Genomic DNA, 41,665 nt, shown 5'->3' with positions numbered 1-41,665 from the left:
TTTTAATACCATTACCACATCACCAACAAAAGGATGTGTTATGTTAGATGTAACACTAACATTGGTAATTGTAGCATTTGCAGGAATACCTGCTACTGCAATTATATTTGTTGCTGCTGTAGCCGGAGGTGCAGGGAAAGCGCCTTCTGGTATGGGAACATTAATTGCTCCTGAGCTAAATGTGGCTGTGCCAGGTACTGGTGGAGCAGAAGAACCTGCAGTAATTAGTGTACCGTTAGTACCCGCAATTCCACCGCAAACAGGCGTACCCGGAGTAATAGCTATTACAGGTAAATCATTAACTGTTAGAATAGCTCCGCTTGAATTAGCAGAAGGAGGACAAATACCACTAACTACACAACGGTAACGATAGCCGTTAAAGGACGATGGTGCAGCTATTACTGTTAAAGTATTAGTTGTTACACCAGAATATTGTGCACCATTACTAATATTAGTATAGAGACCACCGCCGTTGGTACTTACCTGCCATTGGTAGGTAATACCAGCACCAGAACCTGTAATACTAAAGACAGCGTTACTTAAACCACAAACCGTAATATTAGAAGGGGGAGTGGTTACAGCCGGTAACTGGTTTACATTTATAGTTATTGCTCCTGTGGTTTGACAGCCATTCGGTGCAGTTCCCATAACAGTATAAGTAGTAGTACTCATTGGTGAAGCAGCAACTGGATTATTTGTTATTGAGCTTAAACCTGCAGCCGGGCTCCATAAGAAGGTATAGCCAACCGGAGGGCCTGCGGGTACACTATAGTTAACAGAAATTCCCCAGCTCGTTATAGTGCCTATATCACCACCTGCAAGATCTCTTGCACCCAATACCCATGTACCATTAAGATTAGTGGTATTGTAAAGAGGCGCAAATGTAGTTGCAGTTGGAGTAAAGCCTGCCGGAGCTGGTGCTGCCAAGTTTCCATCAGGAGCAAAAGTTCCAGTAAATGGTGGAGCACTTGGTGCGCCAAGAGAAACTGTGCCAGTTGAGCTGATAGTTGTGTTTACAAAATTATCTCCACTACCACCTCTTTGATTTACAAGGTTCAGCACCTGGTTATTTGGCGACTTTAAAAATATAGTAAGATCGCTGTCCCAGGTATGGCTGATATTGAAGTTTACACTGGCACCAGTTCCTACAGCAGTTGCAGGTATACCAGTAACATTTAAAGGTGTAGATATACCTGTAGCATTTGCATCAGTTATTATAACAGCAATAGGCCCTGAATTAACCGTTGCAGTGCCAGAAGTTGGTGCACCAATAACAGTTAACAAAGTTGGATCGCCTGCGCAAAGCGGAGTACTTGGTGCTGCCGAAATTGTAATAGGTGCAACTACTGTTGGTGAAACTGTAACAGTAGGTGTACCTGTATTACCTGTACCTACGCAAGTACAATTATCTTCGGCAACTACAGAAACTAAATTGTAAGTAGTAGTTGCAGCAGGTGTAACTGGAATATTAGCACCACTTACATACCCTGTAATTGTTCTAGGAAAACCCGGGGTTGCGGGAACAGCACCGATAACTACTTTGTAAGTAGGAGAGCTGCCACCGGTAATATCAACTTTTAAGTTAACTGTAGAACCTGTACAGGTAGTTGGATTTATCTGAGTAAAACTGGTATAAACTGCATTATCAATACCAATAAAATCAGAATTAGCCCCTGCCGGACCACCATTTGTTACAAAATATCGGAATGCTAAACGGCCGGAAATACCGGCTGCTGGTAAACCAGACATGGTAACATTAAATTGCGTCCATGCAGTCGGATATCCTGTACCGGTTAAATTCGGGTTGATATCTAATAACAAAGTAGCAAAATCACCAACAGTTGTTTCATTAGTCCCAACATTTACACTGGCACCGCTTGTACTCATTCTTAACTGTAATCTGTCAGGAAATGTGCCAGTAGTTGTTCTGGTATAGAATGAAAACCTGTCTCCATTTTTTAAAGTAGTAGTTGGTGCAAATAACCAGTTACTGATTGTACCAGTACCGGTTGTATTATTAAAATTAGCAGAAATTTTTCCAGCTCCGCTCTGGGGTGGAAACACTGTAGAATTTGTTTGTGCCCAGCCTGTCAAACCAACTGGGTTGCTTAGGTTTTGAACATTCCAGCCTGCAGGAGGTATAGTACCATCAAATTGCTCATTTATAAGATTTACCGGCGGACCTGCTATTTGCGCCTGGCTTAAAACAGATGATGTTGGCGAAGTACATGATGGTGGCGGCGTACAATTAATGCCACTAACCACTAAGCTGTAGCTGTCACATGCCGTAGCTACCTGGGCACCGTTAACTACAATTACTACTGTAGCATTTGCTGCAAGCGTAAAATTATAAGTTACTGCGCCAGAACCTACAAGAGAACTTAATCCACCATCGGCAATATAGTTTGTGCATAAATTAGCAGGATTAAAACTGCCTAAATAAGCTACAGAAAAAACATCACCTGTAGTTCCATTAGCATTGTAGGTAACAGTTACACACTGGCTTGAACAAGTTTGGTTGGTAAAAGTATAAGTATCATAATAAAAAGGTCCGGTTCCAAAAGGCCCGGGGCAAACTTTAGTAGAACCGCAAACAGAAGCTACGCCATCACGGAAAAAACGGCCGTTGTTTAATGTTAAATCTGTTGAAGCCAATGAACCACTAAACGTACAAACATCAGTTAAACCATTTGGGACTGGGGTAGAATTGGTTGCCTGAATCCTTTGAGTTAATCCGGGATTTTTGGCAAATTTCTCTGCAATTTGCTTGTTAATTGCAGATACATCCGAAGCCTCAACTGCTCCCATTGCAGCAGCTGTTGATAATCTTTTTGCTGCAGGCCTTTCCTGTACAACTGTTTTTTGATTTGCCGGAACTGCCGGTCGCTCTGTAGGAAAGCCTTTTTTGGCACTGGCGGGTTTTGATAAAGACCCCTCCTGCCCAAAAGAGGCTTTAAAAGAAATGCTCAAAACAAGAATCGAAAGAAACGTTTTGAGCAAAAACACTTTAAAGTCTTTTAGTGTAGTTGTTTTTTGCATAAAAAATGTTTTAGTTTGTTTGTGTACATTGCATACACCTGGATAGACTAGTCTCGGGAATTAAGCAGTGCAGTTCAGGTAGTACAGAACTAAAGGTAATAACTTTAACTTAAAATTGTATAAATTTCATTCTGTTTTTTACAAAAACATTTATGAATGAAGCTTTTGGTTAACAAATGTGTTAACAACTTTTCTTAAAATCAGAATTAATGGTTGAAAAATCAGTGACTACTGAAGAGATTGTAATAATAATTGATTAAAATTTTGTAGAGAAGATATTTTAAGATCTGCAGCATTCCATTTTAGTTCTTTAGCGCTGCGGGGGGCAGGCACAACCACACACTTCATTCTGGCCGCTTTTGCTGCAATAATTCCATTAAATGAATCTTCAAAACAAATGCATTCAGTTGGGGCCGAGTTAAGTTCCTTTGCACAATTTAAATAAACCTCGGGGTGTGGCTTACCGTATTGCAGGCTTGCAGCAGATGAAATGGCATGCAGGTGATTTCGGATTTGTAATAAATTAATAGCCACATCAATTAAATTTAAAGGAGATGATGAGGCTAATCCAATTTTAAAATTTTTTTCAATAAAAAAATTAAAAATATGCGATAAGCCTGGCATAGGCTTGCCTTTTTTTAAAACCAATTCAATAACTTTTTCTGTAATCTCTTTTTCAATAAGCTCAGCATCTGTTAGCGGAATTTTAAAATAATCAAACCACCAGCTGATAAACTCTTTGGTACGTAAGCCAGTGGTAGTGGCATATTGCTGAGGAGTTAACTTAATTCCATACCCCATAAATATTTCTGTAGCTGCTTCGTCCCAAAGTGGTTCAGAATCTATCAGTAATCCATCCATATCAAAAATTACAGTTGTAAGTTGCATAACTGCAAATATATTAACTTCATAGTGTGATTGATTTTACAGATGACAATTTTATATTTGAAAACACAATTATAAATTGCATTGTTGTCGGGAATAATTTTGTTTTATGAAAAGATGGCTTGCTAATTTAAAAGAATCAAAAATTATTAAGGGAGCAGTGTATGCTATAGTGGGATTATTTTCGTACCCCGGATTAAATATAATTAACCGCCTCGAAATTAAAGGGATGGAAAATCTCCAAAACCTGCCTAAACAAAATGTACTTTTTGTAAGTAATCATCAAACTTACTTTGCAGATGTAATAACTTTTTTACACATTTTTTGTGCAGTAAGCTGGCGTAAAAAAAATAAACTGGGGGTTCCTTATTATTTACTGTGGCCTTTTACCAGAGTTAAATATGTTGCAGCAGAAGAAACCATGAAAAGCGATTGGTTAAGTAAATTATTCAGTCTTGCAGGAGCTATAACAGTAAAGCGTACATGGCGTGCAAACGGGCAGGAGGTTAGACGTGGACTCGATGCGTCGGATACACGAAAAATTGAAAGTGCTTTGCAAAAAAACTGGGTAATAACTTTTCCGCAGGGTACTACAAAACCTTTTGCACCCGGCAGAAAAGGAACAGCTTTTATTATTAAACAACACCAGCCAATAGTTATACCGGTTGTTATAAATGGTTACTGGCGTGCCTTTAATAAAAAGGGGTTAAAGTTTAAAAAGAAAGGCTCTTTATTATCGGTGACTTTTAAGGAGCCACTGCAAATTGATTACAACGACACCACCGAAAATATTTTAGCTGTTGTAATGGACGCCATTGAACAAAGCAAAAAATTTATGCTGAAAGGCAAACATCATTTAATGAATGCTATCGATAAATAAATTAATCTTTTGTAAACAAAGCTTTTAATTCATCAGCATCCTGTGCTTTCATTTTTCCGCCCAGTACCAAACGTAATTGTCTTCTTCTTAATGCGCCTTCAAAAAGTTTCTTTTCTTCTTCTGTTTCCGGTATAAGTTGATTTACTTTTCGGGGTTTGCCATTGGGGTCTAAAGAAACAAAAGTGTAATACGCTTCGTTACTTTTATATTTATATTGCTGAATGGCATCTTCGCCCCACACATTCATATGTACTTCCATACTGCTGTTAAAAGACCGGGTAACTTTTGCTTCAATATGTACCACATTGCCAATTTTAATAGGGCTTTCAAAAGAAATATTATCAACAGATGCTGTTACTACTGGCGCACTGCAATGCTTCATTGCAGCTAATGCTGCGGCAATATCCATCCAGTACATTAACCTGCCACCCATTAAATTTCCAAAATTATTAGTGTCGTTGGGCAGCACCAATTCCGTCATTACCACTGTTGATTCGCTTGCTTTTTTCTCCATGTATTTTTTTGTAAAGATAGGCTGATTTATAAAAGCTGATAGCATTACAAATATTTTTCGCATCTTTTCCAGTATGCGGAAAAGGAAGGATAATAATCCGTTACCTCCGGAAATAAAGTTTCATACTCTTCCACAGTGCCGTGGTAATGTAAAAATGCAGGATGTGATTTAAAAATTAATTTTCCTTCCTTAACCATTGCTGCCAGTTCATCAAATTCGCCAACGAAAATTTGAATGTCATTAATATTTTTTGCTAAGTCGATAAAAAATTTCAACACTTTCTCGCTCACGGGAAATTTTTTAAAGTGAGAAGGCTCCAGTAATAAAATTCTATTTACATTTTTTTCAGCATGCCATAATGGATCCAGATTATAGGAGTTGTAAACCAGTGTGGGCAAATCTCTGTTTACAACAGGTAATGCTGTTTCCGGCAATTCCATTTGAGGAACAAAATTATTTTTTTTCGATAGCGCTTTAGGTATTTCTATTGTTACCAGTTTTTCGTATGAAGTATCTAAAAAAGTATTTTGCTGATAATTTTTACTATACTTATTTATATTTTCCTGGTTACAGTAATATTTTTTTGAGGAGAAGGTTGCGGCTACCCATTGCCAGCTTAAACTGTTACTGGCTAAATCACCATCTAATAAATGATAGTACATCCATTGAGAAGGAAGTAACCAATGTGCTTTACCAATATTGCAGCTAATGGACGCAATATACATTCTAAAATGATTGTGGATGTAGCCTGTGCTGTATAGTAATTCAATACTTTTATCAATAGCAATAATTCCGGTAGCACCATTTTCAACAGCCGCTATCATTTGGCGGTGGGCAGTATCTGTTTGCTCATGTTTTAAATCAGTGAATATTTTATCGCCGGCATTTTGCCATATTCTTTGCCAGTATTCTCTCCATGCCAGCTCCTGCAATAATTTTACTGCCCGGCAAGCAATATGTGTTTTTAAAATTTGTGCTTTTACCTGCGGCAAACTAATTACTCCTCTTGAAATATACGGCGATAAATAAGTTACCGACCCGTCAAGAAAATTTCTTGTGGCGGCATATTTATCGGGATTAATATTTTCCAGAGTTTCAATTATTTTTTTATAACTGGTAGAAAAATTCATTTTATCTTTTAGATATTTTATTGTGAGTGATGGTTTTTTGCATAGTGCATCTAAACCGGTTTACCCCATCACTGCGGAGGGCTGTATGTTTAGTAACTCTGCCATGCGTCCGTTTACGCCACATTTTAAAACTGCCGGCTTTCATTTCTTTTCTCATCAATGCAATCACATCTTTTTCTTTTAAACCAAATTGTATTTCTATGGCTTCAAAAGTTGTACGGTCTTCCCATGCCATTTCAATTATGCGGTCAATATCATTATCTTTTAAAATAATAGCGTTCATTACTTATTTATTTTTTCTGCATCTTTCGCTGCAGTATTTTACTTCGTTCCAAGCTTTTGCCCATTTTTTGCGCCAGCTGAAAGGCCTGTTGCAGGTAATGCAAATTTTAACCGGCAAATCTGTTTTCTTTTTTGTCACAGGCTTTTTAAATATTTTTCTGCTGTATTAATATGTGCCTGTTGTTTTTGTGCCGGCATCTTATCAAATATTTTTACCAGCATGCCTAATCTCGGGTTACTTAAAAAGAAATTTCGGTGTACATGCATAAAGCGCCAGAATAAACCATCCCAAATTGTTGTCCAATCCCCTTTTTCGTAATCGCTCATTTTTAATAAATAATTGCTCCCGCTTATGTAAGGTTTAGTAGTCATTAAGCCGCCATCTGCAAATTGTGTCATTCCATATACATTAGGTACCATTACCCAATCATATGAATCAATAAACAATTCCATAAACCACCGGTACACCTCATCGGGATCAAACTCACAAAGCAGCATAAAATTTCCCAATACCATCAATCTTTCTATATGATGACAATAACCTGTTTGTAACACTTTTTTTACAACATTATCAATGGGCAAAATGCCGGTATCACCCTTCCAGAAAGCTTCAGGTATTTTGCGGTTAAACCCCCAGTAATTCTTTGTACGTTGTATGCTGCCTTCTCTTTCATACACAATGCGAATAAATTCACGCCAACCTATTATTTGCCTTATAAAACCTTCCAGCGAATTGAGGGGGACATTGTATTTTGCTGCTGCGGTAATGGCTTTTGAAATAATCTGGCCTGGTTCCAGCAATCCAATATTTAACATGGGGCTGATTACAGCATGATGTAAAAAATGTTCTTTAGCCACAATAGCATCTTCATAAAGACCAAATTTTTCAAAGCGTTCTTTAAAAAAATCATCCAGCCATTTTTCTGCAGTGGCAAAATCTGTTGGATAAATAAATTTTTCGATAGAACCATAATTATCTGCAAAATTTTTAGCCACATATAATTTTGCTTCTTCAACAAATTTATTTTCTTTCACAAAACTTATTACAGGAGCTTTTTGTTTTACAGGAAACTTCATGCGGTTATCTGCATCATAAGTCCATTGTCCGCCTTCGGGACCACCAGATGCGTCTAATAAAATATTTCTTTTTTTGCGTTGCTCTGTATAAAATCCTGTTTGAAAATAAGTTTTCTTTTTATCGAAGTAAGTTTTTACATCAGGCAGTGTATTTAAAAAATTTGGTGTGTTGTATTCGGTCAGGTTTATTTTATTTTTTTTGCAGGCAGAAACTATTCTTTTCTTCAGCCAGTTATCCGCAACATCTGCAAAATGAATGGTAGTAATTTTTTGTTGGTGGAGGTTTGCAATTAAACATCTCACATCACTTAATTCATTTACAGCATCAATGTATTCAATGGTTATTTTTTTATGGATAAGATAATCAGCATACAATTTCATAGAAGCCCGGTGCAGCACTAATTTTTGCTGGTGAAATTTATATTTATTAAAAAACAGGGTTTCCTCTATTAAATAAATTTTATTGCCCGTAAGTATGGCAGGATGATTTTTAAAAAGCTGGTGTGGAAATATAAGCGTTACTGCCTTCATAATAATTTGAAGAATTTAAACAAAATGAAAGCTGTTTTGTTTAGTTTTTTAAAAATACTTAATTATGGAAAGTTTAAAAGGAAAGAATATTTTATTAGTTGGTGCTACAGGTGGCATTGGTTCTAAAACCGCAAAACTCCTTGCTAATAGTGGCGCCATACTTTTTTTGGCTGCCAGAAATGAAGAGAAACTTAACCAGGTGGCGAGAGATTGCGGTATCGAAAAGGAAAAAACATTTGTTTTAGATATTTCTCAGATACAGGCGGTAAATGAATTGAAAGAAAAATATTTTCAGCAATTATCTGCTATTGATATTTTAATAAATGCCGCAGGCATCGGTATAATTAAAACTATGGATACACTTGACGAAACAGATTTTTTGCGTTCCTTGAATTATAATTTATATGCCCCATTTTTATTGGTAAAAGCTTTTTTACCTGCAATGAAAACAGTAAAAAAAGGGTTGATCATAAATATTCCCGGTGTGTTGGGCAAAGTGCCTATGGCAGGTGCAGCCGCTTACAGCGCAAGCAAATATGGATTGGTGGGTATGATGCAAAGCATACGGGAAGAATTAAAAAGAACTGATATACGCATTACCAATTTATTTTTAGGAGGTGTTGACTCTCCTTTTTGGGATACGATTGATTTAAAGGTGCAACGGGATAAGATGGTGCAGGCAGAAGAAGCCGCCAAAGCAATTTGGTTTTTATGCCAGCAGCCTGCAAGTGGTGTAGTTAGCGAAATGGTACTGCAGCCATTTAATCACCAGGCAATATAATTTTCAAAAATGCGGTTTTTTTTATAAGTACGTTGTGTTATAATTTTAAATGTGTTGTTTTATTTGGCAGTTCGTTTTCAATATTCGAATTTCGAACATTGAATTGTAAATTATGAGCGAACAAAATAGTACCATCTCTTTCGAAAATACAGCAATTGCTTTTGCACATAAAAGTAATGGCGAACTTAAAAAAGCCCATTTTCTTTTTTCCTCAATGGGCAAACCATGGCTGGTAAATTTAGGTTTAAAAATTACGCCTGTAGCTATTAAATTGCATTTGCCCTTTACAAAAACGGTTATCCGTAAAACAATTTTTCAGCAATTTGTTGGTGGCGAAACTTTGGAAGAAACTGCAAAAGTGGCTGATAAATTAGAAGCATATAATGTAAAAGTAATTTTAGATTATGGCGTAGAAGGAAAAGAAGGCGAAGAAAATTTTAACCATGCTCGGGATGAATTTATTAAAGTGATTGACTATGCAGCTACACAAGCCAATATTCCTTTTATCAGTATTAAAGTGACGGGTTTTGCAAGATTTTCTTTATTAGAAAAAATAGATGCATCCATGCATTCATTAGAAGGTACTTTAATGAAAAGGTATCTAAGGGCAGTAATGTTACTGTCCACAGACGAAAAAAAGGAATGGCACCTTGTTCGCTTAAGAATGTTGCATGTGTGCGCCGAAGCAGATAAAAAAAACATTGGTGTACTGGTTGATGCAGAAGAAACCTGGATACAGGATCCAGTAGACGCACTTACACTTTTAATGATTGATACTTTTAACAAAAGAAAAGCTGTAGTGTTTAATACCCTGCAATTATACAGGCACGACAGGTTACAATTTTTAAAAGACTCTTACACTGCTGCCGTAGAAAGAAATTTTATTTTAGGAGCAAAATTAGTAAGAGGTGCTTATATGGATAAAGAAAGGGCCCGTGCTGCTGCTATGAATTATCCATCACCTATACAACCCAACAAGGAAGCCTGCGACAAAGATTATAATGAAGCGGTGGCATTTTGTATTGACCATCTCGATAAAATTTTTGTAATTGTTGCATCGCATAACGAATACAGCAATTTATACACTACACAATTGCTTGATAAAAAACACTTACCGCATAATCATCCGCATGTACATTTTTCGCAATTGTATGGCATGAGCGATAATATTACTTTTAATCTTGCAAAGTCAGGTTGTTCAGTTAGTAAATACTTACCCTTTGGCCCAATAAAAGATGTAATTCCGTATTTAATGCGCCGGGCACAGGAAAACAGTTCTGTTGCAGGCCAAACAGGGCGTGAGCTTAATTTGATTACAAAAGAAATGGAGAGACGTAGTAATTCTACTATACAGGGCTAGTATAAATACGATTTGTTTAAAACAAGCTATTAATGGTTTACCTTTGATTTGGAAACTAACTGTAACAAATTTGCGATTAATATTAACTGTCTGCTTAAATTTTTTGCTATCTGTATTAATGGCACAGGTAAAAAGTTTGCCTGCCGTAAAAATTACTCAACCCATAAAAATTGATGGAGAGTTAAATGACGAAGCCTGGAAAAATGTAGGTGCTGTTGGAGATTTTATAACTTACTTTCCTGAACCCGGCAAACCATCACGCCGCAAAACTTTTATTAAAATAACTTATGATAATGAAGCTGTTTATGTGGGGGCTTACATGTATGATAATGCCGAAGATATACGTAAGCAGGTTACTGCCAGAGATGTATTGAGGGATGTGGATTATGTAACTGTGGGTTTTGATACTTATCACGACAGGCAAAATGCTTTTATTTTCATTGTTTCTGCTGCAGGTGTACAAGCCGATGCAAAAGAATCTAATGGTGGCGTTGGAGCTACAGGGTTCGACAGAACATGGAATGCAGTATGGGAGAGCAGTGTTAGTATTAAAAAAGACGGATGGGTTGCGGAAATGAAAATTCCTTTTAGCGCTATCAGGTTTAGTAAAAGTAAAGAACAGGACTGGGGTATAAACTTTGCCCGCTTTTGCCGTAAAGAAAATGAGAACAGTATCTGGAGTCCGCAGGATCCTAAAATAAATGGTGATGTTAACCAATGGGGCGATTGGATGGGGCTAAAAAATATAAGCCCGCCATTTCGTTTATCTTTTTTACCTTATGTTTCCGGCGGCGTTAGGGTTTCGCCTACCGCAAAAGGTAATGTGTCAGAAGTTTTAAAAAGTGGCGGTATGGATGTTAAGTATGGCATTAACGAAAGCTTTACTTTAGACATGACCCTGATACCGGATTTTGCACAGGTGCAAAGTGATAACGTGTATTTAAACCTCTCCCAATTTGAAATTAAGTTTGAAGATTTTCGTCCATTTTTTACAGAAGGTACCGAGCTGTTTAACAAAGCAGGCTTATTTTATTCCCGTCGTATTGGGGCTGCACCGGGTGGGGTAAATTCAGTTTTAAACAAGTATGGTAACGATACTAGTTACCACATAGATAAAAACCCGGGCATTACCAGGTTGTACAATGCCACAAAATTTTCGGGTCGTAACAGAGATAACCTGGGTATAGGAATATTTAATGCAGTATCTGTACCCATGTATGCAAAAATTACAGATCTTAGAAATGGCAGAGATTCCAGCATTTTAACTGAAGCACTCACCAATTATAATATTGTTGTTTTAGACCAGGTTTTAAAAAACAGGTCATCTATCAGTTTTACCAATACCAATGTTTTACGCAAAGGCAATAATAGAAATGGTAATGTAAGCAGTGTGGATTTATCTTTATTTGATAAAAAAAATACGTACAATTTTGGCCTGGCCGGAAAATTTAGTACAGTATGGGGAAATAACATTACCAAAAACGGTTTTAAAGGCGTTACAAGTTTTGGAAAAATAAGCGGCCTGGTTAGGTACAATGGTTTGCTTAATGTAGAGAGTGATACTTACGACCCTAACGATTTAGGTTTTTTACTTAACAATAATAAAATTGAATACTCGGGCGGATTAAGTTATAATATATTGAAGCCCACCAAAAAATTTATCAATCAAATTTACAGCACAACGTTTAGAAATGCTTACTTGTACAAACCATTTAACTGGACGGGTTTTACTGTTGGTGCAAGTGCTCTTTTGGTATTTAAAAACTTTTGGGATGTAACTTTTCAATTTCAAAGCAAGCCACTTTGGAGCAACGATTATTTTGTTAACTCCAGCAGATATAACGGTTATTTTTTAAAGAGAACACCATTTTATTATTTTGGTATTAATGGAAGTACCGACAGCCGGAAAAAATTATATTTTACTTACCTTCTAGGTGCTGCAGAATCTCCTTTACCAAAAGATCCGTACTGGACCTCGAGTGCTTCATTGCAATACAGGGCAAGCACGAAATTTTTAGTAACAGCCAGCATGGCGATAGAGCAGGACAGGGGCAGCTGGGGCTGGGCATTTATGAATAATGCTAATGGCTCTCCGGTAATTTCCCGCCGTAATTTAAAAACCAACACGGGCATTGTAAGTGCACAATATAATTTTACAAAGCGTATGAACTGGACGGTGAGGCTGCGCCATTACTGGTCGGCATTAAACAATACCAATTTTTATAATTTAAAGAGCGATGGTTACTGGGATGAAATACCTTTCATACAAAATAAAAATTTAAGCCTCAATACCTTTAATGTAGATATGTTTTATACCTGGGATTTTTTACTGGGCAGCAGGATAACTTTATCGTGGAAAAACGCATTGGGCAATAACGTTAATATCAATCCTTACAACAACTTAACCTATCTCAAAAATTTTAGCCAATCAGTTAGCAATCCACACAGCAACGAAGTAAATTTAAAAATTGTTTATTTTTTAGATTACCTGAACCTAAAAAATAAAAAGTAAACAATAAATTGCTATTAGCTTTGAAATAATTTATAAACCACTTAACTTGGTAAAAATTATTTTATATGAATGAAGAAACTACCAAAGATTTATTAACTTATGATGAGCAGGGTAAAGCAAAATTACCGTCAGGCTTAAATGTGCTTACTATTTTAACTTTTATTGGCTGTGGGGTTTTTGGATTATTTACTTTACTGTTACCGGTGATATACAAATTTTCACTGGGCATGATGGAGAAAGCAACCAGTTCAGGTCAAGATATTTCTGCTAAAGATTTGGCAGAAATGGAAAAAGGGAAAGCAGCAATAGAGTTAGCACAAGCAAATATGGTTCCTCTTATTGCAATTGGAATGGTGGGTATTATATTATGTTTTGTTGGGGCTTTGTGGATGCGTAAGCTTAAAAAAGATGGTTACTGGATATATGTTGCCGGTGAGCTGGCGCCATTATTAGGAAGTGTATTAATTATGGGAACAGCTCAATTTACAGGTATCGGCAGTGTTTTAATGGCAGTGGGATTTCCAGTACTTTTTGTTATTCTCTACACCATGCAGCGAAAATATCTTACCAAATAAAATAAAAAAACCGGAGCATTAAACTCCGGTTTTTTTATTGAGATATTTTGAGAGTGTAAATCTTTACCACGCCTTACTCTTTACACCATTCAATAATTTTATAAAATACAAATGCTTGTTTTCAAAATAATCAGGCTTTGTATTTTCTTTTTTTAGCAGTACCGGCCTAAAATTATAATCGCAGAATACTTTAAAAGATTTATCATTAATACGGTTAATAAAATCATCCGGATATTTTGTAAGCAGTTTGGTAAACATATAAGTTGTTTCAAAGCCTTTAAAAACCATATCCCCCGGTTTAATTTTATATTTTTTTAAATAAACACTGGTCAGCATTTTACTGTAACTGTCCCATTTGTTATTAAAATATGGCGAAGTAAAGTAAACAGGAAAGCCATCAAAATCATTCTTTTTTTGTAAAGATGCAAACCCATCCCAGTTGGGCATGCCAATTAAAGTAATGGGATAAGTTTCAAATAAATTATAACAGGCTGTTGCAAGGCCAGTGGCAAAACTTTCATCAAGGCTGCCTCCAATAATTACAGATTGCCGGTTACTGTCTAATTTATTTTTTAAAATATCCGAAGAGAAAGTGCTGTCGGTATTCAGCTGTTGTATATTCAATAAAGCTTTACCGTCCTGTTCATTAAGCGTTTTGAAATATGCAGCTACCTTGTCTTCCTGTTGGCCTTTTTTTCTGCATAAATAAATTATGTCTGTGCCATGACTTTGTAACAGGTAGCTGTAAATAGCTTCGCAATGTGCTTTAAGGGTAGAGTTAATAATAACAGTAAAAGGGTTTGCTGTTATGCCACCATCGTTAGGGTAAGTTGCAGAAATAAAAGGAATGTTTTTTAACAAAGCAAAATCGGCCAGTTGCTTATAATCCATATCTCTAACCGAACCAATTATTAAATCAAGACTGTCTAATTTTTTGTTATTAATAAGATAAACGATGTTTTTGGTATAAGATTTAGAATCATAAATAAAAGCTTCTACATTTTCTTTACCCATTTTCATGGAGTCTAAAGCAATTTGGGCCCCTTGTATAAATTCAACAGAAGGCGCAATAAATTTTGGAACACCCTGCGTATATCGTAAAGTGTTATTGCTGAAAATAGAATCTAAATAAAGCGGTGCAAAAATTGCCACACGGTACGTGGGCATTTTTTTGATAGTATCAATCTGAGCGGTTGCCTTAAAAGCAAAAGCGAATGACGTTAAAATAATTACTCCAGCTATAAATTTCTTACCCATAAAAAATATTCTAAATCTTAAATTCAAACTTTAAACTAAACTCTAAACCTCTAAACGACTAAACCTCTAAACCCTAATTACAAATTCCCCATTCCTTAAAATCACTCCCATTCAATAGTTGCCGGAGGTTTACTGCTAATATCATACACCACACGGTTTATTCCTCTTACGTTGTTAATTATTTCATTGGATATATCGGCTAAAAATTCATACGGTAAATGTGCCCAGTCTGCTGTCATTCCATCAACCGAAGTTACTGCTCTTAATGCCACAGTAAATTCATACGTTCTTTCATCACCCATTACGCCTACACTCTTTACCGGTAGTAAGATAGTACCCGCCTGCCAAACCGTTGCATACAAATTATATTTCTTCAATCCATTTATATAGATAGCATCTGCCTCTTGCAATAACCGTACCTTTTCCTCAGTAACTTCTCCCAAAATTCTTATACCCAAACCCGGCCCGGGAAAAGGGTGACGGTTAATCATTTGTTGTGGTATCCCAAGTTCTGTACCAACTCTTCTTACTTCATCTTTAAATAAAGAACGTAATGGTTCTACCAGTTCTAATTTCATGGTGTCGGGCAATCCTCCAACATTGTGGTGGCTTTTTATTGTTGCCGATGGCCCATGTACCGAAAGCGATTCAATTACATCCGGATAAATAGTGCCCTGTCCCAATAATTCCACACCCTCAATTTTATGTGCTTCCTGGTCAAAAATTTCAATAAACCCTCCGCCAATAGCTTTTCGTTTTTCTTCCGGGTCAATTTTACCGGCAAGTTTGGTGTAAAAATGTTCCCTTGCATTAATGCCTTTTACATTAATGCCCAACTCTGCATAAATTTCCAGCACTTCTTCAAATTCATTTTTACGCAATACGCCATTATCAACAAAAATGCCATACAGGTTTTCGCCAATGGCACGGTGTATCAATGTTGCAGCAACGGTACTGTCCACTCCGCCACTTAATGCCATAATTACTTTTCTGTTACCAATTTGTTTTTTAAGTGCTGCAACGGTATCGGTAATAAAATGTTCGGGTGTCCAGTTTTGGGTGCACCCACAAATGTTTACTAAAAAATTCTTTATAATTATTTTGCCTTCGGCAGAATGGTATACTTCCGGATGAAACTGTAAGCCGTAAAGCGGCTTATCATTATTTATATTTTTTTGTTTCTCACCTTCGCTAATATCTTCGCTGGTTCCCCCTTCAGGGGGCGGAGGGGGCTGTGTTTGTTTAAAAGCAGCTACAGGAATACTTTCGGTAGTACCTAATAATTCAAATCCATCGGGTAATACTTTAATCGTATCGCTGTGGCTCATCCATACTTGCGATGTTGCCGATACATTTTGTAATAAACTGTCTTCCTTTGTTTTTGTAAAGATGGCACGGCCATATTCTCTTTTTTCGCTTTTATCAACCCTGCCACCAAATAATTTTGCTGTAAGCTGGGCGCCATAGCAAATACCCAGTACCGGCACTTTTTCCACCATTGCTTTTACATCAACCACCAATGCTTTTTCTTCATTAACCGAAAAAGGCGAACCTCCCAAAATAATACCTTTTAGTTCCGACCCGTAAATTATTGTTTTATTGTAAGGCACAATTTCGCAGTAAACATTGGCTTCCCTAACTGTACGGGCAATTAACTGGGTGTATTGTGATCCAAAATCGAGAATAAGAATTTTTTCTGTCATAGAGTTGCGAAGGTAAATAATTAGTTGAATGGTATAGGAATTAGACTGGCAGGTTTTTATATTTGCTTAAAAATATTTAACCATGAAACAACTATTAGTAATTCTATCCGCTTTTTTACTGTTAAACTCCTGCGATTACACCACAGGCAGCGGCAACGTAATAACCGAAACAAGAAATGTTGGGGATTTTAACAGCATTTCTGCCAGCAGCTCATTTGATGTAGAAGTAAAAATTGGGCCTGTTGCCGAAGTAAGGGTTGAGGCCGATGATAATATAATGGAACATATTGTTACTAAAGTATCGGGAAATGAATTGAGGATAAAAATAGAGGGCATGCACAGTTTAAATAATGTACACATGAAGGTATTTATCACCACGCCATCATTGATACGTATTAACGCAGATGAATCTGCAACCGTAAAAGTATTAGATGTATTGAAGGGTGCAGGGAAGCTTAGTTTTACGGCAACCAGTTCCGCAGATATTGAGGCAGAGGTTGATGCGCCTGAAGTGGAGGCTGAAGCTAACAGTTCCGGGTCGGTTACTTTGAGTGGTAAAACAAAAAATTACAAAGCACAGGTTTCCAGCAGTGGCGATATAAAATCGGCCGGGCTTTTAAGCGAAAATGCAGATGTGGAAGCCAGCAGCAGCGGCAGTGCCGATGTATATGCAAGCGTAACACTTAATGCCGATGCCAGCAGCAGTGGCAGTATAGATTACCACGGCGGCGCAGCTGTAAAACAATCGGTAAGCAGCAGCGGTAGTGTGGAGAAAAAAGAATGAAAATAGATTAATTCCCCAATTAGTGCGCTAAAGATAGCCAGCGAAATGTACCTTTTTTAACCCACATTTCGCTGGCTATCTTTTTTTATCTTAACAGAGGCAATGGTGGAACGAAGGTTAAAACAGTAATGAAATATGCTGTGTAATTAAACATTCAAATATAAAAGGTTTGGACCTTTATATAGAAAGTATGTTATTTCTTTCGGTTTTTTATCCCCAAAAATCCAACCAATCAAAAAAAACTTCCCTTATTACTTTGCTATTACAAATACAGCCCTTACCTTTGCACTCCAAATTAAAAAAACGGTAATTCTAAAGTTCTTTAAATATGTCACAGAGAATCAGAATCAAACTACAGTCTTACGATCATAACCTGGTTGATAAATCAGCTGAAAAGATTGTAAAAACTGTTCGCAGTACAGGTGCAGTAGTAACAGGACCAATTCCTTTACTTACACACAAGAAAATTTTTACTGTATTGCGTGCCCCTCACGTTAATAAAAAGGCACGTGAGCAGTTTCAACTGTGTACACATAAACGTTTATTAGATATTTACACCAGCAGCAGCCGTACGGTAGATGCTTTAAGTAAGTTAGACTTACCAAGTGGTGTGGATGTTGAGATCAAAGCATAATGAACTTCTCCGCACTGTCATACTGAGCACAGTCGAAGTAGCGGAGAAAGCATACGCTAAGTTCTTAAAAAAGAAAAAAATATTGAACATCTAACTCCTTTGTCAGGCTGAGCTTGTCGAAGTCTAAAAGGGAGCGCTGGATAAAAAAAAGATACAATGAAAAGTATTATTGGAAAGAAAATTGGCATGACCAGTATCTTCGACACCACAGGTAAACAAACTGCGGTTACCATTATAGAAGCTGGTCCATGCGTTGTTACGCAAAAGAAAACCGTTGAAACAGATGGTTATAATGCTCTCCAAATAGCATTCGGCGATAAAAAAGAAAAGCACTCCTTAAAGTCAGAAACCGGGCACTTTGCCAAAGCCCAAACATCTCCTAAAAAATTCGTTCAGGAAATACGCAATAGCGAAATAGATAAAGCAGTAGGTGAAACTATTACTGTGGATATTTTTGCCGAAGGTGATGCCATCGAAGTTGTTGGTACCACAAAAGGTAAGGGTTTTCAGGGTGTGGTTAAGCGTCACGGCTTTAGTGGTGTGGGTGGTCAGTCTCACGGTCAGCACGACAGGTCAAGAGCTCCCGGTTCTATCGGTAACTCATCTGACGCCAGCCGTGTATTTAAAGGCATGCGCATGGGTGGCCGTATGGGGCAGGACAGAGTGACTATGAAAGGATTGAAAGTAGTAAAGATATTCGCTGAAAAGAATTACATATTAGTTAGCGGTTCAGTACCGGGCCATAATGGTTCAATTGTTTTAATTCAAAAATAAGCAACCGGCCGCTGGCCAATAAAAATAAGTACAATGCAAGTAGACGTTTTAAATATAGAAGGAAAAAAGACTGGAAGAACAGTTGAGTTACCGGAAGAGATTTTTGGTATCGAACCCAACGACCACGTTATTTATCTTGCCGTAAAGCAATACCAGGGTGCACAGCGTCAGGGTACGCACAAGGTAAAAACACGTATGGAAGTTAAAGGTTCTTCTAAAAAATTACACAAGCAAAAAGGTACTGGTGGTGCCCGTAAAGGTAACCTGCGTAACCCTTTGTATAAAGGTGGTGGTAGCATTTTTGGTCCAAAGCCACACAAGTATGATATCAAATTGAATCAGAAAGTAAAGACTTTGGCTAAAATGAGTGCTTTGGCTTATAAAGCAAAAGACAACGCCATTTTTGTGATAGAAGATATGAAAATGGATACTCCAAAAACAAGTGTTTTTACTTCAATGATGAAGAACCTGGGAGTTAACGGAAAAAAATCTTTGTTTGTAATACCTGAAGATAATTACAATTTGTATTTGAGCCTTAGGAATGTGGCTAATGTAAATGGTACATTAATAAGAGACATTAATACTTACGACATAATTAATGCTAACGTGTTAGTGTTAACCGAAAATGCAGCAAAAGTATTTACAGCAGAAGAAGCAGAAGCATAAGCCCCTATCCCCTAAGGGGGGAAAAGGAGAGTAATAAAAAAATAAAATATCATCTTCCCAAAACCTTTTATGGATAGGGACAAAATTAAAAGACAATGAACCCGTCTGACATTTTAATAAAGCCGATTTTATCTGAAAAAGCTAACAAGCAAACAGAAAAACAAAACCGTTACTCTTTTGTAGTGGACAAAAAGGCTAATAAACTGGAAATTAAAAAAGCTGTAGAATTATTTTATGGTGTGCAGGTTAGCAATGTTAATACTATTGTAGTGCCATCAAAAGCTAAAGCAAAATATACAAAAGCCGGATTTATAGTTGGCCGTAAGCCTTCTAAAAAGAAAGCAATTGTAACTGTTGCAGAAGGTGAAACAATTGACCTTTACGGCAGCGGCATTTAGCCCCTATCCCCTGAAGGGGAAAAGGAGAAGAAGAAATTATATAATGAATGGTAATCAATTACCGCAAAAATTGAAAATATAAAATAGTAACAATGGCACTTAGAAAATACAAACCAACAACAGCAGGTACCCGATGGAGAATTGGTAATGCGTACGAAGAGATTACTACCAACGTACCTGAAAAATCTTTGTTGGAAAAACAAAAGAATACTGCAGGCCGAAATTCCCAGGGCAGAAGAAGCATGCGTTACATGGGTGGTGGTAATAAAACCATGTACCGTATTATAGATTTTAAAAGAGATAAGAAAAATATTCCTGCAGTAGTTAAAACTATTGAGTACGATCCAAACCGTACAGCATTTATTGCATTAGTTAATTACGCTGACGGAGAAAAAAGATACATCATTGCACCACAGGGTTTACAGGTTGGCCAAACAGTTATGAGCGGCGATACTGTAGCACCGGAATTAGGAAATGCATTGATCTTTAAAAACATGCCTTTGGGTACTAATGTTCATAATATCGAAATGCAGCCTGGTCAGGGAGGTATTTTGGTAAGAAGCGCAGGTACATCAGCACAATTAAGTAACAAAGAAGAAAAGTACGCTATCTTAAAAATGCCAAGCGGCGAATTAAGAAAAGTATTGATCAACTGTTATGCAACTGTAGGTGTGGTAAGCAACAGCGATCACAGTTTGGAAAGCATGGGTAAAGCTGGTCGTAACAGATGGAAAGGTATCAGGCCAAGAACAAGAGCTGTAGCGATGAACCCGGTAGATCACCCGATGGGTGGTGGTGAAGGTAGAGCAAGTGGTGGTCACCCACGTAGCCGTAAAGGTAAATATGCTAAAGGTGAGATTACCCGTACAAAAGGTAAGGGCTCAAGTAAATTGATCATAACCAGAAGAAACGGTAAGAAATTACCTAACTAATAAAATAAACAGTTAAAATGGCTTTGAAAAATTCAAGGCAAATAAACAAGATTGAGAATTTAAGACCTGAAAATCATAAATCGTAAATCACAAATCTAAAATCAAACATGCCCCGTTCATTAAAAAAAGGTCCTTATATAGAAGCAAAGCTGGATGCAAAAGTTGCAGCTATGATAGAAGGAAAAAGCAAAAAAGGTGTTATTAAAACCTGGAGCAGAAGAAGTACAATCAGTCCTGATTTTGTAGGACAAACTTTTGCAGTACACAACGGTAATAAATTTATCCCGGTTTATGTAACAGAATTTATGGTAGGTCATAAATTAGGTGAATTTGCACCAACAAGAAACTTTAGAGGTCACTCAAGTAAAAAAATTACATAGTTGAAGTGTTGAAAAGTTGAAGGTTTGAAACTAAACCTCTAAACTTCTAAACTTTCTAAACATAAAATAAAATGGAAGCAGTAGCAAAATTGAACAATTATCCCACATCGCCCCGTAAAATGCGTTTACTGGTGGATTTGATACGTGGAATGGAAGTAGAAAAAGCAATGGCTGTTTTGGAACATAACCCAAAGCATCCTGCAGTTCCTTTGCGCAAATTGGTAATGAGCGCCATTAGCAACTGGAAACAAAAAAACGAAGGTGGCGATGAGAGTGCACTAATTGTAAAAACAATAATGGTTGACGCCGCAAGAGTAATCAAGCGTATGCGTCCGGCGCCGCAAGGCCGTGGTTACAGGGTTCGCAAACGCAGCAACCACGTAACAGTAATTGTAGATACTAAAGCAACTAAAAATTAATTAAAAGATTTAACTAAGTAATATGGGTCAAAAAACAAATCCAATAGGTGCCAGGTTAGGAATCATTCGTGGTTGGGACAGTAACTGGTTTGCTAATAAAAGGGAGTATCCAAAAAAACTAATTGAAGATCATAAGATCAGAAATTATTTGAATGCCCGTATCAACAAGGGTGGAATAGCAAAGATTGTTATTGAGCGCACACTTAATAAATTAATTATCACTATTCATACTTCTAAGCCAGGTATTATCATTGGTAAAGGTGGTGGAGAGGTTGACAGAATTAAAGAAGAATTGAAAAAATTATGCGGTAAAGATGATGTGCAGATTAATATTTTAGAAATACGCCGTCCGGAATTAGATGCAAACATTGTTGCTGATACTATTGCCCGTCAATTGGAAAATCGTATCAATTACAAAAGAGCCATTAAAATGTCAATTGCATCAGCTTTAAGAATGGGTGCAGAAGGAATTAAAGTAAAAGTAGGTGGCCGTTTAGGTGGTGCTGAGATTGCACGTAGCGAAGAAATTAAACAAGGCCGTACACCATTGCATACACTGCGTATGGATATTGATTACGCAAACGTATTTGCATTGACTGTGTATGGTAAAATAGGTGTTAAGGTTTGGATTTGTAAAGGTGAGGTTTTAGGCAAAAGAGATTTAAATCCAAATGTAGTTGCAGGTGGTGGTAAAGAAGGTGGACCGGGTGAAAGACAAGGTGGATTTGAAAGAAGAGATGACAGAAGAGGTGGAGATGACCGCAGAGGTGGCGGCGGTGGAGACAGAAGAGGCGGCGGTGGTGGAAATCGTGGCGGTGGCGGCGGAGGAAGAAGATAAATGAAATGTATGATTTCGGATGTTTGATTTAAGATTTCATCCGGGGTTAAGTTTAAAATAAAATTGTAAAGCTGTTTGATTTGTGTATTTGAAAAATCATAAATCATAGATCTTACATCATAAATTGAAAAAAGATGTTATCACCAAAAAGAAGTAAACACAGAAAGACACAAAAAGGCAGAATGAAGGGAGATACCAAACGTGGTGCAACCTTAGCCTTTGGATCATTTGGTTTAAAAGCACTGGATAGTGTTTGGTTAACCAACCGTCAGATAGAAAGTGCCCGTCAGTCGTTGACCCGTCATATGAAGAGAGAAGGAAACGTGTGGATAAGAGTTTTTCCTGATAAGCCTATTACCGCTAAGCCTGCAGAGGTAAGGATGGGTAAAGGTAAGGGTAACCCTGAAGGTTGGGCGGCAATTGTACAACCAGGCAGAATCATTTTTGAATGTGATGGAGTTAGTGAGCAAACTGCAAAAGAAGCATTTGCACTGGCAGCACAAAAACTACCCATCTTAACCAAATTTGTAGTACGTCACGATTACGAGGCATAAAAAATGCCGGTTTAATAAAACTGAAAATAGAAAATTATAATACAATGGCGAAGAAAGTTGATTTTGTAAAAAGCCTTAGCGGATTAGGTGAAGCAGATTTAAAAGCAAAGATCCAGGAAGATGAATTGCGTTTAAAAAAGTTATCATTCGCTCATGCAATTTCTCCACTGGAGAATCCGCAAAGTATCCGTTTATTAAGAAGGGATATTGCACGACTGAAAACCGCAGTAAGAAAATTACAATTAGGGTAACTCCTGTCCTGAAAAGGAAAAAAGTAAAGATTAAGTTTTATATAAATAGCGAAAGCTAAAATTTATAACAATGCCAGAAAGAAATTTAAGAAAGACAAAATTAGGAGTGGTATCCAGCAATAAAATGGATAAGACCATTACTGTAAATGTTGAAAGAAAAGTAAAGCATCCGCTTTATGGAAAGTTTGTAAAGAAAAGTACAAAGTTTCATGCTCATGACGAAAAGAATGAGTGCAGCATTGGCGATACAGTTAAAATAATGGAGAGCCGTCCTTTAAGCAAAACAAAGCGCTGGAGACTGGTTGAGGTGGTAGAGAAAGTTAAATAAGATTTATGATTTCAGATGTCGGATTTATGATTTGCTCCGGTATTGAAAAGTATAAAATTAAAACCTGATCTGGATTTAAGAAAATCATACATCATAAATCCTACATCAAAAATATATTTGAGATGATACAACAAGAAAGCAGACTAAACGTAGCAGATAACAGCGGAGCAAAACAAGTTTTGTGTATCCGTGTATTGGGAAACAGCGGACAGGACTATGCAAGAATCGGCGATAAAATTGTAGTTACTGTAAAAGATGCCATGCCTGCAGGTGGTATTAAAAAAGGAACAGTGAGCAAAGCTGTAATTGTTAGAACAACTAATAAGTTACGTCGTAAAGACGGTTCTTATATTCGTTTTGATGACAATGCAGTAGTATTATTAAATGCATCTGACGAACCAAGAGGCACACGTATTTTTGGGCCAGTGGCTCGTGAATTGCGTGATAAAGGGTACATGAAAATTATTTCATTGGCACCTGAAGTATTGTAAAATTTATAAAGACTAAATAAGCGAATTTGCAAATTTGCAAATTTGCAAACTTGCAAATTAAAAGAAATGAGCACAAGATTTAAACCAAAGTACAACATTAAAAAAGGCGATTCAGTAGTGGTTATTACTGGTGAAGATAAAGATTTGAAGAAGCCACGTAAAGTGTTGGAAATTATTTTAGAAAAAGGCAAAGTACTGGTTGAAGGTGCAAACATTATAACCAAGCATACAAAGCCAACTTCTCAAAATACTAAAGGCGGTATCATTAAAAAAGAAGCGCCTATTGCTATCAGTAATGTTATGCTTTGGGATGCTAAAACTAGCGGACCAACTAAAGTAAAACTTACAAGAGAAAACGGAAAATTAGTAAGAATTTCAAAAAAATCAGGGGAGGTAATAAAATAATGAGCACAAAATCTAACACTCCAAGGTTAGCAGATAAGTACACTACAGAAGTGATACCTGCTTTAATGAAAAAATTCAGTTATAAAACTGTAATGCAGGCGCCTAAATTAACCAAGATTTGTTTGAATCGTGGTGTTAACGGTGCTGTTACAGATAAAAAACTGATTGACATTGCAATTGATGAGTTATCATCTGTAACCGGCCAAAAAGCTGTAGCAACAATGTCTAAAAAAGATATTTCAAACTTTAAGTTGCGTAAGAACATGCCCATTGGTGCAAGAGTTACACTTCGTGGAGTTAAAATGTACGAATTTTTAGACAGGCTTGTATCTGTATCACTACCACGTGTACGTGACTTTAAAGGTATCAATGATAAATCATTTGATGGCCGTGGTAACTACACACTGGGTGTAACAGAGCAAATCATTTTTCCTGAAATTGATATTGATAAGGTGAATAAAATTACAGGACTGGATATCACTTTTGTAACAACAGCCAACACCAACGAAGAAGCATTTGAATTGCTGAAAGAATTGGGTATGCCTTTTAAAAACGTAAAGAAATAATCCTTCGATACCATCGTAAGGGAAAAAAATAAAAATAAAACATGGCAAAAAAATCAATTGAAGCCAGGCAAAGAAAGCGTGAAGCAGCCGTTGCCAAATATGCTGATAAAAGAACAGCTTTAAAAGCAGCCGGTGATTACGCAGGTTTGGATTTATTACCAAAAAATGCATCACCGGTTCGTTTAAGAAACCGTTGCCAGCTAACCGGCAGACCAAGAGGATACATGAGGTATTTTGGTCTTTCAAGAAACCAATTTCGTGATATGGCACTGCAGGGTAAAATACCGGGTGTTACTAAAGCAAGCTGGTAAAGCCCCCTAAATCCCCCGAAGGGGGACTTGGATATCGCATTGACAAAATTTATTTAATCAATTAACTAAAATAACAATGGTTACTGATCCTATAGCAGATTTTTTAACAAGAATACGTAACGCACAAATGGCTAATCACCGTATTGTAGAAATACCTGCAAGCAATTTGAAAAAGCGCATTACTGAAATATTGTACGATAAAGGGTACATTTTAAAGTACAAGTTTGAAGAAGATAAAAAACAAGGTCTTATTAAGATTGCATTAAAGTATGATGCAGCTACTAAGTTACCTGTTATACAAAGTTTAGAAAGAGTTAGCCGCCCGGGCTTACGCAGTTATGCAAAACCAGGTGATTTTAAAAGAGTAAAAAATGGTTTAGGCGTTGCTATAGTTTCTACATCAAAAGGTGTAATGACCGATAAAGAAGCAAAGGCACAAAATGTAGGCGGAGAAGTTCTTTGCAATATCTACTAAACCCTAAACATCTAAACCTCTAAACGGGTTTTGATATAAAATAAATGATTTGACAATTAAGCCTTAGTCGTGGCTGAACACAAATCGAATAAAAATATAAAATAAAAAACCGACCATGAGCAGAATAGGAAAAAAACCGGTAGAATTTCCAGCAGGTGTAACCATTTCAGTTAACAACGAAAACGTAGTTACTGTAAAAGGACCAAAAGGGGAATTGAAACAAACCGTTGACAGAGATATTAAAATTGAAGTAAAGGAAGGAAGCGTTGATGTGGTGCGTCCTACTGAACAAATACGTCACCGTGCCATGCATGGTTTGTACCGCTCTTTAATCAGCAATATGGTTTTGGGGGTAACAGAAGGCTATAACAAAAAATTAGAATTGGTGGGTGTGGGTTATAAAGCATCTAACCAGGGTAATCTTTTAGATCTTGCTTTAGGTTATTCTCACAATATTGTTTTTGAGATACCTAAAGAATTAAAAGTTACCACTTCTCAGGAAAAAGGACAAAATCCAATGATTAGTTTTGAGAGTATAGATAAACAATTGATTGGCCAGGTTTGTGCAAAAATCAGAAGCTTACGTAAGCCAGAACCATACAAAGGTAAAGGTGTGAAATTTGCAGGCGAGGTGTTGAGAAGAAAAGCTGGTAAATCGGCAGGTAAGTAATAGGTTAATTAGTTAATTGGTTAATTAGTAAGTAACTCTAAAACTAATAAACCAGTAAACGAATAAACAAATTGACAAATCATCCTGGCAGTATCAGGATAAAACAGAAATAACATGAACAGTAAATCAAGCGCAAGAGTAAAAATTAAATACCGCATCCGTAAAAAGATAAGCGGTGCTGCAGCAAAACCAAGATTGAGCGTTTTTAGAAGCAATGCAGATATTTATGCACAGTTGATTGACGATGCAAACGGTGTAACATTAGCCGCAGCTTCATCAAGACAAAAAGATATTGCTGCACAAAAAGCGCCTAAAATTGAAAAAGGTAAATTGGTAGGTGCTGCTATTGCAACAAAGGCAAAAGAGTTAGGTATTACAACTGTAGTGTTCGATCGTGGTGGCTATATCTATCATGGCCGTGTAAAGGCAGTTGCTGAAGGTGCAAGAGAAGGCGGGTTAGTATTTTAGATTGCAGATTGCAGATTTATGATTTATCTGCAGTTCAAAAAATCATAAATCAAACATCATAAATCACAAATCGAAAAATCGATATAAATGGCAAATTTAATTTTAAACAAAGTAAAGGCAGGCGATCTTGAATTAAAAGATAAAGTAGTTGCTATTAACCGTGTGGTTAAAACAACCAAAGGCGGTCGTGCTTTTAGTTTTTCAGCCTTAGTGGTTGTTGGTAACGAAGCAGGCGTTGTTGGGCATGGTTTAGGTAAAGCAAAAGAAGTGCAGGAAGCCATTACAAAAGGTATTGAAGATGCTAAAAAGAATTTAATAAAAGTTCCTATTATGCATGGTACTATACCTCACGAACAATTGAGTAAAGAGGGTGCAGCAAAAGTATTTATCAAACCTGCAGCGCATGGTACTGGTGTAATTGCCGGAGGTAGTATGAGGGCGGTTTTAGAAGCGGCTGGTATTACTGACGTATTAGCAAAAAACCTTGGTTCGGCTAATCCTACTAATGTAGTAAAGGCAACTTTTAAAGCATTAGCTTCTTTGCGTGAGCCAATTGCAGTTGCAAAAACTCGTACTATTTCTTTAAAGAAAGTATTTAACGGATAAAAGTTATAAGTACTAAGTTGTAAGTAATAAGCTTGACTTTATTCTTACAGCCTATAACTTAAAACTTACAACTTAATAAAATGAAAAAGATAAAAGTAACACAAGTTAAAAGTGTAATCGACAGATCTGAGCGCCAGAAAAGAACAATGGTAGCTTTAGGTTTAAAAAAGATGAATTCATCTGTTGAAGTAGAAGCTACGCCACAAATTTTAGGCATGGTTACAAAAGTTAGCCATCTTATAAAAGTGGAAGAACTGGCGTAACTAATGAATAATTGATAATGGGATAATGAATAATTATTTTATAACTACAGAACTTTATTATTCAACCACCAACATTATTAATTATACATTATAGAATTATTAATTAAAAAAAGCGAGGGGTGATTCCCCGTAAGTACAAAATCAACATAAAATGAAATTACATACACTAAAGCCTGCAAAAGGCGCAACGCACAAAGAAAAAAGAATAGGACGTGGTGAAGCAAGTGGTAAGGGTGGAACATCTACAAAAGGTAACAAAGGTGGACAAAGCCGTGCTGGTTACAAAAGTAAAATGGCTCATGAGGGTGGACAGATGCCTATTCAGCGTCGTATTCCAAAGCGTGGTTTTAAAAATAACAACCGCATAGAATTTAAAGTATTAAACCTGGGCCAAATAGATCATCTTTCTGAAAAATACGGCATCACAGAATTTAATTTGCAAAATTTATATATCAATGGAATTATCAGCCAGTTTGATAGTGTAAAAGTTTTAGGCAACGGCGAAGTAAAAGGAAAATTTGTATTTAAAGTAAATGCGGTGAGCGAAAAAGCTAAAGCTGCTATTGAAGCTGCCGGAGGTTCTGTGGAGATAGTTAAATAATTTCACGATATTTGCCGACCCACGCTTAGCGGGGGGTCATTTTTAATTTAGCGCAAAACATTTAAATCGTTTTAAATCTGTGAAGAAGTTTATAAAAACACTTAGGAATATCTGGAGCATTGAAGAACTGCGTAATAAAATTACTTTTACGCTTTTACTCATATTCATTTATATAGTAGGTACACATATCATTTTACCGGGTATTAACCCTAATGAATTAACAAAACTAGCCGAAAGCAATTCAAAAAATGCCGGTGGTTTATTGGGTTTGCTTGATACATTTGTAGGAGGTTCCTTTAACAGGGCTTCTATTTTTGCATTGGGTATCATGCCTTATATTTCTGCATCTATCTTTATGCAATTGATGACCATCCTTGTTCCTCAAATTGCAAAAATTCAAAAAGAAGGTGAGAGCGGAAGAAAGAAAATTAATCAATGGACACGTTACCTAACGGTGGGTGTTACAGCTTTTCAGGCAATAGCTTATATCGGTTACTTAACTACAACTTATGGTGGTGCAATAATTCCTTCTTACGGTGCCGACTTCTTTAAATTTTCTACTGTTATCATTCTTACCGTAGGTACATTATTTGTTATGTGGTTGGGAGAAAAAATCACTGATAAAGGATTAGGCAATGGTACGTCCATAATTATCATGGTTGGTATTTTGGGAAGATTACCTCAGGCTATAGCGCAGGAATGGGCCGCAAGAACTACAAGAGGCGCCGGTGGTTTATTGATAATGCTTATAGAAATTGTATTTCTTATTGCAGTTATCATGGGTTTGATAATGCTGATACAGGGAACAAGAAGGGTGCCTGTAAATTATGCAAAACAAATTGTGGGCAACCGGCAGTTTGGCGGGGCAAGAAATTTTTTACCTCTTAAAGTTAATGCTTCAGGTGTAATGCCTATCATTTTTGCACAGGCTATATTATTTTTAATTGCCTTTATTACCGGATTAGGGCAAACCACACAGGCAAGTTTTTTAAATGACCATACCAACTTGTGGTACATGCTTATTTATTCAGTTGCTGTAATTGGATTTACTTTTCTTTATACTGCTTTAATATTTAACCCCAAGCAAATGGCGGATGAATTAAAGCGAAATAATGGATTTATTCCCGGTGTTAAACCTGGTCAGCCTACTGCAGATTATATTGGAACAATAATGGACAGAATAACTTTACCGGGTGCTGTTTTATTAGCATTTGTTGGTATTCTTCCTGGTCTTTGTCAGTTGGCTTTTGTAGGTATGACACAAAATTTTTCTACTTTCTTTGGAGGAACATCTTTGCTGATTATGGTAGGTGTAATTTTAGATACCTTACAGCAAATAGAAACACAATTATTAATGCGCCAGTACGATGGGTTAATGAGCAGTGGAAGAATACAGGGCAGACAGGCAGCAACAACTATTTAATTTCACTTTCCCCTTTTGGGGACTTAAAAATAATTAAGCCCCGACAAAATACGTCGGGGTTTGTTTTAAAAATTTATTTATAAAACATAATAATCCCTCTTTAGGGGAAAACGGAATGATTCATTATAAAAGCAAGGCAGAAATTGAACTGATAAGAGAAAGCAGTTTACTGGTGAGTAAAACTTTGGCAGAAGTGGCTAAAATTATTAAACCCGGTATTTCAACTTTTGAATTGGATCAGTTTGCCGAAAAATTTATTTTGGATAATGATGCCACTGCATCTTTTAAAGGATACCAGGATTTTCCTTTCGCATGCTGCATTTCTGTTAACGATGCTGTGGTACATGGCTTTCCTACAAAAGATGCATTAAAAGATGGCGATATCGTTTCTGTAGATGTAGGGGCTTTTAAAAATGGTTTTCATGGCGACAGTGCTTATACATTTGCTGTAGGGGAAATTAGTGCTGAATTAAAACAATTATTAAGGGTTACAAAAGAATCTTTATACAAAGGAATTGAAAAAGCTATTCATGGTAACCGTGTAGGCGATATCGCTTATGCCGTACAGCAATATACCGAAAAAGAACATGGTTATGGAGTGGTGAGAGAATTGGTGGGCCATGGTTTGGGAAGAAAACTGCATGAAGAACCGCAGGTGCCCAATTATGGAAAGCGGGGGACACTTCAAAAATTAAAAGAAGGAATGGTGATTGCCATTGAGCCAATGATAAACCTGGGCACAAAAAATGTGTACCATGACAAAGACGGCTGGACGATAAAAACAGAAGACGGCAAACCCGCCGCTCACTACGAACATACCATTTGCATACAACGGGGCAAGGCAGATATATTGTCTTCCTTTGCAGAAATAGAAGCTGCTGAAAAAGCTAACTCCAATCTTTGCTCCGATTATTGATTTTACAATTATAAGTTTCCTCTTTATTTTTTTCTTTCTATTATTAATGTATTTACGCTGTAATAATAAAGAGCGGTTTGCCGTAAGCCTTCATTAATGTAGAATTCTCATTCAATAGACATAACCAATATTTTCGAATCCTCCTTTCTGTTAGGTTTTGCATTGTGCTGCTCAACATCAGCCAATCTAAATAAATACCCAATGGTGGGTATGTGTTGCGAAAAGCATTTAGTTACTTTTATCAAAATATTTTAATTATGAAACCTGATAAAACCCTTTTACTAGCTGCAGCAATATTTTTTGTAACTACCGTACAGGCACAACCCAAACGTTTTACCGGCGAGGTAATCAATTTGGATTTGATTGCTAAAACACCGCAAAAAGTGAAAGTGTCTTCACGCAGCTTTACCAATTTGCCTAAAAGTTTTTCTTTAGAGCAATATTGCCCAACGGCTGGCGACCAGGGAAATTATGGCACTTGCACAGCATGGGCTGCAGGATATGGAGCTGCTACAATATTGTATGCAAAAACGCATGATATCACAGATAAAACAACGATAAATAAGTATGCATTTTCACCTGCTTTTCTATTTGAACAAATAAAAAAACCAGCGGATGTGGGATGCGATAGCGGCTCCAGCACTATTGATGCAATACTTACACTGATAAAAATGGGTGATGCTACTTTAAAAACTGCACCTTATTACTGCGGTGCAAAAGCTACCGAAACTGCTAAAGCAGAAGCTTTAGATTATAAAATTGCAGACGCTGCTATATTATTTACAGCCAAAGGTATTTCTAAAGAAGATGCATTTTTAAAAACTGATGCTGAAGTGCTGGAGGTAACTAAAAAATCTTTAACAGAAGGCAGCCCAGTATTAATTTCTTATATGTTGCCTGCAAGTTTTAACAAAGTAAAAAGCGAGGTGTGGAACCCGGATGCTAACGAAAATTTTGGAGACTGGAAACACCGTATGCATGCCATGTGTGTGATAGGTTATGATGACAATATCGCTGGTGGTGCCTTTCGAGTTTTAAACAGCTGGGGCACATCGTGGGGCGACAAGGGTTTGGTTTGGATTAAATATCCAGATTTCGTACGCTGGTGCCAGGTAGCATTGCAACCATTTGCAAGCCCGTACACAAAAGTACCCGATGAGAAAAAAGTTGAACCAAAGCCACAACCAAAACCTGAACCGAAACCAGAACCTAAGCCTACACCAGTTCCTGCACCACAACCAAAACCAGAACCAAAGCCTACACCAGTTCCTGCACCCGAGCCAAAACCTGAGCCCAAACCAATACCCTTACCCGAACCAGCGCCGGTTGTAGTAACAGGTTTAAGCGGCAGTATGGAGTTTAAATTAAACAGTGGCGATAATATGCCGGTAAACAGAATTAGCAGCAGAAATTTAGTGGTAGAAGAAGAGACGGCTGTTAAAGAAGATTTAGTTGCTTATACAATGATGAACAGTTATACAAGCGGTACAAAATTTAGATTTTACATGAACATTGATAAGGAGGCTTACATCTATGCATTTGCAACCGACCTTACCGGAAAAATAAATAAAATTTTACCATTCGATGATTTAACAAGTACTCACGTAGGCGCCAACACGGTTGTTGCATTCCCCAGCGATACTAAAGTGATAAAGATGGACGACAACAGGGGTGTTGATTATTTATTAATTCTTTATTCGAAAGAAAAATTAAATATGGATGACATGATTAACACTATGGGAAATAAACAGGGTGGATTATCATCTAAAATTATGGCCGCATTAGGCGATAAATTAATTAAAAAAGAAGATATTAATTATACAGGTACACAGGTTGGCTTTTCAATAAAAGCAAATGCAACCGGTACAGTGGTGCCCTTGATGGTAGAGATAAAGCACAATTAAATTTTGTTTGAAAAAGCAGCGCATAAAATTATCACAGCTATGAAAAAATACTTTAGGTTATTATTTGTTTGCGCATTCTTTGTAGTAATGATGTTGCCAAATAGAGTAATGGCACAACGACCCGAATTAATTATTCCTGCAACACACTCGGCTAACTCTGTGGTAATTTCACCTGATGATAAATGGCTGGTTTCTGCCAGTGCAGAAGGAATAAAAGTATGGGAAAATAAGACCAGTAAACTTATCAAAAACCTTGCGCCGGGCAGTAAAGATAATGGACGGTTCAGGTACGGAGAAATTTGTATGGCAATAGACGCACAAAGTAAAATACTGGGCATACAGGTTTCGGATACTATTTATTTTTTTGATTTTGAAAAATTCACTTTTAGTAATAAAATAAAAATAAATGGCCGAAGATCAGCTTTTGTATTTTCGGCAGATGGCAAAATAATGTACACTGCAGGGTTTAAAGAAGATGACGGAGATAATTATGTAATACAAAAGATAAAAGTAGATAACGGTGTAGAAGAACAGCTTATACAAACGCTGGTTATTGATAACGCTGCTTTACATTATATAAACAAACTAAGTATTTCGCCAAACGGAAATGAACTGCTTGTTTATGATGCCGTAATGGGAAGTTGGTTACTGGATATTGCAAACAATAAAATAAAAAAACAATTTAAACCTGCTCTTAATTATTTTCCGCACAGCTATTTGCCTAATGGCAACTTGCTTGCACTTTCAGGCAAAAAAGAGAAAGCACTTTTCTTAGCTGAACTAGATGGCAAGAGTTACTTGCCTTTGCGAAAAACAAAAAATTTATTTAAAGATGCAGAGAATTATAATGCTGCTCAATACACCAATACCTATTCTTCTGTAACAGGTAAAATACTTTTTTATTATAATTACAAAGCTGTAATGTTTGATGCTGCCGATTTTTCAATAAGCCCACAAAAATATTTTGCCCAGGTTGTAGCCAATGAATATACTTATCAAAATATAGCACTTGCCCCCTCGGGAAATTATTATGTACTGGGACAAAATATGAGTAAGAACAACAGTAATACTACTGAACTTATTTCCCGTTACGGAGAATTTCCATTAGACTCTTATGTGCAATTTGTTTATAAAAATATAGATGCTATTTGCCTGAAAGACCGCATTCTTAATTTCGATAATGGTAATCTTAACATTCGTTCGGTTGCCCCTCCGGTAAAAGATGAAAATGGATTTATCTACAGGCTTACTAGCGATGGTAAAACAGGATTTATATACAATCAGGAATGGGGTTTATACAGGTTTGATCCTACTAAAGCAAAAGTGGAATACGAATCGGTTACAAAAATAAACAGCATGTATAAAAAATTTGTGGGCATGCAAATTTTTGATGCATTAAATCTTTTAGCACTTATTGGCAATGAAGGAATTTATGTACTTGATTTAAAAACATTAAGGGTTTTGTACATTGTTGACATTCCTTACGGATTACATTATGCACAAAATGAGCGGTTGAATAAATTTTGTGATATCTCCCCCGATAATACAAAAATGATTTTGTTTGCTGAGGCAAGAGAAGAGGTAAAGGAAGTATTCGGCGATACCAGCAATTTTATTTACTGTGTGGATTTATCTGACAGAAATGAAAAATGGAAACACCAGTCAATAAATATTCGTAACCTGCGTTTTGCAGATAACGGAAAAAAATTATTATTTACATCTAACGATAAACTTTTTTATTTAGATGCTGAAACGGGTAAGCAAATCGGTAATCCTGTTCAGTTACCTCAATCAGATTATGAAACAATTATTTCGCCTTCGGGTAATATAGCTGCAACACAAATACCCATTGATGCAAACATAAGGGCGGGCTCAAATGTAGGTCTTGTAAATGTTGCAAACAGAAATGCAATTGGCACTATGCCGGGAACCGGCGATGATGTAACTGGTTTTGTTTTTTTGCGTAACGAGCGCTATATGTTAACCGAAGAGTACGGTGGACTTTGTATTTGGGATTTGGATAAGAAAAGAAAGATTGGTAAAATATATATGTTTGAAGGCTCTGTTGATTGGGTGCTGGTAACTGATGATGGCCGTTTTGATGCCACTGCCAGCGCATTAAAAAAAATGTATTTCACCAAGGGAAAAGAAATTATTCCTTTAGAAAGTTTGTACGAAAAATATTATGTGCCGGGTTTATTAAAACAAATATGGGATAACACGTTGCCCAATAATGTTCCTGATATTAATGACATTAAATCTCCCCCAATTGTAAAGATTTCGTTGCAAATGCAAGAGAGAAATTTAGAAGTTGCAGATGATATTAAATCAATAAAAGTTGATAAAGAGCAGGTAACTGTAAAAGCCGAAGCTGATGGGTTAAAAGATGTAGTAAGTGAAATACGTTTGTATCAAAATGGAAAATTAGTACACACTACAAGAAATTTAACAGTGGAAGATGATAACAAAGGCGAAAAAAATATGACCAAAACTTTTTTGGTTACACTTAATGCCGGGGAAAATAATTTTAAAGCAATTGCCATTAACAGCCAGCGTACCGAAAGTTTACCTGCACAATTAATTGCGGATTATAAACCTGTAAATGTTCCTGTAAAAGTGGAAGGCAGTGATATACAACTGCATCTTTTGGTTGTTGGTATAAATATTTATAAAAACACTAAATACAATTTAAATTATGCCCTGGCCGATGCCAGTGCATTTACCGAAGCCATCACCGCAGGCTCTAAAACTTTATTTTCTAAAGTAAATACTATTTTTTTAAAAGATGCAGAGGCAACAAGAGAAGGTATGATTGCAGCATTTGAAAAAATTAAAACTGCTGCCAATCCAAAAGATCTTTTTGTTTTTTATTATGCAGGTCATGGGGTAATCAGTGATAAAAAAGAATTTTTTTTAGTGCCGTATGATGTAACACAATTGTATGGAAACGATAATGCTTTGGCACAAAAAGGGTTTAGTGCCGATGCATTAAAGGCAATGAGTAAAGATATAAAAGCGCAAAAGCAATTATTTATTTTAGATGCCTGCCAGAGTGCCGGCGCATTAGAAACTATTGCAGCTGCAAGAGGTGCAGCAGAGGAAAAAGCAATTGCACAACTGGCACGGTCAACCGGTACACAGTGGCTTACAGCATCGGGCAGCGAACAGTTTGCATCTGAGTTTTCACAATTGGGCCATGGTTCTTTTACTTATTGCTTACTGGAAGCATTTAAAGGAGATGCAAACCCAACCGATAAAAAATTAACTGTAAAGCAATTGGACGCCTACCTGCAAACTAAAGTGCCGGAAATAACACAGAAATATAAAGGCACGCCACAATACCCGGCCAGTTACAGTTACGGTAACGATTTTCCAATCATCATTATAAAATAAAAATTTAAAAAATAACCTAAACAATCTATTATGTATAAGATTACCTTTTTTGCAATTATGTGTTTATTTGTAAATACATTATTTGCACAGCCAAAAACAGAAGCAGTGAAAACAGTGCCGGCTGTTCCTGTAAAAATAGTTCCCATTGTTTCAACAAAAGAGTTAAAGAAACAACTGGAAAGAAACTTTAAAAGAAAAAAGTATAAAGCAGTATTACCCATTGCTGATACCTTATTAAAAAGAAATAAAAAAGATGAAAATGTATTTTGGAAAAAATTGGGCAGCGAAATATATTTAAAAATGGATAAGCAGGCGATTGCAGATTTAAAAAAATGGTATAAAAATAAAGATACTGCTGCATCAGTTATTGCCCTGATACCTTACCAGTTCGATTTTGCAGCCAAAAAAAGATCGGGTGATATTTATGTAAAATCTGCTATGGCATGGGCACCAAAAAACGGTATCCCTTATATTTTGTACGGTGCCGAATTTGCAGATGCTAAGAAAATGGATGAAGCGGTTAAGTATGCAAAAAAAGGATACGAGTTACTAAATGAAAAATACAGGAAAGGTTTTACAAGTACTTACGCAGGGGTTTTGCACATGGCAGATAAAAAAGAAGATGCTTATAAATTACTGGAAGATGAAATGGCAGCAGGCAATACAACAGATGACAATGCTATAACTTATTTTAGTTTTTACTCCACAGACGAACGTTACCAGGATGGTATTAATAAAGCAACCGAATTTATACAGAAAGAACCATTGAGTATTTTTTATATCAGAAGGTCGTTGCTGTATGCAAAAATGGGAAATAGCGAAAAGGCTTGCGAAGATGCAGTTACATTACGTGATAAATTTGAACAGTATGATTACTGGTTAAAAAGATTTGATTGTGCACAGGTAATGGCGCCTGTTAAACCCGATGCACAACGTACATATATTTATGAAGTGATCTTTCAGGATAAACTATACGATTTTAGGGTAACCAATCCTAAAGTGGATATGGATAATGGCATTTCATTCAAATATAAAATGACGGGTGAAGTGGGCATTAATGGGGTGGTAAATATTAGTAAAGAAGCAATTGATACGGCTCACGTGCAAATGAACAGGTTTAGCAATGGCAATAAAGACCTTACTGAAGAAACATCTGTTTGGATTAGCAATGCAGTATTTAATGAATTAAAAACCAATGGAGAGTCTTACATACATGCAAGTGTTTTTAGTGCACAGGTATTTGAAGTAGTAACAGAAGACGATCCGTTTTATGCAGTACAGGTAGATGACCAAACTAAATACATCAAATGTTTGCATATAGTTTCAAAATCTGGTGACGATTCGCAGGAGTTATGGATTAATGATGATCCTAAAAACCCTATCATCTTAAAAATGAAATTAGATTTCTCTATTGAGTTGAAACAGATTTTGTAAAACATAATAGTATAAAAACTCCGGCAAGTATTTTCTTGCCGGAGTTTTTATATTAAAAGTTACAATGTGTCAATTATAAAATTCTGTATTTTAATTCTACCCTTTCATCTCTCCAAATATTATCAGGGCTTATGTAAGTGTCTTTATATTGCATAATAATGCCGGCTTTTGCAAAAACATCTCTTACCAATTCGCTGCAGATATAGTTTCTGTTTTTTTCTCGGCGGCTGATGTGAAATAAAATACGCATCATAATTCTTACAATTTCAAAATTGTCGTATGGTCTGGCCAGCTCATCCAAACCAAAACTAATACCACGGTTTAATTTTTCTTTTGGCACATCAATATTAAATTTTGCAATGGCTATCTGCCCTTTGTAAGGTCGGTTTTTATCTTTATAATTTCTCAAATATTTCGATACAGGAATTAATCTTATACCAACGTAAGGCTCAGCTTCTAAAACCATAATCCTGCCCAGCTCTTCATCTTTATAAACAACCGCCACATGGCTCCAGGTGCTTTTAGTAAGTTTTTGAATAACACCGGAAAAAGCATAACTGCCACTGCTGAAAAAAATATTGCCTGTTTTAATATGTTCCCTTACTTTTTCGTAAGGTATTACGGGCATTTCTTTAAGTTGTCTTTTTGTAATTGAACTGGCCATAGAATAATAAAGAGTTAAACGTTAATTTGCATTTAATTGTCAAGATACAAAATAGAAAATGAAAAAGAAACAACTGGTGGTTATTGGCGGTGGGGCAGCTGGTTTTTTTTGTGCTGTTAATGCAGCAAGATTAAACCCTGAACTTGAAGTTACTATTATAGAAAAATCGAATAAATTATTAAGCAAGGTAAAAGTAAGTGGCGGTGGCCGGTGTAATGTTACCCATGCCTGTTTTAGTATTGCAGAAATGATAAAAAAATATCCTCGTGGCAATTCATTTTTAAAAAAAGCATTTCATCATTTTTTTACAACAGATACTATTGAATGGTTTAAACAAAGAGGAGTGGAGTTAAAAACCGAGGCAGATGGAAGAATGTTTCCGGTTAGCAATTCTTCTCAAACCATTATTGATTGCCTGATGAAGGAAGCTAACAAATATGGCGTGCAAATTTTAATGAGTGCCGAAGTGAAGGAATTAGTAATAAGCGATGAGCAATTTGCAAGTGAACAATTCTCTGTTCATCTCGCCAGTAATAAAATTTTAAATGCAAATTTTGTTTGTATTGCCAGTGGCGGTTACCCTAAAGCAATTCAGTTTGAGTGGTTAAAGAAATTAGGGCATACGATTGAAGAGCCGGTACCATCTTTATTTACTTTTAATATGCCTGGTAACAGCATTACAGCTTTAATGGGTGTAACTGTGGAAAATGTTACGGTGAAAATTGTGGGTTCTAAACTTGTGGAGCAGGGGCCGTTATTAATTACACATTGGGGAATGAGCGGCCCGGCAATTTTAAAATTATCTGCCTGGGGGGCAAGAGAATTGCAAACAAAAAATTATTCATTTAAAATTAGTATAAACTGGGTACCGGATTTTAATGAAAACACTCTTAGGGAAAAGATGCAGCAACTTCGGTTTGGAATTGCCACACAAAAAATTATTAATCGAAATCCTTTTGCGTTGCCCGGCCGCCTCTGGGAATATTTATTGCAGCAGTCTGGTATAAAGGATGAATTAAGATGGGCCGATTTGCCTGCTAAAGATCAAAATAAATTAATTAAAAATTTATGTGCACAGGAGTTTGATGTAAAAGGTAAAACAACTTTTAAAGAAGAGTTTGTAACATCGGGAGGAATTGATTTGAATGAAATTGATTTTATTACTATGCAAAGCAAAAAAATACCCAGATTATTTTTTGCCGGCGAAGTAATAAATGTAGATGGTGTTACCGGAGGATTTAATTTTCAAAATGCGTGGACTACAGGATGGATAGCCGCAAAGGCTGTTAGTAGCTTAAAAAGTTTAGAAGTTTATAGGTTTGGTGAGTAATAATCTTTAGAGTACACACTAAACGTCTAAACGCCTAAACCCTAAACCTCTAAACTTCTAAACCCCTAAACTTTCTCCCAATCTTCACAAATACTTATCAATATCATATTTTATACAAAATCTTTTTCAGCTACATTTGCGTAGCAAAAAATAATGCTCAAGGCTAGTTGCAATGTTTAAAAAAATCGATCGTTACATACTGTCAAAATACATGACTACTTTTTTCTTTTGCCTTATCTTATTAACGGCAATTGTGGTAGTGGTGGATGTAAGCGAAAAAACGGATGATTTTGTAAAATCTAAGCTACCTGTTTCTAAAATTATAACCGATTATTATTTTGGCTTTATACCCCGTATTGATGCTATGCTTTTTCCGTTATTTGTTTTTATTGCTGTAATATTTTTTACTTCAAAAATGGCAACACGGTCGGAGGTGGTTGCTATATTAAGCAGTGGCGTAAGCTTCAGGCGGTTTTTATTACCTTATGTAGTTGGTGGATTATTTTTATCCATATTGCTTTGGTTTGGCTATCAGTATGTGGTGCCAAAAGCTAATAAGAAGTGGGGCGATTTTGAGACAAAATATATTGACCCGAATTTTGGTAATAATTCTGGCAACAACACTTACAAGCAACACATCTATTTTAGAAACGACAGCAACACTTACATCGGCATTGCAGGTTACGATACGGTTTCAAAAAACGGTAATGGTTTTTTTGTGCAACGGTTTTCTAATAATAAATTATTGTATAACCTGAGGGCTGATAATTTTAACTGGGATACTGCAGCAAAAAAATGGAGGCTGGTAAATGTTACCGAAAGAACACTTAACGGTATTACGGAAACCGTTAAACGTACACCAGAATTAAAAATGAATTATGATTTTAAACCGCTTGATTTGCGTAAAGATGAATATTTAAAAGATCAGATGCCTACGCCAGTTTTAAATCAATTTATAAAGCGGGAAAGATTAAGGGGCAGCGAAGGCTTGAATGCCTTATTAGTTGAAAGATATAACCGGGATGCTATTCCGGTTTCGGTGCTTATACTTACCATTATTGGTGCTGTGCTGGCCTCCCGAAAAGTAAGGGGAGGCAGCGGTTTGCACCTGGCACTGGGAGTTGTAATAAGTGTATTATATATTTTATTCAGCCGTTTTTCTATTGTGTTTGCCACAAAGGGAAGCTTTACACCATTTCTTGCTGCATGGACGCCTAATTTCTTTTTTGGCCTGCTGGCATTTTACCTATATAAAAAAGCACCCAAATAATATTATCGCTTTTGGCTTTACCTATCTGTAAACTTTCTTTTGAAACTTTTGTTTTACACAGCGGCACATCGTAATTTTAACCATATTTTAAAATACGGTATAAATAATCTTACAAAATAAATTTTAATTGCTGTATGGGAGTTATTAAAGATAAATTCAAAGCAAAATCAGAAATTGTAGCTGCCGAAATGAAAGCAATGCTGAAAGAGCATGGCAACAAAAAAATTGGAGAGGTTACCCTTAGCCAAATTTACCAGGGCATGCGTGGGATGACGGGTTTAGTAACCGAAACTTCTTTGCTTGATGCACAGGAAGGTATTCGATTTCGTGGATATACCATTCCTGAATTGCAACAAAAATTACCCAAGGCACCCAACGGATCGGAGCCATTACCCGAAGGATTATTTTATTTAATGCTGGTAGGCGATTTACCTGATGAAGATGATGTGCAGCATGTTACCAGCGTATGGCAGCGCCGCAGCCATGTGCCTAATCATGTATTTGATTCTATTGAAGCATTGCCGGTTAGTACTCACCCGATGACGCAGTTTGTTGTTGCTATTATGGCTTTGCAAACCGAAAGCCAGTTTAGCAAAAGGTATGCAGCCGGTATGAATAAAAAAGATTACTGGGATGCGGTGTTTGATGATGCGATGGATTTAATTGCACGCCTGCCAAGGGTTGCAGCATATATCTATCGCCGTAAATATAAAAATGGCGATCATATTCAACCGAACGGATTGCTGGATTGGTCAGGTAATTTTGCACACATGATGGGTTACGAAGATGAGTCTTTTAAAGAACTGATGCGTTTATACATGACCATTCATGCCGATCATGAAGGAGGAAATGTGTCTGCTCATACAACTCACCTTGTAGGATCGGCATTAAGTGACCCTTACTTAAGTTTCGCAGCAGGTATGAACGGGCTCGCAGGTCCATTGCATGGGCTAGCTAACCAGGAAGTTATAAAATGGATATTTGAAATGAG

45 protein-coding genes are annotated in these 41,665 nt (G+C 36.6%); 35 read left to right on the top strand and 10 right to left on the bottom strand.

The features are described 5' to 3' along the window. On the bottom strand, positions 1 to 3,039 hold a 3,039-nt coding region (locus tag ACY651_RS00225; protein WP_462248480.1), incomplete at its 3' end, for a choice-of-anchor J domain-containing protein. Between the two features lie 228 nt (positions 3,040 to 3,267). Then, a complete protein-coding gene (gene hxpB / locus ACY651_RS00220; RefSeq protein ID WP_462248478.1) occupies positions 3,268 to 3,927 on the bottom strand; it encodes a hexitol phosphatase HxpB in 660 nt (219 codons plus the stop codon). Between the two features lie 106 nt (positions 3,928 to 4,033). On the opposite strand from hxpB, the gene ACY651_RS00215 reads away from it, so the two are divergent. Continuing rightward, positions 4,034 to 4,804 carry a lysophospholipid acyltransferase family protein gene (locus tag ACY651_RS00215; protein ID WP_462248476.1) on the top strand — a complete coding sequence of 257 codons (771 nt, stop codon included), beginning with the start codon at positions 4,034 to 4,036 and terminating at the stop codon, positions 4,802 to 4,804. Between the two features lies 1 nt (position 4,805). Here ACY651_RS00215 and ACY651_RS00210 read toward each other — a convergent pair whose 3' ends face one another. Genes ACY651_RS00210 through ACY651_RS00190 form a run of 5 tightly spaced genes read right to left on the bottom strand, consistent with a single transcriptional unit; the run spans position 4,806 to position 8,338 of the window. After that, positions 4,806 to 5,363, bottom strand: coding sequence for an acyl-CoA thioesterase (locus tag ACY651_RS00210; protein WP_462248474.1), 558 nt, complete (start codon positions 5,361 to 5,363; stop codon positions 4,806 to 4,808). Continuing rightward, entirely contained in the window at positions 5,363 to 6,448 is a 1,086-nt protein-coding gene (locus tag ACY651_RS00205; RefSeq protein ID WP_462248472.1) for an FAD-binding domain-containing protein, read from the bottom strand. The genes ACY651_RS00210 and ACY651_RS00205 overlap by 1 nt, the downstream gene beginning before the upstream one ends. 1 nt (position 6,449) lies before the next feature. Then, the gene (locus ACY651_RS00200; RefSeq protein ID WP_462248470.1) at positions 6,450 to 6,731 is read right to left on the bottom strand and encodes a TIGR03643 family protein; all 282 of its coding nucleotides are present in this window, start codon (positions 6,729 to 6,731) and stop codon (positions 6,450 to 6,452) included. A 3-nt stretch (positions 6,732 to 6,734) separates the two neighbouring features. Further along, entirely contained in the window at positions 6,735 to 6,869 is a 135-nt protein-coding gene (locus ACY651_RS00195) for a DUF2256 domain-containing protein (protein ID WP_462248467.1), read from the bottom strand. Then, positions 6,866 to 8,338 carry a cryptochrome/photolyase family protein gene (locus tag ACY651_RS00190; protein ID WP_462248465.1) on the bottom strand — a complete coding sequence of 491 codons (1,473 nt, stop codon included), beginning with the start codon at positions 8,336 to 8,338 and terminating at the stop codon, positions 6,866 to 6,868. Before ACY651_RS00190 ends, ACY651_RS00195 begins: the two co-directional genes overlap by 4 nt. A 64-nt stretch (positions 8,339 to 8,402) precedes the next feature. Between ACY651_RS00190 and ACY651_RS00185 the strand changes: the two genes are divergently transcribed. The 4 genes from ACY651_RS00185 to ACY651_RS00170 all read left to right on the top strand — a co-directional run bounded on the left by ACY651_RS00185 (position 8,403) and on the right by ACY651_RS00170 (position 13,566). Continuing rightward, the gene (locus tag ACY651_RS00185) at positions 8,403 to 9,119 is read left to right on the top strand and encodes an SDR family oxidoreductase (protein WP_462248461.1); all 717 of its coding nucleotides are present in this window, start codon (positions 8,403 to 8,405) and stop codon (positions 9,117 to 9,119) included. A 112-nt stretch (positions 9,120 to 9,231) separates the two neighbouring features. Further along, the gene (locus ACY651_RS00180) at positions 9,232 to 10,479 is read left to right on the top strand and encodes a proline dehydrogenase family protein (RefSeq protein ID WP_462248455.1); all 1,248 of its coding nucleotides are present in this window, start codon (positions 9,232 to 9,234) and stop codon (positions 10,477 to 10,479) included. A gap of 103 nt (positions 10,480 to 10,582) precedes the next feature. Continuing rightward, positions 10,583 to 12,991 carry a DUF5916 domain-containing protein gene (locus ACY651_RS00175; protein WP_462248453.1) on the top strand — a complete coding sequence of 803 codons (2,409 nt, stop codon included), beginning with the start codon at positions 10,583 to 10,585 and terminating at the stop codon, positions 12,989 to 12,991. A 65-nt stretch (positions 12,992 to 13,056) separates the two neighbouring features. Next, a complete protein-coding gene (locus tag ACY651_RS00170; protein ID WP_462248451.1) occupies positions 13,057 to 13,566 on the top strand; it encodes a hypothetical protein in 510 nt (169 codons plus the stop codon). Between the two features lie 63 nt (positions 13,567 to 13,629). Here the strand turns inward: ACY651_RS00170 and ACY651_RS00165 are convergent, their stop codons facing one another. Both ACY651_RS00165 and guaA read right to left on the bottom strand, forming a co-directional pair. Then, on the bottom strand, positions 13,630 to 14,823 hold the full coding sequence (locus tag ACY651_RS00165; RefSeq protein ID WP_462248449.1) for a hypothetical protein: 1,194 nt from the start codon (positions 14,821 to 14,823) through the stop codon (positions 13,630 to 13,632). A 101-nt stretch (positions 14,824 to 14,924) separates the two neighbouring features. After that, positions 14,925 to 16,526: a glutamine-hydrolyzing GMP synthase gene (guaA, locus tag ACY651_RS00160; RefSeq protein ID WP_462248447.1), complete on the bottom strand. Its 1,602-nt coding sequence runs from the start codon at positions 16,524 to 16,526 to the stop codon at positions 14,925 to 14,927. An 82-nt stretch (positions 16,527 to 16,608) separates the two neighbouring features. On the opposite strand from guaA, the gene ACY651_RS00155 reads away from it, so the two are divergent. The 27 genes from ACY651_RS00155 to ACY651_RS00025 all read left to right on the top strand — a co-directional run bounded on the left by ACY651_RS00155 (position 16,609) and on the right by ACY651_RS00025 (position 37,410). Beyond that, entirely contained in the window at positions 16,609 to 17,310 is a 702-nt protein-coding gene (locus tag ACY651_RS00155) for a head GIN domain-containing protein (RefSeq protein WP_462248445.1), read from the top strand. A 328-nt stretch (positions 17,311 to 17,638) separates the two neighbouring features. Then, complete coding sequence (gene rpsJ, locus ACY651_RS00150; RefSeq protein WP_462248443.1) at positions 17,639 to 17,944, top strand: 30S ribosomal protein S10; 306 nt, start codon at positions 17,639 to 17,641, stop codon at positions 17,942 to 17,944. A gap of 156 nt (positions 17,945 to 18,100) precedes the next feature. Then, entirely contained in the window at positions 18,101 to 18,718 is a 618-nt protein-coding gene (rplC, locus tag ACY651_RS00145) for a 50S ribosomal protein L3 (RefSeq protein WP_462219444.1), read from the top strand. A 33-nt stretch (positions 18,719 to 18,751) separates the two neighbouring features. After that, on the top strand, positions 18,752 to 19,384 hold the full coding sequence (gene rplD / locus ACY651_RS00140) for a 50S ribosomal protein L4 (protein WP_462248441.1): 633 nt from the start codon (positions 18,752 to 18,754) through the stop codon (positions 19,382 to 19,384). Between the two features lie 95 nt (positions 19,385 to 19,479). After that, positions 19,480 to 19,782 (top strand): 50S ribosomal protein L23, encoded by a 303-nt coding sequence (gene rplW, locus ACY651_RS00135; RefSeq protein ID WP_462219442.1) that lies wholly within the window; start codon positions 19,480 to 19,482, stop codon positions 19,780 to 19,782. A 92-nt stretch (positions 19,783 to 19,874) separates the two neighbouring features. Beyond that, the gene (rplB, locus tag ACY651_RS00130; RefSeq protein ID WP_462248439.1) at positions 19,875 to 20,714 is read left to right on the top strand and encodes a 50S ribosomal protein L2; all 840 of its coding nucleotides are present in this window, start codon (positions 19,875 to 19,877) and stop codon (positions 20,712 to 20,714) included. Positions 20,715 to 20,821: 107 nt separating this feature from the next. After that, positions 20,822 to 21,094 carry a 30S ribosomal protein S19 gene (rpsS, locus tag ACY651_RS00125; protein WP_462248437.1) on the top strand — a complete coding sequence of 91 codons (273 nt, stop codon included), beginning with the start codon at positions 20,822 to 20,824 and terminating at the stop codon, positions 21,092 to 21,094. Positions 21,095 to 21,165: 71 nt separating this feature from the next. After that, complete coding sequence (gene rplV, locus ACY651_RS00120; RefSeq protein WP_462248435.1) at positions 21,166 to 21,513, top strand: 50S ribosomal protein L22; 348 nt, start codon at positions 21,166 to 21,168, stop codon at positions 21,511 to 21,513. Positions 21,514 to 21,535: 22 nt separating this feature from the next. Then, entirely contained in the window at positions 21,536 to 22,351 is an 816-nt protein-coding gene (rpsC, locus tag ACY651_RS00115) for a 30S ribosomal protein S3 (RefSeq protein ID WP_462248433.1), read from the top strand. Positions 22,352 to 22,485: 134 nt separating this feature from the next. After that, positions 22,486 to 22,905 (top strand): 50S ribosomal protein L16, encoded by a 420-nt coding sequence (gene rplP, locus ACY651_RS00110; RefSeq protein ID WP_462222535.1) that lies wholly within the window; start codon positions 22,486 to 22,488, stop codon positions 22,903 to 22,905. Between the two features lie 44 nt (positions 22,906 to 22,949). After that, on the top strand, positions 22,950 to 23,156 hold the full coding sequence (rpmC, locus tag ACY651_RS00105; RefSeq protein WP_462248431.1) for a 50S ribosomal protein L29: 207 nt from the start codon (positions 22,950 to 22,952) through the stop codon (positions 23,154 to 23,156). Positions 23,157 to 23,226: 70 nt separating this feature from the next. Continuing rightward, a complete protein-coding gene (gene rpsQ, locus ACY651_RS00100; RefSeq protein ID WP_462222533.1) occupies positions 23,227 to 23,484 on the top strand; it encodes a 30S ribosomal protein S17 in 258 nt (85 codons plus the stop codon). A gap of 122 nt (positions 23,485 to 23,606) precedes the next feature. Continuing rightward, positions 23,607 to 23,975, top strand: coding sequence for a 50S ribosomal protein L14 (rplN, locus tag ACY651_RS00095; protein WP_462222532.1), 369 nt, complete (start codon positions 23,607 to 23,609; stop codon positions 23,973 to 23,975). Between the two features lie 66 nt (positions 23,976 to 24,041). After that, positions 24,042 to 24,380: a 50S ribosomal protein L24 gene (gene rplX, locus ACY651_RS00090; RefSeq protein WP_462248429.1), complete on the top strand. Its 339-nt coding sequence runs from the start codon at positions 24,042 to 24,044 to the stop codon at positions 24,378 to 24,380. Next, positions 24,380 to 24,946 carry a 50S ribosomal protein L5 gene (gene rplE, locus ACY651_RS00085; RefSeq protein ID WP_462248427.1) on the top strand — a complete coding sequence of 189 codons (567 nt, stop codon included), beginning with the start codon at positions 24,380 to 24,382 and terminating at the stop codon, positions 24,944 to 24,946. The genes rplX and rplE overlap by 1 nt, the downstream gene beginning before the upstream one ends. Positions 24,947 to 24,987: 41 nt before the next feature. Further along, positions 24,988 to 25,257, top strand: coding sequence for a 30S ribosomal protein S14 (gene rpsN, locus ACY651_RS00080; protein ID WP_462222529.1), 270 nt, complete (start codon positions 24,988 to 24,990; stop codon positions 25,255 to 25,257). Between the two features lie 76 nt (positions 25,258 to 25,333). Further along, positions 25,334 to 25,732 carry a 30S ribosomal protein S8 gene (gene rpsH / locus ACY651_RS00075; protein ID WP_462248425.1) on the top strand — a complete coding sequence of 133 codons (399 nt, stop codon included), beginning with the start codon at positions 25,334 to 25,336 and terminating at the stop codon, positions 25,730 to 25,732. Positions 25,733 to 25,847: 115 nt separating this feature from the next. Beyond that, positions 25,848 to 26,402 carry a 50S ribosomal protein L6 gene (rplF, locus tag ACY651_RS00070; RefSeq protein WP_462248423.1) on the top strand — a complete coding sequence of 185 codons (555 nt, stop codon included), beginning with the start codon at positions 25,848 to 25,850 and terminating at the stop codon, positions 26,400 to 26,402. Between the two features lie 114 nt (positions 26,403 to 26,516). After that, the gene (rplR, locus tag ACY651_RS00065) at positions 26,517 to 26,870 is read left to right on the top strand and encodes a 50S ribosomal protein L18 (RefSeq protein ID WP_462248421.1); all 354 of its coding nucleotides are present in this window, start codon (positions 26,517 to 26,519) and stop codon (positions 26,868 to 26,870) included. Between the two features lie 87 nt (positions 26,871 to 26,957). Further along, positions 26,958 to 27,476, top strand: coding sequence for a 30S ribosomal protein S5 (gene rpsE, locus ACY651_RS00060; protein WP_462220843.1), 519 nt, complete (start codon positions 26,958 to 26,960; stop codon positions 27,474 to 27,476). An 80-nt stretch (positions 27,477 to 27,556) separates the two neighbouring features. Beyond that, entirely contained in the window at positions 27,557 to 27,739 is a 183-nt protein-coding gene (gene rpmD, locus ACY651_RS00055) for a 50S ribosomal protein L30 (RefSeq protein ID WP_462220844.1), read from the top strand. A 151-nt stretch (positions 27,740 to 27,890) separates the two neighbouring features. Beyond that, positions 27,891 to 28,340, top strand: coding sequence for a 50S ribosomal protein L15 (gene rplO / locus ACY651_RS00050; protein WP_462220845.1), 450 nt, complete (start codon positions 27,891 to 27,893; stop codon positions 28,338 to 28,340). Positions 28,341 to 28,419: 79 nt separating this feature from the next. Continuing rightward, positions 28,420 to 29,763 (top strand): preprotein translocase subunit SecY, encoded by a 1,344-nt coding sequence (secY, locus tag ACY651_RS00045; RefSeq protein ID WP_462248419.1) that lies wholly within the window; start codon positions 28,420 to 28,422, stop codon positions 29,761 to 29,763. A 115-nt stretch (positions 29,764 to 29,878) separates the two neighbouring features. After that, positions 29,879 to 30,679: a type I methionyl aminopeptidase gene (gene map / locus ACY651_RS00040; RefSeq protein WP_462248417.1), complete on the top strand. Its 801-nt coding sequence runs from the start codon at positions 29,879 to 29,881 to the stop codon at positions 30,677 to 30,679. A 257-nt stretch (positions 30,680 to 30,936) separates the two neighbouring features. Further along, on the top strand, positions 30,937 to 32,583 hold the full coding sequence (locus ACY651_RS00035; RefSeq protein WP_462248415.1) for a DUF4384 domain-containing protein: 1,647 nt from the start codon (positions 30,937 to 30,939) through the stop codon (positions 32,581 to 32,583). A 108-nt stretch (positions 32,584 to 32,691) separates the two neighbouring features. Beyond that, a complete protein-coding gene (locus ACY651_RS00030) occupies positions 32,692 to 35,976 on the top strand; it encodes a caspase family protein (protein WP_462248413.1) in 3,285 nt (1,094 codons plus the stop codon). Between the two features lie 30 nt (positions 35,977 to 36,006). Next, entirely contained in the window at positions 36,007 to 37,410 is a 1,404-nt protein-coding gene (locus ACY651_RS00025; RefSeq protein WP_462248411.1) for a hypothetical protein, read from the top strand. Between the two features lie 73 nt (positions 37,411 to 37,483). Here the strand turns inward: ACY651_RS00025 and ACY651_RS00020 are convergent, their stop codons facing one another. After that, positions 37,484 to 38,074, bottom strand: coding sequence for a YiiX/YebB-like N1pC/P60 family cysteine hydrolase (locus ACY651_RS00020; RefSeq protein WP_462248409.1), 591 nt, complete (start codon positions 38,072 to 38,074; stop codon positions 37,484 to 37,486). A gap of 58 nt (positions 38,075 to 38,132) precedes the next feature. Between ACY651_RS00020 and ACY651_RS00015 the strand changes: the two genes are divergently transcribed. The 3 genes from ACY651_RS00015 to ACY651_RS00005 all read left to right on the top strand — a co-directional run. After that, positions 38,133 to 39,404, top strand: a complete 1,272-nt coding sequence (locus ACY651_RS00015) for a BaiN/RdsA family NAD(P)/FAD-dependent oxidoreductase (protein ID WP_462248407.1) — start codon at positions 38,133 to 38,135, stop codon at positions 39,402 to 39,404. A 172-nt stretch (positions 39,405 to 39,576) separates the two neighbouring features. Continuing rightward, positions 39,577 to 40,674, top strand: coding sequence for an LptF/LptG family permease (locus ACY651_RS00010; protein WP_462248405.1), 1,098 nt, complete (start codon positions 39,577 to 39,579; stop codon positions 40,672 to 40,674). A gap of 134 nt (positions 40,675 to 40,808) precedes the next feature. After that, positions 40,809 to 41,665: citrate (Si)-synthase (locus tag ACY651_RS00005; RefSeq protein WP_462248404.1), on the top strand; the 857-nt coding region annotated here is incomplete at its 3' end.

Origin of the sequence: Ferruginibacter sp. (genome assembly GCF_031391665.1) — a bacterium.
In the GTDB taxonomy this organism is placed as follows: domain Bacteria; phylum Bacteroidota; class Bacteroidia; order Chitinophagales; family Chitinophagaceae; genus Ferruginibacter.
The sequence above is the reverse complement of the archived record's forward strand: the minus strand, read 5'-3'. Positions and strand labels throughout refer to the sequence as shown.

Coding starts and splice junctions, on each gene's coding strand:
- hxpB (WP_462248478.1), bottom strand. CDS start 3,927: ATGCAACTTACAACTGTAATTTTTGATATGGATGGATTACTGATAGAT.
- ACY651_RS00215 (WP_462248476.1), top strand. CDS start 4,034: ATGAAAAGATGGCTTGCTAATTTAAAAGAATCAAAAATTATTAAGGGA.
- ACY651_RS00210 (WP_462248474.1), bottom strand. CDS start 5,363: ATGCTATCAGCTTTTATAAATCAGCCTATCTTTACAAAAAAATACATG.
- ACY651_RS00205 (WP_462248472.1), bottom strand. CDS start 6,448: ATGAATTTTTCTACCAGTTATAAAAAAATAATTGAAACTCTGGAAAAT.
- ACY651_RS00200 (WP_462248470.1), bottom strand. CDS start 6,731: ATGAACGCTATTATTTTAAAAGATAATGATATTGACCGCATAATTGAA.
- ACY651_RS00190 (WP_462248465.1), bottom strand. CDS start 8,338: ATGAAGGCAGTAACGCTTATATTTCCACACCAGCTTTTTAAAAATCAT.
- ACY651_RS00185 (WP_462248461.1), top strand. CDS start 8,403: ATGGAAAGTTTAAAAGGAAAGAATATTTTATTAGTTGGTGCTACAGGT.
- ACY651_RS00180 (WP_462248455.1), top strand. CDS start 9,232: ATGAGCGAACAAAATAGTACCATCTCTTTCGAAAATACAGCAATTGCT.
- ACY651_RS00170 (WP_462248451.1), top strand. CDS start 13,057: ATGAATGAAGAAACTACCAAAGATTTATTAACTTATGATGAGCAGGGT.
- ACY651_RS00165 (WP_462248449.1), bottom strand. CDS start 14,823: ATGGGTAAGAAATTTATAGCTGGAGTAATTATTTTAACGTCATTCGCT.
- guaA (WP_462248447.1), bottom strand. CDS start 16,526: ATGACAGAAAAAATTCTTATTCTCGATTTTGGATCACAATACACCCAG.
- ACY651_RS00155 (WP_462248445.1), top strand. CDS start 16,609: ATGAAACAACTATTAGTAATTCTATCCGCTTTTTTACTGTTAAACTCC.
- rpsJ (WP_462248443.1), top strand. CDS start 17,639: ATGTCACAGAGAATCAGAATCAAACTACAGTCTTACGATCATAACCTG.
- rplC (WP_462219444.1), top strand. CDS start 18,101: ATGAAAAGTATTATTGGAAAGAAAATTGGCATGACCAGTATCTTCGAC.
- rplD (WP_462248441.1), top strand. CDS start 18,752: ATGCAAGTAGACGTTTTAAATATAGAAGGAAAAAAGACTGGAAGAACA.
- rplW (WP_462219442.1), top strand. CDS start 19,480: ATGAACCCGTCTGACATTTTAATAAAGCCGATTTTATCTGAAAAAGCT.
- rplB (WP_462248439.1), top strand. CDS start 19,875: ATGGCACTTAGAAAATACAAACCAACAACAGCAGGTACCCGATGGAGA.
- rpsS (WP_462248437.1), top strand. CDS start 20,822: ATGCCCCGTTCATTAAAAAAAGGTCCTTATATAGAAGCAAAGCTGGAT.
- rplV (WP_462248435.1), top strand. CDS start 21,166: ATGGAAGCAGTAGCAAAATTGAACAATTATCCCACATCGCCCCGTAAA.
- rpsC (WP_462248433.1), top strand. CDS start 21,536: ATGGGTCAAAAAACAAATCCAATAGGTGCCAGGTTAGGAATCATTCGT.
- rplP (WP_462222535.1), top strand. CDS start 22,486: ATGTTATCACCAAAAAGAAGTAAACACAGAAAGACACAAAAAGGCAGA.
- rpmC (WP_462248431.1), top strand. CDS start 22,950: ATGGCGAAGAAAGTTGATTTTGTAAAAAGCCTTAGCGGATTAGGTGAA.
- rpsQ (WP_462222533.1), top strand. CDS start 23,227: ATGCCAGAAAGAAATTTAAGAAAGACAAAATTAGGAGTGGTATCCAGC.
- rplN (WP_462222532.1), top strand. CDS start 23,607: ATGATACAACAAGAAAGCAGACTAAACGTAGCAGATAACAGCGGAGCA.
- rplX (WP_462248429.1), top strand. CDS start 24,042: ATGAGCACAAGATTTAAACCAAAGTACAACATTAAAAAAGGCGATTCA.
- rplE (WP_462248427.1), top strand. CDS start 24,380: ATGAGCACAAAATCTAACACTCCAAGGTTAGCAGATAAGTACACTACA.
- rpsN (WP_462222529.1), top strand. CDS start 24,988: ATGGCAAAAAAATCAATTGAAGCCAGGCAAAGAAAGCGTGAAGCAGCC.
- rpsH (WP_462248425.1), top strand. CDS start 25,334: ATGGTTACTGATCCTATAGCAGATTTTTTAACAAGAATACGTAACGCA.
- rplF (WP_462248423.1), top strand. CDS start 25,848: ATGAGCAGAATAGGAAAAAAACCGGTAGAATTTCCAGCAGGTGTAACC.
- rplR (WP_462248421.1), top strand. CDS start 26,517: ATGAACAGTAAATCAAGCGCAAGAGTAAAAATTAAATACCGCATCCGT.
- rpsE (WP_462220843.1), top strand. CDS start 26,958: ATGGCAAATTTAATTTTAAACAAAGTAAAGGCAGGCGATCTTGAATTA.
- rpmD (WP_462220844.1), top strand. CDS start 27,557: ATGAAAAAGATAAAAGTAACACAAGTTAAAAGTGTAATCGACAGATCT.
- rplO (WP_462220845.1), top strand. CDS start 27,891: ATGAAATTACATACACTAAAGCCTGCAAAAGGCGCAACGCACAAAGAA.
- map (WP_462248417.1), top strand. CDS start 29,879: ATGATTCATTATAAAAGCAAGGCAGAAATTGAACTGATAAGAGAAAGC.
- ACY651_RS00035 (WP_462248415.1), top strand. CDS start 30,937: ATGAAACCTGATAAAACCCTTTTACTAGCTGCAGCAATATTTTTTGTA.
- ACY651_RS00030 (WP_462248413.1), top strand. CDS start 32,692: ATGGCACAACGACCCGAATTAATTATTCCTGCAACACACTCGGCTAAC.
- ACY651_RS00025 (WP_462248411.1), top strand. CDS start 36,007: ATGTATAAGATTACCTTTTTTGCAATTATGTGTTTATTTGTAAATACA.
- ACY651_RS00020 (WP_462248409.1), bottom strand. CDS start 38,074: ATGGCCAGTTCAATTACAAAAAGACAACTTAAAGAAATGCCCGTAATA.
- ACY651_RS00015 (WP_462248407.1), top strand. CDS start 38,133: ATGAAAAAGAAACAACTGGTGGTTATTGGCGGTGGGGCAGCTGGTTTT.
- ACY651_RS00010 (WP_462248405.1), top strand. CDS start 39,577: ATGTTTAAAAAAATCGATCGTTACATACTGTCAAAATACATGACTACT.